This is a genomic window from Pueribacillus theae (assembly GCF_003097615.1).
GTDB lineage: Bacteria > Bacillota > Bacilli > Bacillales > UBA6769 > Pueribacillus > Pueribacillus theae.
Genome location: NZ_QCZG01000011.1, coordinates 1 through 56375 on the forward strand (window position 1 = coordinate 1; position 56375 = coordinate 56375).

Consider the following 56375-nt stretch of genomic DNA (forward strand, 5'->3'; position numbering starts at 1 on the left):
TTGATCGGTCAACCTTTCTGATTGATAAAGAAGGCAAGCTTGTGAAAGAATGGCGAAGTGTCAAAGTGAAGGGGCATGTGGAAGAGGCGTTGGGATATATTAAGGAAAATATAGCTTAATTAAAAAGACAATTTTATGAGTTAATTCTTTCCGTAAGGTTATTACTTACGGTTTTTTTGTGCTTGCAAAAATTAAAAGTATTTGAAAAGAAAACAACAAAAGTGTGCGAATTTAATACATAAAAAGGTTACTAAGCCTAAGAGAATTTTTCTTGATAAAAATAAAAAATAATTCGTTAAGAACGGCTCAACACCAAAATCTGTGTTTGACAAAATCTAAGCTATACGCATGTATTCCTTATTGCATTTCATTCCACGATAATTCATTGCTTATATACTTGTGGATTGCGAGTAAAGTAATACTTTCGTTGCAGCGTATTAATTTTGTTGTTTTTTCCCTCAACCGAAGCATTTGTAAAACGCAGCTGGTGATAATTCGCGATTTCTTATTTTCAGTTTTCCATCGTTTTTAAGCAAAAGTCGACAGCTGGATGTCCGTAGGGAGTGATGAATTTTTTTCAAACTTTTTTTGGCATGGGGGGCAAGCGTCTTTTGAATCTGTTTACGTATTTTTTTGAAATGCTTCCGTCACATAATGATTGACATGAAACCGATCGGCAATCCGAATGGCGTTTTTTGGGTATACTGTGCGAATAAAGGCGTGATAAGCTTTTGTCAGATCCATCATAACACCCGAAAGGATTAAGGGCTTTAAGAGAAGGACGCGAGTCATAATGAGTCATTAATTCTTCATACGTACGTCTGGGGAACAGTTGAAAAAACTACCACCTTTTAAATCATGAAGTCCTGTATTATATTTGTGCCCTTTACGGGTCGCAAAATTATCGATGCCGAGTACAAGCAGGTCACGACTGGCCGCATCTTTAAGACTTTTTTCTTGGATCCGCTCACTTTCAAGTTCCAAACCAATGTTTGTAATAACGTTCAGCTGTCTTATAAGGTACGTTTTGTTGGTCAGCAGTTGTTGAGATTGTTGGTCCACTTGCTTGACGCACGACAAACGATTCAAAACATTTCGTGTAGCGCTTTTTTGGACCGACAAAACCATATTTCTATACACGTGGCGAAACACACCTTACATTGCATACGAATAGCAGGTAGTCTTAAATACACAATCTTTCCAAAGGTAGATAGATACCTTTACTTGTTTATATGGGGTACCTATACGTTTAACGGAAGAACTGGAAAAGCAAGGGCACTTTTGTGTATAGTCAACTGGAACAACTTCAATGATGACATTCTTTTGATCCTTAGAGCTAATTGCTATGTAAAAAACATCATGTCAGATAAGGGATGAAAGGAAGTAAAAATCTTTTTACCCCGAAAATCAAGGAGTTTATCCAGATTTTAAAGGGAAATAAACAAAAGGTTGAAAATTCTACCCCGTTCAAAAAGGTATAAAAAAGGAACCTCTATGGTGTAAAATGGTAATAACCACAAAACCAAAACACCAACAAGGAAGTTCACTTGTATGGCTATTATACCACAACTTCGTTTGTTTGAATGGAATGAAATTGAACAACTTGGGGATTTGGAGCGCTTGCGTATGGTACTGGAATATCTACAGATGAAGAATTAATGGTTCAACTGGAAAAGGAACGCAGAAATGGACGTGATGATTATCCAGTGAGAGCGATGTGGAACTCGATTTTAGCAGGCATCGTTTTCCAACATGATTCACTGAGAAGATTCGTCGCGAGCTATCGCGTAACGGTCAACTGCGTGACATGTGCGGCTTTATTGGCAAAGAACCACCAGCGTGGATCTATACGCGATTCATGAAAAAATTACTGGATCATATCGATATGATTGATGCGATCTTTGACCAATTAGTTAAGGAGCTAAAAGAGATCCTACCGGACCTTGGAAAACATTTGGCCATGGATAGTAAAGCCATTTCATCTTTTGCCAAAAGGAAAATTTCAAACCAAATTTCAAACCAAAAAGAAGACGGACGTCGTGATGTCGCTGCCGACTAAAGAAAGAATATCGTGGTGTCACCACTGATGGACGTACATAGTTGTATGTTGCATATGATTAAACAAGATAGTAATCCAGTCAACTTCTGTTCATGTATTCACTTCTAGTTTGGTAACAACCAAATATATTAAACTTAAATTTCGCACTGTGAATAAATTTCTGTTGTAATTCAATTATCCACAAGGTAAATCTTTGATTATGGAAAAAATTCGTTTACAATTCACCAAATAGGTGCTTCTTTCAAGATGAAAGGGTGTGTTTTGATAACTTCCATTTCCTTGATTTGGCACACCTTTTCAATTATTTTGGTGAATTTATTAAGTTTTCAACAGGAAAATTAGGATAAATTCAACTTCAGCTAAAGATAACAGTGGGTGATTTTAATACGAATCATTTGATAATGACAGTTGTTTAAGCTAATGCAATATCAGTTCAATATTTTTACATATAGGTTCAGTTGACAATTAATAATTAATTTTAAAAAAATATTGAAGTTTAAAATTTATTCTGTTAATATTGTACCAACTGGTTGGTTTTTTTATGAAGGAGGAATAAACTTGGAAAAAAGAATTTTTATTCAAAGTAGTACAGATATTGATAAAATATCAGTCTATAAGGAGGGTATTAAAAATCATGCGCAGATGATTTTGCCAAATTATTCATTTGAAATAGGTGGTGTTAAGAAAAGTTTTCCAGCCGAATTTATGGTAAATGAGTTTTTTAATAGTAAAGAAATTCTTCGAAATATCATTCACGCTGAAAAGAATGGTTTTGATGCTATTGCCTTACATTGCTTTTTGGACCCCGTACTGGATGAGGCTAGGGAGTTAGTTAATATTCCAGTTGTTAGTATGGCAGAATCTTCAATGTTAATGTCGTTGATGTATGGTAAGAAGTTCGCAATTGTCACATATACACCCCAACTAGCAAAAAAATCTTTCCCAAATCTTATCAATAAATATGGCTTGAGACAGCATTCCATCGATACCCAATATTTTGAAGTCAGTTTGAGGGATCTGGAAAATGCCTTTTCGAATCCCGAGCCTGTTATAAATCAATTTTTAGATGCTTGTGAAAAGGCGGTAAATCAGGGAGCTGAGGTAATTTTACCAGGATGTGGTTTGCTAAATATTATATGCGTACAAAACAACATTTCAAAAGTTAAAGAGACTGGCGCTACAATCTTAGATGTTACCGGTGCTACTTTGAAAATGGCAGATGCACAAATAACATTACAACAAGTCTCTGGAACCGATATAAGTAGATGTGGCTATTATGAAAGTCCAAAAACTTTGCCAATAATAGAAGTTTAAAAGAGTAAATCGTCTTTGTACTTTAAAATCGAAAATATAATTTTAAAAATTATTAATGGATGTGATTTAAGATTGAAGAGTTCTTCTAATTATTTGCCAAGCTTTAGATTGGAAAATAAAAAGGCTTTAATCACGGGTGCCAGCAGAGGGATTGGAAAGTCTTTAGCTATAGGACTAGCTGAAGCAGGTGCTGAAGTTTATATTGTTTCACGAACATCTAAAGCTCTCCAAGAAGTGAAGGAAGAAATTTTAGGGTTTGGATTGAAAGCGATACCAATAGTAGCTGACATTACTAAACAAAAGGATATTGAACATATTTTTTCTTATATTAAAGAGTTAGATATCTTAATAAATAACGCTGGCATGAATATTCGAGCACCTGCTAGTAAAGTAACTGATGAAGAATGGGAAAAACTTATAAATACTAATTTAAAGTCAGCTTTTAAAATGGCGCAATTTGCCGGTGAAATTATGAAAAAAAAGCAACAAGGTAAAATTATTACTATTTCTTCAGTAGCTGGTCATGTTGCGTTAAATACAGGTATAGTATACGGAATAACGAAGGCAGCACTCATTCAAATGACAAAAAACTTAGCATTAGAATGGGCAAAATATAATATTCATGTTAATTCTATTGGACCTTGGTATTTCTCGACTCCCTTAACTGAAAAGTATCTTAAAGATGAAGCATATCTTCAAACCATTTTGGACCGTACACCTTTAAACCGTGTAGGAAAGTTACCAGAAGTAGTTGGACCAGCTGTTTTTCTAAGTTCTGATGCTTCTAACTATATCACTGGACAGACTATTTTCGTAGATGGAGGAATGACAATCTACGGATTTTAACATCATCATTTTATTCTTTTCCTCAGTGATTATTAAATGTAAAAGGAGTTTATTTGCCAAACAGATACCAACCAGTAGGTTTTTTTAAGAGTTTATCTATAAGACAGGGTGGGATATGATGAGACGACTTGAAGGTAAAGTAGCGTTAATAACAGGTGCTGCTATGGGTCAAGGAGAGGCAATGGCAAGATTATTTGTTAAAGAAGGCGCCAATGTTGTATTAGCTGATATGAGTGAGAAGGTAAAAGAAACCGCTGAAAAAATCACTAATGAAGAGGGGGGAGAAGCAAAATACATACAAATGGATGTTTCGAATTCTAGTGATTGGAACAAAACCGCTGAATATATAGAAAGAATGTATAGCAGACTAGATATTCTTGTTAATAATGCTGGAATTCCTGGTCGTAAGTCGATAAAAGAATTGACAGAGGATGAGTGGGTGAAAATTATGGATGTGGATGCTAAAGGTGTTTTTCTTGGAATGAAATCAACATTAGAGCTTTTGAAAAAGAGTGGACATGGTTCTATTGTTAATAACTCATCCATTTGGGCGTTAGTTGGAAGTGGAGCAGCTGCCTCATATCATGCGGCAAAAGGAGCCGTTAGAATGTTAACTAAAACCGCTGCAATTGAATTTGCTCCATTTGGTATAAGGGTAAATTGTATTCATCCCGGAATTGTAAGAACACCAATGACAGAGGTATTATTAGCCGATTCGAAGGAATCATGGCGAATTGGACCATTAGGAAGGCCAGCTGAACCATACGAAATTGCTTATGCAGTGTTATTTTTTGCATCTGATGAATCTTCTTATATAACGGGAGTTGATTTACCTGTGGATGGCGGGTATACAGCTCGTTAGAATAAAAGCTCAATAGCCATTTTTGGATTAAAGGAAAACGCCTACTTTATAGAAACAAAAAATTTATCTTAATTTACTCAATATATATAAGAAAGGAGTGGTGATATGGATTTCAACGGAGAAATAGTATTAATAACCGGAGCAGCAGGTGGCATAGGAAAGGAAACCGCACGCCTATTTCACGAACAGGGAGCAAAGTTAGTATTAGTAGATTTAGATAAGAATGCTTTAGAGAAAATCGCTTTTGAATTAAATTTAAAAGACTATCTTCTCTTTCCCGCAGATGTGAGAAATGAAGTAGATGTGAAATCTTTTGTGCAAGCTTCAGTGAGTAAATATGGAAAAATAGATGTATTTTTTAATAACGCAGGGATAGTTGGAAGGTATGGGCAAGTAACAGAAATTTCAACTGATGATTTTGAGAAAGTAATGAGTGTTAATGTAAAAGGAGTATTTTATGGACTAAAGCATGTTTTGGATGTGATGATAAAGCAAAAGTCAGGTAGTATTGTTAATACTTCTTCGATTGCTGGCTTAAAAGGATCACCAGGTCTCGCACCATATTCAGCATCAAAGCATGCGGTTATAGGGTTAACAAAAACAGCAGCTTTAGAAGTTGGAGAAGACGGTATCCGAGTTAATGCCATTTGTCCTGCTCCTGTAAATACTCAAATGATGCGCTCACTTGATGCAATTAAATATCCTAATAATCCTTTAAGGGCAAAAGAGGAATATGAAAAACGTATTCCTATTAAACGATATTCTGAACCAAATGAAATTGCAGAATTAGTTTTATTTCTATCCTCTGAGAAGGCTTCCTATATAACGGGTGGATGTTATCAAATTGATGGTGGAAGTAGTGTATAAAGGGAAAAGAAGCTTGTTTAGAAGGCCTTTCCCTTAAATTTTAAACGAAAGGGGTTTAATAAATGCAAGATAAAGTGAAATGGATTGGTAGAATCTATGTAACAATCCTCCTTCTAGTATCCATAATACCGGCCGTATTTATCATTCAATTTTTTATAGCGGTTCCGCAACTTAGAGGATTCTTTTATTTAGAACTTCTTGTACCAGTAATTGGGATCGGGGTAGGCATATATGGCTTAATTAAAACCAAAGATCAAAAAGAACCAAATTAAAAGGGAGGCGAGATATTAATGGGGGTATCGGCTTATATAGTATTTATTGGATACTTACTTTTGGTAATAGTTATTGGTTATTTAACATCAAAAGGTAGCGAAAAGCAATTTCTTGTTGCCGGTCAAAATCAACCATATTGGGTTGTAGGGGCTGGTTATGTCGCTACTTATTTAAGTGCGGCAAGCTTTCTTGCAACTCCTGGGTTAGTATACCATCAGGGATTTATGGGGAATGGCGCCTATCTAGGATCAGTGTTTGGATATATGGGAGGTCTTGCTTTATTCGGGCCAATGCTTCGTAGGTTCGGTAAAGTAACAATTCCGGATTTTCTAGGAGACAGATATGATAGTAATGTAGTCCGTGCACTTTCTGCTTGTTTGATATTCGTAGGATATTTCTTGTATATCAGTGTAGAAATAATCGGCATAGCCTTCCTGTTTGAATTAATGTTTGGGGTTTCTTATTTAACAGCTATTTTCATAGCGATGGCAGTAATTTTAATATATACAGTTTTGGGCGGTATGATGGCTACTGCGTTTACTGATGTTTTTCAGCACTTTTTCACATGGATTTCTGCCGTCATTGTTGGTACTGCTGCAATGATTAATGTTGGAGGGGTATCAGGTCTTGTAAATAAAATTACAGAATTGCATCCTGATTTTTTGACTATATCCAATGGGACAGGAGATGCAACATTAATATGGGGATTATTTTTCACATGGGTAATTGGTACTCTTGCAAGAGCAGATACTATTAGCCGTGCCTATTTGGCAAAAAGTGAAAGAGAGGTATATAAGGCAGTTTTATTTGCTACCCCATTTATTTGGATATGTACATTCTTTTTCTTACTTGTTGGATTAATGGGGGCAGTTTTATTCCCGGGATTAGACGGTACACAGGCTGAACAAGTTTATTTAATAATGGCCGATAAGGTTGTATTCCCTATTTTTACTGGGCTAGCATTTGCGGGTTTTTTAGCATCTGCACAATCGACAACCAGTGGTCAACTAATGGTTTCGGCACTGGCGGTTGGCAGGGATATTTATGGAAGATTAGTGGGACCTCTTTTGAAAAAGCGACCTATTGATGATAAAGAGGTTGTAAGAGTTACAAGACTTGCTATTCTAGTAATGTCAGTATTATCATTTTTATTTGCTGCTTTTAGGTTTACGTGGATGCTTGATATCATAACAGTGTCAATGGCTATAATGGGACCAGCGTTTCTAGTTACATGGTTAGGCGGTTTTTTCTGGAAAAGAGCCACCAGAGCTGGAGCTATTGCTGCAATGGTAGTAGGTTCTGTAACAGCATCTTATACCCAGATCACTGATTTTAGTATTGAAGCAGTCCCATGGCTAGTTGCCCCACTGTTCTCACTAATCATTACAGTCATTGCTTTTATTGTTGTATCAATGATTAGCTCACCTTCAGAAAAGTCACTTCAAGTATACAAACAATTAAGAAGACCAAATACAAATAAAATAGGGACAAAAAGTGACGTAGGTGCATAGGGAATAAAATAAATAGAGCATTATATCAGATTTCTTTAATAAAGTTGTTTAATAATATACTGTTAGAAAGGGAATACTATTATGAGATTACAGGATAAAGTAGCAATTATTACAGGTGCTGCTTCCGGAATCGGGCAAGCAACTGCCCAGAGGTTCAGTGAAGAAGGTGCAATTGTTATTATAGCAGATTTACCTAATTCAAATGGTGAAGAAGTAGCTTGGACCATTCAAGATGCTGGAGGTAGGGCTCAATTTATTCCCACAGATGTGACGAGGTCAGAACAAATAAGCGAATTAGTTGATAATACGGTAAAAAATTTTAATAAAATCGACATTATGTATAATAATGCCGGTATAGCTATGCCAATTTCATCTATTGAAGACATTAGTGAAGATCATTATGAAAGAATGATGGATATTAACATGAAAGGTATATTTTTAGGAACAAAAGCTGTTGTTCCTTATATGAAGGAAGCTAAACAAGGGGTTATATTATCAACAGGTTCCACTTCTGCATTACGCCCAAGAGCTGGATTAAATATATATTGTGCGTCAAAAGGTGCCGTAGTTGCATTTATGAAATCAATGGCATTGGAACTCGCTCCCCATGGAATACGGGTAAACAGCATTAATCCAGTCGCGACAAATACCCCTATGGTTGATGAAGAACAAAGAAAGAAGTTTATTGGTACTATCCCACTAGGTCGCCTTGCAAAACCAACTGATATGGCCAACACCGCTTTATTCCTAGCTTCTGATGAAGCAGCAATGATTACAGGTGTAGATCTCGAGGTTGATGGGGGACGCTGTGTTTAATGGGGAAAACACTGTTCAATAGATCTTAAAATAAAAAGCATGAGAGAAGAAGTTATACAATTTCTTCTCTCGCTTTTTTAATTTTTGTTAAATCTCGTAAAAATGAGGTAGATCGTTCTGCCTTTTTGCCTTTTTCAGAAGATCATGAAAGGAAATTAAATCGCCCTTTTAATCAATATTGTTTATTGAACATAACTTAACTTAAGAATCAAAATACGCAGAAGCAAGGCATTTTTAGTGAATTTCCACGCAACAATCATTAGTAAAAAATTTTACTTTAACTTGACGTTAACTATACCAACTGGTATGTTATTTTTGACGATGATTTTCGCCTAGGAGGTTATAGGATGGTTTCAGAAAAAAAAATAAACTTGATTAACTCTGCTGTACATTTATTTGAAAAACAGGGATATATGCAAACATCGGTTCAAGACATAGTGGAACATGCTAATGTCACGAAAGGGAGTTTCTATTATTACTTTGATTCAAAGGAGGATTTACTTTATTTAATACATGATGAATTTATTGAATACGAATTAAAAAAAGTAACTGAGATTACAGAACTTCCAAATTTAAGTTGTACAGAAAAATTAAAAAGAATGATAGAAGCCACGTGGAAAAGTATTGCTTTATACAAAGAAAAAGTAACCATATATCTACTCGAGAGAAGATTCATTACTGCTGAAAAAAATAAATTAATTAAACAGAAGAGAGATAAATTTGAGGACTGTTTTGTTAATATATTAAAGGAAGGAATAAAATCTGGGGAATTCGATCCTACTATAAACCCTAAGTTAATCGCGTTTTCAATATTGGGTATGTCAGGGTGGGGAATACATTGGTATCGTCAAGATGGAGAATTATCCATTGAGGAAATCGCAAAAATTCATCAAAATATGATTTTAAAAGGAATTAGTATATAGTGTAAAGCACCGGATATGAATAAGTCCGATGCTCTACCTAACTTTTAATTAAATCAACCACTAAATTGCCTTATGTAATGTTTTTCGGATAACATTTGACCATAATATTCAATTGTCCTTTTTGAACAGTCTCCTTCCTTTGATTATAAACCGTTACTTCGCGAAATATTATTCCCCTTTCTTTTGTCGAAGTTAATCTTTTGTTTAATATTTTCATTTCAAAGTGTATTGTATCTCCAATTAATATAGGTTTTAAAAACATCCAATTTTCAATACCTAAAAAAGCTAATGCTGTTCCTGTAAATATTCCTAAACGATCCATTAACCCCGTCATAACAGAAAATCCAAGTGCTCCATGTGCAATTCTAGTTTCAAAAGGAGTATTTTTTGCAAATTCCTCATCAGTGTGTAGTGGGTTAAAATCACCTGATAATCCAGTGAATTGTACTACATCAGATTCAGTAATAGTTCTTGAAACACTCGTAAAAGATTGGCCAATCTCGAAATCTTCATAATATAATCCCATATATATCTATACCTCTGAACTTTTAGCTTTTTTATTTTCTAACAACTTAAAAGCCATTTGTTTTAATTTAAAATTTTGAACTTTTCCTGTTGTAGTTGTTGGAAACTCGTCCACAATAAATATATATCTAGGAACTTTAAAACTAGCAATTTTTGTTTTACAGTAAGAAATTAATTCTTCTTCATTTATTTTGTTTTTATTTACTTGTAACTGTACAAAAGATGCGCATACCTCTGTCAATCTCTCATCAGGTACTGCTATTGTACATGCTTTAAAGACAGCCGGATGGCTTATTAAAACAGCATCTACTTCAATTGGATCTACATTTTCTCCACCAACTCTGATAATATCTTTTATACGACCTGAGAGATGTAGATAACCTAACTCATCAATATAACCTTTATCCCCTGTATATAGCCATCCATCTTCAGTTAAAACTTCTTTTGTTTCTATAGGTTTATTATAGTAACCAAGCATAACAGAGTGACCCTTTACACATATTTCTCCTGAATTTCCATTACTTAGGGTTTGCTTAGTATAAGGGTCTACAATTTTTATTGAAATGCCTGGTAAAGGATAACCGTTTTTTGAAATAATAGTATCGTCAGAGTCGTCTAAAAATGTTAAACTAGTTACTCCCGTTGATTCTGTCATACCGTATGAATTAACTACTTTGAAATCATTTTTTTTAACTACCTTTTCCAATATTCCCTTTGTTCCGGAGCACATTGCTACCCTTATTGATTTAATAGATTTTTGATTAAAATTGGGATCATTCATAATATCTAAATACATAGAATCAAATCCATACAAAATGCTAACTTTTTCTTCTTTAATTAATTTTATTACCTTTCCTGATTCAAATGCCTCCATAAGAACAATACATGCTCCTCTAGTACAAGCTGCAGTCAACCCGACTTGACTAGCATAAACGTGAAATAGAGGTAGGAACAATAAAATTTTATCAGAACTCTTCATTTGAAGGCGTTCGGCAACATTGTTCATATTAATTATCATTTTATGGGAATGCATTACGCCTTTAGGAAATCCAGTTGTCCCAGATGTATAATAAATAGCAAATAAATCTTCAGGACTTACTTCCGATTCTCTTTTACGTAGTTCATCGTTGCTAATTTGTTTTCCTCTATCGATAAGATCTTTAAAACTAATAGTACTAGTAGATAAAAAACCAACTGAAATCACTTTTCGTAGTCTAGGTAACTTTTCAGCTTTTAATTGACCCGGAATGCTATGTTCTAGCTCGGGGGTAATCCCCTTTAATATCTCATAATAATTTGCATTCCGATATGAATTTCCAAGAACTAATAGGGAAGAATCTGACTGTTTAAGAACGTATTCTAGATCATTTGAACGAAACCTCGTATTGATAGGAACAATAACAGCGCCAATCTTAGCTATTGCATAATAGAAGAAAAACCATTCTGGAGAATTATTTAGCCATAAAGCAACTTTATCTCCTTTCTGTACACCATAGGAAAGTAATCCTTTCGCTAATAAATCAGTAATGTTGTTCAAGTTTAAATACGTATAAGATTTCTCATTATATATAATTGCTTTTGAGTCTCCCCAAGTACTCGAAGCACTATTTAAAAGATCACCGAATGTTTTGTCTAAAGTAATCGTTTCCATTTTTCCTCCTCATAAAAATCTTAAAGTCTATTTTTAATTAATACGTGGATGTACCAAAATGACAATACCATTAAAATATAAAATAAAGGTTTACTGTCGAAAGGAAATCCAACAGTGTCAAAAATAATTACCTCTTTCTGGATGGATGAAGTTTAACGATTCCCTCCTTTTAAATTAAATTGCTTTATAACGACAACCAAACCAATACCAACCAGTAGGTATTATTGTATCTTTTGAACATGTTATTGTCAATTCAATATCGATAAATTTAAAAATATTCTATATTATTTTATCAAATCATTGACAATAATGTTAATTAGATAATATAATACCAACTAGTAGGTATTTTATTTTAAAATTTAATATCGTGAATGTTCCAAAAAAAGTTTGAAAGGAGTAAAAAATGTTGTTACAACAAAGCCAAGATTTATTTAAAAATGTCATGGGTAATTATCCCACTGGGGTAACGATTTTAACTACAATTAATAGCATTGGAAAGCCAGTGGGATTAACAGTAAATTCTTTTGCCTCAGTTTCTTTGAATCCGCAGTTAATATTATGGTCTATTGACCATAAAGCTGATTCTTTAGAATCCTTTACGAAAGGAAATTACTTTGCTGTTCATATGCTAGCTGGAGATCAGCAAGAATTATGTAACACATTCGCCAGAAAAAAAATTGATCGTTTTAAGGAATGTCATTGGACAATATCTGAGAATAATCTTCCAATAATTGAGGATGTATTTGCTGTTTTGCAATGTAAAAAGTTTAAATGTATTGAAGCTGGAGATCATACTATTTTAGTTGGTGAAGTTATAGATATTGAAGTAAAAGATAAGGAACCTGCGTTATATCATAGAAGACAATTTGGTCCTATACCATCGGAATTTTATTCTGTAACACAGAAATAATCTTAATGTCAAGGACACTCATAAAAAACTATTGTGAAAAGGTGATACAGTATGCTAAATGCCGCAAAGAATACTAATTTGCCGGATTTACTTTTTGTACATTACTGTAACAGGGAATTTGGAATCAATCGTGGTATTTATAATACAATTGATTTATGGTTTTACGAGAAAGGTCACACCAATATTAAAGAAAGGCGAAAAAAAATATTATCATTTTTAAAGTTTGTTTATTCACAAACAAATAAAAACGATAAAATTATATTTGGTAATGGTGGTTTAAAATCGAAGTTAGTTGATTACTCGAATAATAGCGTTATAAACAAAAGTAAGGTAGTGTCGTAACAGATATATACCGACCGGTAGGTATATATCTGTTACAAAATAATTGAAATATTTCAAGGAGGAATCTTTAATGGAGTTTGGAGTTATGAATTTATTTCCTTATAAAAAAGGTAATAGTGAAAAGCAAATCATCGACGAAGCTATTGAAGAACTTACTTATGCTGAAGAATTGGGATTTGATTCTGTTTGGATAGCAGAACATCACTTTTCTGAATATGGGCTTATAGGTAACCCATTAATGCTCGCTGCACACTTGGCTGCTAAAACAAAAAAAATAAGAATTGGGACTGCTGTGACAATTTTACCCTTTTATAATCCTATCCGTTTAGCTGAAGATGCTGCTTTAGTGGATATTATGAGTGGAGGCCGTTTGGATTTAGGGGTTGGGCGCGGATATCAACCCTCCGAATTTGAGGGTTTTAAAATAGACCCGAATGAATCAAGGGAAAGATTTAATGAAACCGTTGAAATTTTAACACAAGCTTGGACACAAGGCGAAGTAAATTTTAAAGGAAAACATTATCATTATGAAAATGTTAAAATCCATCCTAAACCAAATCAGCAACCCCATGTACCAATACATTTCGCATCTGTTAGTACTAAGACTTTTGAAATTATGGCCGAAGAAGGAAGACATATTCTGACTTCTCCAAACTTTACGCCGATGGATATTATTAAAAGAAATTTTGACACGTATAAAAATGTTCTAATTAAAAACGGATATAATCCAACAGATTATAAATTTCCTTTGATGCAACAAGTCCATGTTGCACCTACGTCTCAAGATGCAAAAATTACAGCAGTACAAAATTCAAAACAATATTATGATTTATTAGCTACATTACTTCCTGGTTCTGGAAGTAAAGAAGCTGTAGATGAATACAAGTTTTATGAAAAGGTCCAGGAATCAACAGCTAATTTAACTTTAGAGGAAATCGAGAAAAATGGTGGATGCTTTGGTTCGACTCAAGAGGTTATTGAAAGAATAAAATATTTGGAGGAAGAAGCCGGTGTGAATCAGTTTATTGGATGGTTTAATTTTGGGCAAATGGGGCACAAGAAAACAATGGAAACCATGGAACTGTTTGCTAAAGAAGTGATACCAGCTTTTAAAAAAACCCATAGTATGTAATAAAACTAAAAGGAATAGGTGTTAAACTATTCCTTTTTTAAAACTCTTTTAAAATTTATACTTAGTTAAAGGATGTGTAGCTCACATGAAAATTTTGGGTGTTAGTGGAACGATCACTGGCTCAAAAACAAAAATTGTTGTTGAAAGAGCTTTAGATTATGTTAAGAAAATTGATCAAAATATAGAAGTTGAACTATTGGATTTGAAAACATATAATTTACAATTTTGTGATGGTCGAGATCCAAAGAGTTATACTGGGGATACAAAGAAGGTCATTGATATGGTAGCAGGCGCTGACTTTTACATTATCGGTACACCGGTTTTTCATGGAACCATGCCAGGCACACTCAAGAATCTTTTTGATTTAATCCCAGTTGAAACGCTAAAAGACAAAGTAATCGGCTTTATTGCTGTTGGCGGGAATCTTAAACATTATCTTATGATTGAAAATCAACTAAAACCAATCGCGGGTTATCTTAGAGCATTTGTTGCCCCAAATTATGTCTTTGTTCATAATGATGACTTTAGAAACTCCAAAATTATAAATGAGGATATATTAACGCAAATTTTCAATCTTTCCAAAGAAGTCATTATGTTGCAAAAGGGAATCAAAACTAACTTTGTAAAAGAAAACATTTATTAATGATTTTTATTGCTTGAATTGATTTCATAATAACTCTTTTTAAAAAAAGTGTAGATCTTACCTTAATCAAACTTTGCTTTTTTTAAAATTATGCAGCCAGTTGTTGTTCTGTCTCTAACTGTTTTCGAATACGATCTGCAGCTAATCTTGATGCATTATAAACGTGTGTTACGAAATCAAAATGAAGTTTCGCTTTCTAAATTGTACGATGGCAAACATTGTTTAATCGGAAAAACTCTTTTAAATAAGCATTTATTTGGAGCAAAGTTCTCATCAAAACTTTCGATTTCCTTTTCATTACGCTTATTATAGGCAATGGTGGTATGAGCGCCTAACTTTTGGAGGTGCTGGACAGGCATTGGAGCTGCTGCAGATCATATTTGAAAAAAAGTTGATTAGAACACTAAATTGGATGGAATTGTTAAATTGTACCTGAGTAAAAGTATTCAAATAAATAACAAAACGGCAGTGATTTCGCTGCCGTTTTAAAATTGTTCCGGCATAAATATCCAAAAAATAAGAATTCAGGTTAATTAATTTCCGAAAAAATCAGTCAATTTTGTTCACTTATTGTTACAATTTTCCTATAATGAATAAAAGAGAGGAGGAGATGTTGTCAAATAATAGGGTGATATTGTAAATTATTTAGGAAAAAAGTTTTAATTTATCAGTTGTTTGATAAGTCTTTAGGTTTATTTTTTGGGAAGGGTGAATTAGTACAATGAAAGCCAGAAGTGGGATGGCTTGAAGGACTGTGAGGGAAGCTCCCAGGTGGAATAGTCTTTGGGGAGACACACCTGGGATCCATTAAAAGTTGGGTATACCAACTTATTGTTAGTATACCTTTTTTATTTGAATATGAAAATAACGACATACAAGGAAAAGGGGGATGACAGTGAGAATCCATGGTGAATATATCATGACATCAGATACGATGGCGCTTGTACCACATTTAAATCAATACGGCGAACTTTGGTCGTTTGGGATGGAATTGAATCGAACGATATTGATAAGAAAAAATCCGAAAACAATACTAAATGACAGCTGCAAATTTTTTGGTTCGAGTTATGAAGGAAGAGTGGATGGAACAAAAGCTATTATGAATAGAGGTAAAATGTATCCAATTGCGATTTGTGTACCGCTTGATATGTACATGTTTCCCCTTGTGTCGCCTAATAATTACACCTGTGTATGGTTATCTTACGTACATATCCGAGATATTGACGCATATCAAACTCATCATGCAAAAATCACGTTTATGAATGAACAACAATTAATTGTTACTAAAAGTAAAAAGTTAGTCGAATCGAAAAAATTCCGTACTGGGGAATTGCGTCATCAGTTGAAGGTACGATCAAATTTCGATGTCGTTGCTGAATCACCATTAATTTATCAACTGCCGCAAATTGAAACCGATTTATGGAATTTAGTTCTTGATGAAAAGAAGGGAACGTATGAAGTTTACAGAAGATAAAAAATGCTAATAACAAGAAGTCAGGAAAAGCAATCAAGCGATATGCTTCCTGACTTCTTACATGTGTCTATTCATTTTTCTTGTTTTCGTTATTAGATGGACTTACTCCCATATTTTCTCGATCAATCCCATGCACATCAGGTTCATCCGCAAATTCCGTAGTTATAGTATCATTATTTCTTATCGTTCGATCGTCTTTATTTTCATCATCGAAAACCTGATTTTTCATGTACTGATGGAAGAACCATTCTCCGACAGCAATGATAAGTGCTGACAGGAGAGCGGCAGTCACAATCGGCATTGGTTCGTCAATGATAGCGAAGCCAATGAGCCAGATCATAATGAAAGAAAGTCCAAAGTCTGCGATTGTTGCAACTATGTTATTGAATGAGCGTAAAATCAGCAAATCGCCAATCGCATAAGAGGCTAGCGTTAGAATGACTGAAATCGTTAAAATTTCTCCAAAGTCAGCACCATATAATAAGCCGAGTACAATCCATAATACCGCAGTACACATAATAAATTTCATGATTAGTGCTTTTACATGATCCATTAATTTCACCTCCTTGCTTTTATGTTTATCTTTTATCGGGTATTTATTCCGCTTAACATGAAACTTTTTTAGAGCTGCAAGTGTCTTATGGAAAAGAAGAGAAAACAGGTGATGAAATGAAGAATTCGTTGAGAATAACCGCATTTTTTTTCTTACTGATAATGTTTACTGCATGCAGCAACAGCTCTGAGAAATCAGCTGAAGATCATGCGGGGCTGATGAGGAACGAAATCCATTCAGTGGAAGTTGATGAGGATCGTGCAGAAATTGCTCAGACAGAAGAAAGTAAAGAAGCCACGGATGTTCCAATGAAAGGTAAGCGTAAAATAATTTACACTGCACACATGGATATTGTCGTACCTGACTATAATGAATCCGAGAAAAAAATTAGCGAAATCGTAGAAAAGGAAAAAGGCTATATTGTGAATTCACACGTCAATCAGGGGGAACATAATGAGAAAAGTGGCAGTATCACTGTCAGGATTCCACAGGGATCGTTCCAATCATTCCTAGACAGTGTAGAAAAAATCAGTACTGAAGTAACGGATCAGTCGGTAGACGGGGAAGATGTGACAGAGGAATATGTCGATTTAGAGGCTCGTTTAAAGGCAAAAATGAGTGTCAAAAAAAGACTAGAAACATTTATGGAGCAAGCGGAAACAACAAAGGATCTTCTCGCGGTTTCGGAACAGATGGGGAAAGTGCAGGAAGAGATCGAACAAATTGAAGGCAGATTGAACTATCTTAAAAACCAAAGTGATTATTCAACAGTTACGGTATCCATTACTGAGAAAAGTATAAAAGTTGGCGAACTGGGTTCTAAAGATTTGAACACATGGACGCGCTCCAAACAATTATTTGTAACGACAATTCATTTCATTTTCACAGGTGTTTCAGGAGCTGTTGTTTTCTTACTAGGCCTTTCACCAATTTTAGTGCCAATTGCTATAATTGTTGTTGGTTTATACTTGTATATAAGACGTAAAAAAAGAAACGAAAAAGCAAGCAGGGATTAAGCCTTGCTTGCTTTGTTTACGGCTTCAATGATTGAGGGGATTTCATTTAATGATTGAATTTCATAGTCAGGAATAATGTCATCGCTACGTGTGAGGTTGTTGCGGTTAATCCAGACCGAAGTAATGCCGGCTTGATTTGCCCCGAGAATATCGGTTGTTAATTTATCACCGACCATGATGGCCTCATTGTTTGCGACGCCAAGCTTTTCAAGCGCGTGTTGGAAAAGGCCTTTATCCGGTTTTCCGCGCCCGAAGCTGCCTGAAATAATAATGTGATCAAAGTAAGGAGATAATTCGGGTACACCTCTTAGTTTTTCATTTTGTAAATCAGGTGAGCCATTTGTAAGCAGGAGCAACTTATAGTTGTCGTTTAAAGAATCAAGGATGGCATACGTTTCATCATAAACATATTTTTTTTGTCGGCGAATTTTAGGGAACAATTCCCCTAGTTTTGCTCCGAGCTCCTTATCGTCGATTCCCAACGCTTTTAAGCCATTTGTCCAGGCATCTTTACGATAAGCTGGAACGACTTGGTTAAGTTTGCGGAAATCATCAGTATCATCTAGGAAATTACCCCATAGTCCTTCAAAAGGATTGATCCCGATCATTTTTGTAAACTCAAATGTTTCATAAGTTGAGTATAGTTCTCTAGCTTCTTTTTTTACTGATTCCTCCAGTTTTTTTGGATCGAGCTCATACTTTTTTGCAGCAGCTGCGCACGTTTCCTCAAAAGCTTCGTTAATACTTCGATCATCCCATAAAAGCGTATCGTCTAAATCAAACATTACAGCTTTAATCATTTGTTTTATTCCCTGCTTTCATCCGTACTTATCCCTCTCTATTCTAGCACTTTATTTAAGAGAGTGTGAATTCAATAATTTTCAGAAAATAACATCTTGTTACAAAGTTGTAATCTAACAAAAACATTGCTGTTATATAAATTTAGTAACATAGTTAGCAACTGGAAATAGAGAAAAAACATAGAAGAACAAGCTTTTTGGAGGGGTTTTTTATGTTACATATAAATGGAAAAGGGTTAATTAAGAAAATTACAATTTCAGCAACTCTAGCAGGGGCGTTTACTTTTGCATCGTACATAGGGGACTTTGAATTTAATCATAACATCGCTTCAGCAAGCCAAATGAATACAAATCAAATATTAAAAGTTGGGTCTCGCGGGGGAGACGTCAAAAATTTACAATCAAAATTAAAAGTAAAAGCCGATGGCATATATGGTCCTGCGACAAAAAATGCCGTCATGAAATTTCAACGAAGTAAGAAGTTATCAGTTGACGGAATCGCAGGGCCACAAACGCTTCGTGCATTGAATGGTTCGAAAGCATCCGCAACAAACGCGTCCAAACAAACGAAAGCGGTTAAAAGTTCTACTTTATTACGTAATGGAAGCAGGGGGCAAGCTGTCAAAAATTTGCAGTCGAAGTTAAAAAACCTTAACTATTTACATTCAAAAGTTGACGGCATTTACGGATCAGGTACAGCTAATGCAGTACGTGCATTTCAGCGTGCAAATGGCTTGGCGGCTGACGGCATAGCAGGTCCACAGACTCTTAGAGCACTCAATAATGGGAAAGCTGCCAAAAAATCACAAAGCAAAAGCAGTGGCAGCACGGCAAAAGCTTCAAATCTTGTCTCAACAGCAAAGTCGGTTATTGGGTCAAAATATAAGTATGGCGGAACAACGCCTTCCGGTTTTGATTGCAGCGGATTTTTAAACTACGTATACAAAAAGAACGGCGTAAAGGTTCCCCGTACCGTAAGCCAAATCCGTGCTTCTTCAAAGCGTGTCAGCAGCCCTAAAGCTGGAGATGTTGTCTTTTTCAACACTACAGGTAAAGGTCCATCTCATGCAGGCATTTACTTAGGCAACAATCAATTTATCCATTCTGGTTCTTCGACTGGTGTAACGATTTCCAGCTTGAACAACAGCTACTGGAAACCACGTTATATCGGAGCCGGCAGCGTATTATAATAGAATAAAAAGATTTGAAACACCTTCCATCTAAAGCATAAGCTGGAAGGTGTTTTTTCCGTTTGGCCAACATTTTTGTATCTAAGGAGGGCATAAGGCCAAATGTCCGCTTGTTTTACAGGCTGACCATTATCTCAGTCTCAAGTCTGAACGAAAACCAAACTGAAGATCGTTATAAATAAAAACGATTCGCCTTATGATTAAGACAAGCGAAAGGCAAAGGAGGTTAAGAAAATGAAATGGACATTCAAATCATTTATCGGGCTTGCTCTTTTAGCCTTGGGAGGAGTCATCTTCCTAAATGTTCTCGGCTTTCAAGGCGGATGGTTTATTAGAACCTTATTGGCAATTTTCATTGTTGGCTATGCCTTTAAGAAAATAAAGCAAGCCGAGTCATCGACGCAAAAAGGATTTGGAATAGCTGTTCTTCTGTTCGGTATTCTCATGTTTTTCGGAGCGGTTCATATTATTTTTGGCTTGCTTTTCGGACTTGTTTTCATTTACTTCGGATTGAAAATGATGGGCAAGAATTCGAAAAGAGCTACTAAAGAGCCGCTCGAAGTTTATGGTAATACGGCAGCAATTAATGAAGATGCATTCGATATTGAATGGAACAAAAAAATGAATAATAAAGGAGAATGAAAAATGGTATTTAAACGTTTAAGAGACTTAACAACAGCTACAATTCATGAGTGGATGGATCAAATGGAAGACCCGGTTGCGATGTTAAAACAGTACATGAGAGATATGGAGAAAGAAATTTCAAAAGCTGAAGAAGCGATTACGAAACAAAAGACGTTGGCACAAAAGTTTCAAATGCAAGCAGATGAGGCGAGAAAGCTAATGGCAAAACGTGCCGGACAAGCGCAGCTTGCACTTAAAGCAGATGAGGAAGAACTTGCAAGACAAGCAATGCATGGAAAAATCCAATATGAGGAACAAGTAAAGCAATATGAAAAATTGCAAGCAGAAGCAGATGAGCAAGTTCAAGCGTTAATGAAACAGCTATCCGACATGAAAGAACGTTATCAACTTCTGAAAGATCGTAAAAATGCGTTAATTGCTAGAGCGCAAGCCGCAAAAACGAAGGAAAACATGACAACGACAATGGCTAGATTTGACAGTGATAGCATCGCACATGGTTTTTCAAGAATCGAAGAAAGAATCATGGAGTTGGAAAATCGCACAGAAGTAATGGATAAAAGCCACTCTTTTGAAGCAAGAGCTGTAAAATTAGAACATAATGAAGCGGTTGAAGAAGAATTGAAAAAAATGAAAGAATCGGTTTAATTGATTTAGTATAATAAGTAAGGAATATCGGACATGTCTTGCGGCGTGTCCGTCTTTCATCAATGATGAGAGACTGAAATAGTCGATTATAGTAAAATGAAGATTACCGTTTCTGGTAGAAAGGAGAACGCGATGCGTACATCTATGAAGCGCTTTGCAGGTATGGTCATTGTATTAATCGGCATCATGATTTTTATAAACAGCCTCAATGTCCATACGGCAATCGTAAGATTTATATTGCCACTTATTTTTACAGGCATCGGTCTTTATTTCTATCAGCGGAGCAGTAGAGTATTGGCTGGCGTTTTTATCGGTATAGCGATTGTTTTATTTTTAAATATTAATTTATTTGCATTGTTTATCGCTGCGGTGATGATGTATTTCGGCTATAACATGCTAAAAAAACAAAACACGAATGATAAAAAGCATGAACCGTCCCCCAATTCAGAGGATTCGATAGAAAACCATGTCACTGACAGTAGTGCTAGGCGATCACTATTCGGGGAATTCCACATGATGAATGATCGGTACGAGCTGGAAGACTTAACCATTTCACATGGGATTGGTGATGTTAAAATTGATCTGACGAAAGCGATTATACCAGCTGGCGAGACAGTTCTTGTTGTTAGCGGATGGATTGGCGACATTGACATTTACGTTCCTTATGACTTGGATGTTTCGATCAATGCATCGGTAACGATTGGCGAATTGGAAGTGTTTGGGAATAAACAAAGTGGAATAAGCAGAAGTTTATCAAAACGAACGGAATCATACACAAGCGCAGAAAAAAAAGTAAAACTCATACTTTCTCTTACAATCGGAGATATCGATGTGAGGTATTTATAATGGATCGAAAAAAGCTATCGAATATTCAATGGCAATTCGTTCGTTTTTCAATCTTGATTTGCCTTGTTATGACTGTATTCGTGATTGTGCTTATTTTTATAGACCATCCTAAAGATATTCTATTGTTTATCAAAAAACAAACTTGGGGGATACCGGTCGTTCTTTCGCTGCTTTTGGCTGCCATTATGATTGGCGCAATTTTTGGATATGTAAATGGCAATCATTTGAAAAAGCGCTTCGAAATACTCATTCAATCTACGCTTGCATTTGAGAGGGGTAATTTTTCGCACCGCGCTCCTCATTTAGGTTACGATGAAATCGGGCAAATGGGGAAGCACTTAAACGATATGGCTAGCAGAGTTGAAGCGCAAGTTGCATCATTACAGCGCTTGTCTTCAGAAAAGGCAGAATGGAATGAAACATTGAAACAGACTGCCATAGCGGAAGAAAGACAAAGGCTTGCACGTGAACTGCATGATGCTGTTAGCCAGCAGCTGTTTGCAATTTCAATGATGACATCAGCGGTAAGTAAAACGATTGAAGAACAACCGGAAAAAGCAAGCAGCCAAATTGAAATGATCGAAAAGATGGCGGGCGAAGCACAGTCTGAAATGCGTGCATTGCTGCTTCACTTAAGGCCTACACATTTAGAAGGCAAACGTCTTAAAGAAGGTGTAGAAAATCTTTTAAACGAGTTAAAGTCCAAACATGAGCTGTCGATTAAATGGCAAGTTGAAGAAATTACTGGATTAGCGAAGGGAATAGAAGATCATTTATTTAGAATCATTCAAGAAGCGATATCTAACACACTTCGTCACGCAAAAGCATATTCCATTGCACTTCATCTATATGTTATAAACGATCAGGTTAGGCTCAAAATTACTGATGACGGCGTTGGTTTTGATGCTGACGAGAAGAAAACATCGTCATATGGCTTACGTTCCATGGTGGAGCGGGTAAATGAAATAGGCGGCGTCATTGAAATTTTTTCACGCCCGCAAAAAGGAACACAGATCGAAGTGAAAATCCCTTTAGTTAAAATGAACCAATAACGCGTTACCAATAAATTTTAAGGAGGATTGCCATGATTAGAGTGCTTCTTGTAGACGATCATGAAATGGTTCGCATGGGGCTTGCCGCCTATTTATCGACGATCGATGACATCGAAGTAGTAGGAGAAGCTTCAAATGGACAAGAAGGCATCCGCCTTGCTCTATCTTTAAAACCAGATGTGATATTAATGGATTTAGTTATGGATGTCATGAACGGCATTGAAGCCACAAAGGAAATTACGAAGCAATTGCCGGAAGCAAAGGTGATCGTTCTTACTAGCTTTGTCGATGACGAAAAGGTTTATCCTGTTATTGAGGCAGGGGCTTTGAGTTATCTACTTAAGACGTCAAAGGCACCCGAAATTGCGGCAGCGATTCGGGCTGCATCGATCGGTGAACCTGTCGTCGAGGGAAAAGTGGCGGGGAAAATGATGAACCGTTTTCGAGACAGCAATAAGCCTGTACCTCACGACTCATTGACTGAACGGGAGCGTGAAGTACTTAGCCTTATCGCCGATGGAAAAACAAACCAAGACATCGCTGACGAACTATTTATCGGAATTAAAACAGTGAAAACTCATGTCAGCAATATTTTTCAAAAGCTAAATGTTGAAGATCGTACACAAGCTGCCATCTATGCCATTCGCAACAAACTGGTTGAATGATCAAGTTTCCAATGATTGGAAGCTTTTTTCATAGGCCGCCTTTAAGATCCTCATCCTTCCCCTTTACATCATCAATTTCGCCATCAATTGTTCCCTCGACCAATGTATCGCTTACTTGTTCATGGGTCATTGCAAGACCGGAAGAGAGGCGAGAATCTTTTTTATAATCATCTGGCTCATAATTTTTTTCAGCTAGGCGGGCGCTTTTCTTTTGTTTTTTTTCATTCTCCATATATAATCACTCCAATTATAGTTTCATTCTCTTTTTACAGTATAAATAAACATTAATTTTGAGGCTTTCTCAGTATTGGATATCAGTTAATTTACCGTTATGTTATCGTTATTATGTATCATTGATGTAAAAATATCCCTCGTAAACGCTGATCATTGAATAATGAAATTGAGAAGTCTGCTATATTCGAAAGGAGAGTAACAAGTATGGAACAAGTAAGTTCAATCTGGGAACGTGTGCTAAATATATTTAAAGAACGGCTCAGTACACCATCATTTGAAACATGGCTAAAACCAACGAGAGTTAGAGTGGAGGACAACAAATGGTTCATGATTACACAAAATGAATTTTCGCGAGATTGGATCGAATCAAGATATTTGCCAGAGATTAAAGAAGTGATTTATACAGTGACAGGACAATGTCCCGAGTTGGAAGTAATTGCGGAGGAACGGAATAAATCCTCTGATGATCGAAATCTTTATCGTGAAATAAGTAGAACAAATTTGAATTCAAATTATACTTTTGAAAGTTTTATAGTTGGTAAAAGTAATCGCTTTCCGTATGTAGCTGCCGAACTTGCTGCAACAGAATTAGGGAAGGCCTATAATCCTTTGTTTATTTTCGGAAGTACTGGGTTGGGGAAAACCCACTTATTGCATGCAATTGGTAACCATGCCCTTAAACATAACAGTTCAGTTAATGTGATTTATGTAACCGCTGAACAATTTACAAATGAATATATCGAAAGCATTCGGTGTAATCAATCACAAAGTTTCAGAAATAAATACCGTCAGGTCGATGTTTTACTTGTGGATGATATTCAGTATTTTGGAGGCAAAGAACAGGCACAAGAAGAGCTTTTCCATACCTTTAATTCGTTGTTCCTGGAAGGAAAGCAAATTGTATTTGCCTCTAATAAACCGGCTAAGGAAATCCACGGGATAGACAATCACCTAGCAAGCCGGCTCGAATGGGGGTTAACAACTGAAGTCATACCCATTGAGGAAGATCTACAAAGAAAAATGATTATAATTCTTTGTGAAAGAAAAAATGTACAAATGACAGAAAAGGTCATTCGTTTTCTAGAGAAACGGACGTTTGTTAACTTTCCCGAAATATTATCAGCAATAAATGGAATAGCAATCAGTCAGCAGATGGAAAAATGAAACTTTATCGTTTTTTTGTTAATTGAATAAAGAAAGGAACATAACATGCGAAGAAATCTGATCCTTCCCGTACTAATTGGAGTCATTTCGATTCTATTTATCGGAACAACGGCATACGGCATTTTAAGAGATAATGATCCATACAAATATTTTACCGGGTTCGGAGAGAGAATTGACGTATCACCTGATGACAACAATATTGCTTTCTCTTATTTTGTTGATGGCAAGGAATCCATCTATACAGCTAATTTAAACGGTAAACAAGTTGAAAAATTAACGCATTCAAAAGATAGGCGAGACCATAGTCCGAAATATTCATCTGATGGAAAAAAGCTTATTTATTTAAGCGAAGATTCAGAAGGAATCAATACCCTTCATATGATGAGCCTAGATGGAAAGAAAGCAAGACAGTTGACTGATAAAAAAAGTCATGTTACTGACGCCATTTTTTCTCATTCTGGAGAAACGATTTATTTCGTCGCAGTGGAGGCTGAAGAATTCAAAAAGGGAGAAGAATCACGAGAAGGTTTTGATTTGTTTTCAATTGAGATAGAGGACGGATTAGTTAAGAAACTAACAAATGACGATCATTTTTCGATGAATAATCTATCAATTTCTCCGGATGGGAAAATGCTTTATTATAGCGATTTTGATGGCAAGGAAGAACGAGTTTATTCATTTTCAATTGAAAATGGTCAAGTCGGTTCGGATGCGTTGGTTCTTTCAACCGACGGCCAATCGTATTATGAACCCCGATTGTCACCAAACGGAAAGAAGTTGGCGTTTACAGCTGTTTCTGAAGAGTCTCAAGAAAGTTCGACTTTTAAATATGAATTATTTCTAATGGATTTAGAGACAAAGCAAGCTGAGAGATTGACAGACTTTCAGAGCGCAGTAACCTCTCCGGTATTTTTCCATAAAAAACAGAAAATTGCTTTTCTCGAAAATGCAAATTGGCCAAAGGAACCTGCAGAGCATCGGATGATGATGATTGATTTAACGACCCATGAGCTTGAAACAGTCGAATTAGACACGCCTCAATCAGAAGGTGGGCATTGGTTCATCCAAACGACGGATCGGGCCGTGAACAGTTTAACACTTGCGATTCTGTATACATTGCTGCTTGGTTTAATCAGTGTATACCTTCATTATCGCAACCGAAGAAAAATCTATATGCCTGCCATTATCAGCTTTGCGATTGCAGTTCTTGCATTTATAGCGAGTTTTGCAGTCGCAGCAATGGTGAATCCATGGTACGGAATTGGGCTTGGCATGTTGGCGGCAAGGATCTTTGGGTGCTCATTGATTGTATTGTTGTTTGTGTTTATTTTTAAGCGGTTCGCTAAATAGTGGTTTTTACCAATTCTGGGGAGGATTTTTGTGAAAAAGAGGGTCTTATATATACTTTTGTTTTTATTAATGGCAGGGTGTTCTACAACGAAAGAAGAGGTTGCTAGGATGACTGTTGAACCTGCTGAGCTTACAAATAACGAACAACAACTGATTGATGCCATTGGCGGTGAAAGACTCACAGCTATTGATATAAGAAATACGAATAAAGATGCCAAATCTGTTGCTTTTTGGATTGATCATTATGAAAAAGGTAAATTTAAAGAAAAATTACTCCAAACAGAGTCTTCTTTAAATAAAGATGAGAAAGAAAAAAAACGAATTTTGCTTACTCGCCATTCGTTTACAATTGATGAGAAAGAGGCAGAGTTGTTTAACTTTGTTTTTATGGAAATGGATGGCTACAGCAGCTTCCGGCAAGCTTACTTTTCAGGTGAGGACTATGACAAACAAGCGGGAACAGAAATGAGCGGGCAGATAAGCGAGAAAAAAAACATCCATTTAAATGAACCGATAACATTAGCCTACTTTATCAAGACCTCTGAAAATGAAATCGAGGCACAACAAGAAGACGTTTTTTCTTCCAAGGATAAGCTTCCAGATGATTTAGCCGCTTACGAGGATGTATATTTAATGCGTATGAAGGTGAGTAAGTAATCTCGCTATACATTGATAATGTTCCAAAATATTAGATAAAAAGAGAGCCCGTCACTTTCTAAAATTGATGAGTTCTCTTTTTTATTGGTTTGTAATTTCGAACAATAGTCGATATAAGTTGCTTTTAAAAATGAAATTGAATTTTATTTATAATTATTTAAACTTCTTATTAAGAGAGGTGAAGGATATGGATTTAAAAGATGTGCCATATTGGATTTTGCGATTGGATGAGGAAGATATGGAACTTACCAAAAAGTTTATTTTAAATTCTGGTTCCTTAAAAAAGTTAAAAAATCAAACGATATGAAGTAGTTTGTTGGAAAAAAGTAACTTATAAAGAAATTATAAAATCTACTTTTCATTGCAATATCGTATGATACAGTTGTTTCAGGAGGCGGCTTAGTATGAAAGCACGACTTTTGCTTGTTGAGGACGATCCGGAAATTGCGCGCGTCGTCCGCGACATGTTATCTCGTGAAGGATATGAAGTGACTTGGGCCACGACGGGACTTGAGGGTTGGGAGGATTTTCAAGCAAATGGTTATGACCTTGTGCTGATCGATTTAATGCTTCCAGAAATGGATGGTTTCACCCTTTGTAAGAACATCCGCTGGAAGAGTGATGTGCCAATGATTATCATAAGCGCCCGGAAAGAAGACGAAGATAAGATTGAAGGCTTGCATATTGGTGCAGATGATTATTTAGCAAAACCATTTAGTCTAGCTGAATTAAAAGCCCGGGTCGAATCCCATCTCCGCAGATGGTGGAGGTATCTTGGTGTACAGCATAAAGTTCAAAAAACCGAATACTTGAACGGGCTCATAATTTATTGGGAGCAGCAAAAGATTGTACTTAATGATTGTGAAATGAGCTTGACAAGTAAAGAGTTTTCACTCCTTCAATTATTGGCGCAAAATCCCGGGCGCATTTTTTCAAAAAGCGAGCTCTATCAACATATATGGAATCAAGCAGATGCGGAAGGATTGCATACGGTGACTGTACATATTAAATCACTTCGAGAAAAGCTTAGCGATCCTGTGAAAGCCCCGCTATTTATTCAAACAGTGTGGGGGAAAGGCTATCAATTTATCGGTGAACCTTTATGAAGCTCAAAACATGGTTATTGCTCTCTTATTTTATCGTTATGCTTCTTCCCCTTGTTGCTGCTTATTTTTTATTCGCTTGGATTCAGTCCTATAACGATGGGCAAAAAGTGATGGAATATTTTCAAGCTTCTTCGGAGCTTGAAAATATCCGAAACGTATTAGATGATCCCTCGTTATACCATCCAAAAAAGAACTTTAAAAAAGTGGGGCAACTTACCGGTCAACACGTTTCAATCGAGTTATACAATGCGGACGGTTTTGTACTTTTTCATTCGAAGCCTTCTTTTGCAGCGCCATCTCTCATTGGAAAAAAAGAATTATATGAGAACTTATATTCTCTAAAGCAGGGCTATCGCACGTACAGCTACAAACAGCCTGTTTTTGAAGATAACCGCCTTGTCGGCTTTTATAAAGTAAACATAGCTAGAGATGAGTGGGTTTCGGGTGTCTCTAACCGCACATCGTTCATGTTCGTCATCTTTATCTCCTTATTTTTACTTATTTACTTGATTGTTGCCATGCTCGTTAATAAAAAACTTAATCAGCGATTAGGAAGTTTAATGAATGAGATGACAGCTTTTGCAAATGGAGAAACGTTAGAAGAAACACCTACAAATAAAGACGAAATCGGAGTATTGCAGAAACATTTTTACGATATGAGAAAGCAAATCAATACAGCAAGGGAAGCCATTGAAAAAGAACAAAGCATGAAGGAGTATATGATTGCAACGATTTCCCATGATTTAAAAACACCATTAACGTCGATTCGGGCTTATGCGGAATCACTTGATGAAAGACAAGCATTGTCTCGCGAAGAACAAAAAGAGTATCGTGACATTATTGTTGAGAAAGCTAATTTTATGAAGCAGATGTTAGATGATCTATTAACCTATACATTGCTTCAATCACCAACATATGAAATGGAACTTGTACCAGTGGAAGGTGATGAGTTTTTTGAGATGCTCGTTTCAGACTATGAGCCATTATGTAAGGAAAAGGGCATCATTCTTCACACGTATTGTGAAGTTAATGGCACATATGAGGTCAATCCAAAACAAATGATACGTGTAGCGAATAATTTAATGAGCAACGCGATACAGCATACGGATCATGGACATCAAATATGGCTAGCCGCTCTTTCAGATGGCAGCCTTTCACCGGACTGGCTGTTTGATTTTGTGAAAAAAGAACTCTCAAGTCACGCGGGAGATGATGTGTATTTTATTGTTCAAAATGAAGGAAGCGGAATTGCTAAAGAAAAAATCACCCATATTTTTGATCCGCTTTACCAGGCAGATCAAGCGAGAAGCAAAAAAGAGGCTCGCGGAACAGGCCTTGGATTAAGCATTACAAAACAAATTATTGAGAAACATGGCGGAAATATCCAAATGTTTTCAGAAGAAAACCGGGGAGCATGTGTCGTATGCCGCTTGCCAAAACGGGAAAATGTAGGTGAATGTGTTGAAACACGGTAGGCAAATAGGGAAGTCATTGATTTTAGCAATCATTATTTTTATGTTATTTGGCTGTTCAAATGAATCCAGTCAATTTTCACCGGAAGAAGTCATTCACAATGCACTGCAAGAAGTAGAATCGGTAGAGTCTTTTTATGGTGAATCAAAAGTGATTTATCAAGAGAAAGGAAGAACAGCAGATGCGTTTGTCTTTAAAGAATGGCGTAGCAAAGATGGCAAAAGTAGAATCGAGATAGTAAATGAAGATGGTAGTATGGATTCAATCTCTGTTTTCGATGGTTCAAGTACGATGACATATCAACCTAAAGAAAAGACTGCTTTCATACTCGATGATGCTAATCTTTACCCTTTGAATCAACCTACACCGAAAGAAGAAGTACAACTTTTGCTAAATACGATACGTGATACCCATACGGTTTCTTTCAAAGGGGAAGAGGAAATGATCGGTCGGATGACTTATCATATTACAGCGAATGTAAAACAAAACACTAAATCAATCTATGGGAATCAAGAGCTATGGATCGATAAGGAAAACTGGATGGTTCTTAAAACAAAATCGACAACAGGCGATGTGGATTCGGAAGTTACGTATACAAGCGTTGACTTTGATCCAAATATTCCTCCTGACGTATTTACGCTTGACTTGCCAGATGATGTCCAAATTCAAAATCTAGACGATTTAAGTGAAATAAGTGAAGGCTCACTCGAAGATGCAGTAAATAAAGTCGGAAGTGACTTCCTTTATTTCCCGGAGAAGGATGGACTTTCAATTTCAAAAGTTGAAATTGAGGAGTTTAAAGGGGAAATCAGCCGGAATGAAGTGAACATTGATTATGAAAAAGATGACCGTCTTTATTTGGAAATGACAGTATTTGAAGCTCCGGAAGAAACAGGGGAAGATTCTCAAATTTTCCCGGGAGATGAGGAAATTAACGTTCGTGGAAATAAAGGGACGTATGCGGAGTTAAGCGATTTTCGCCTATTGAATTGGCAAGAAGATGGGATTACGTATTCGGTACAACTCATTGATCCAAATCTTACGATTGAGAAATTAATCGAATTGACTGAAAAAATGGTAAAAGTTGATTGAATTGGGGAGAGAGCGCATGTTTTATCAGCTCGTTGCTGGAATGATGACCGCTGTTTTCATTGCGACTGTTTATTACCTGCTTATCCTATTTCCATTTCCAATGATTTCACTGTCATCTGGTTATTTGCTTGGTTTGATCGTCTTACTTTTTGGTTTGTATCGGATGATGGTTGCCCGAACAAAAGGGAAAAAAACAGACGCAAAGGTGATCATCATTGCTGGAGTTCTATTAATCCTGACGACATTTTTATTAAATATTTTTAAAATCAATATTTGAACAACCTCTTGAAGGGAAAGAAGGTGGGCTGCCAATGGAATTGGATTTCTTATGGATAGGCATTGGAATGGCTATTGCAGGCTATTTTATAGGGGATGGGTTGAAAAATTTTAAAAACCCAAATGCAAAAAATTTGATTGATTCATTCGATGAAGATGAGGAACTTGAGCTAATTAAAGAAAACGAAGTTCATTATTTTTTAGGCATAGCAAAAGAAGATGTACAATCTTTAATCCAAGAATACCCGAACATTCCGCACATTACGATCAATGGAAAGATCTACTTTCAAAAATCGCAATTACGGGAATGGTTGTTGAATTTAGGGAAATGAGCATAATCTACTAGAAAGAATCGCTTCCTGATCGCGTAAAAAAAGAAAGTTTTAAAAAAGTAGTATCGTAGAACATAAAAGAATATGATAAAGTGGGCATGAGCTTATTTTAACTTTTAAGGAGAGGATTTAGAATGTCTGAAGAAACAAAAATAGAAAAACCATCACTATTTGGGATGATTTGGAGCCCAAGTGAGCAGTTTGAACGAATCAAGCAGCGCCCTAAGATTTGGGGGGCAATGGTCGTTGTTACTATCTTAACCATTATTGGGATGTGGTTACAGACACTAGGAGTTGACATTCCTGAACTTGATGGAATGCCTGAAGATCAACTCGCAGGAATCCAAGTATTTACAACAATTACAACGATTGTCATGGGTCTATTTATACCGATTATTGGTGTGTTGATTTCCAGTGCCATTCATTTACTCATCGCAAAAATTGCACGTTCCGAAGTATCTTTTAAACAATTATTTTCAATGAATACGTATATTATGATCATTTCGGCGCTTAGCTTACTCATCAACGGGATTCTCATGGCACTCGTTGGAGGTGATCCTGAAAAACTTTTAACAAGCTTAGGATCAATTATTAATGTAGAAGGAGCTATGGGCGGCTTATTTAATAGCTTGGAAGTATTTACAATTTGGGAAGTTATTTTGACGGCAATGGGGCTTCATAAAGTCGCGAACTTTTCGAAAGGCTTGGCATGGACGATTGCGATTGCATTCTTTGTGATTGCCGTCATCTTTTCAATGATCGGAACTGCTTTTAGCGGCATGGCTGGTGTTTAAAATAACATGAAAAAAGTTTGGATTGCAGTAGGAATTGTTATCGTACTTGCAGGACTGATTGGATTTAACATTTGGAAAAAATCAGCTGAAGGAAAAATTACAGCTGAAGTGACGACATTAAAGGAAGAAACAATCACAGAAACAGTCATGACGCCAGGGCAGTTAAAACTTGCCGACCAACAAACGATTTATCATTCACCTGAAAAAGGGGAAGTGGCTGAAATTTTCGTAAAAGAAGGCGATGATGTGAAAAAAGGCACACCGCTTATCCGCTACGAAAATAAACAGCTGACACTTGAACAAAAGCAAAATGAACTGCAGCTTCGATCGGCTTACTTGCAAGCGAATGATCTTAGAAAACAACACGAAGAACTTGACAAATTATTAAAAGATGATAAAGATAACGAACAACTGAAAGCCGAGCATGATCAAATAAAATTACAGCAACAGCAAGCAAATATTGAAATCCAACAGCAACAGCTTCAAAAAGAGTCGATTCAACAGCAAATGAACGACCTGGAAATAAAAAGTGACATTGATGGAAAAGTTGTTGAAGTGAATGAACAGGCTGCTGCGGGAGCGAATCAGCTTGAACAGCAGCCGGTCGTTCGTATCGGAACAATTGATAAATTGATTGTTGAAGGCGTCATCTCAGAATATGATACGTTAAAAATTAAAAAAGGCCAGACAGTGACATTAAAGTCTGACGCTGTGCCCGATAAAACATGGAAAGGCAAAGTAAGCCTCGTAGCGGATCTGCCGAAAGAATTGGACAACCTTGGCACAGAAACCAGTACGGGCGGCGTGCAATATCCCGTTCAAATTACGGTTGAAGACAAAGAAATGAACTTAAAACCCGGCTTTCAAATGATTGTTGAAATCACGACGGATGAACATAAAGCGAACGTTCTTCCACTGACTGCGGTGAAGCAGGACGGAGACGATAATTATGTTTATATCGTTAAAAACAAAAAGGCGGTTCGGCAAAAAGTAAAAGTAGGTTCAGTCTCCAATGAAACGATTGAAATAACAGATGGGCTTTCAAACAAGGAGAAAGTCATTGTCGAGCCTCCAGACAAGCTAAAAGAAGGCATGGAAGTGACGGTCAAATGATTCGTCTAAAATCAATCGTCAAAAGTTTTACAATGGGAAATGAGCAAGTCAATGTTTTAAAAGGAATTGACTTGGACATTCGCGACGGAGAATTCGTTGCAATCATGGGCCCTTCCGGATCAGGAAAATCAACGCTCATGAATATTATTGGCTGCTTGGACCGGCCTACAAGCGGAGAGTATTATCTGAACGGTGAACGAGTATCTGAACATGATGAAAATGAACTCGCCCGCGTTAGAAATCAATCGATTGGCTTTGTATTCCAACAGTTCCAACTTTTGCCGCGCTTAAATGCTTTAAAAAATGTAGAGCTTCCAATGATTTATGCTGGCAAACCGAAAAGTGAAAGGGAAGAAAAGGCTGCTGAAGCGCTCAAAAAGGTAGGGCTTTCCGACCGCATGTACCACTTGCCTAACGAATTATCTGGAGGACAAAAGCAGCGTGTTGCGATCGCGAGGGCGATTGTGAATGAACCAGCACTTATTTTAGCGGATGAACCGACAGGAGCACTCGATTCAAAAACAAGTGTGCAAATTATGGACCTGTTTACACTTTTAAACCAAGAAGGCACGACAATTATTCTTGTGACCCATGAACCTGAAGTAGCAGAGTATGCCGAAAGAATTGTTCTCGTTCGAGACGGCAAACTAACGAGTGAATATAAGGATGTTGAGTCAGAGGAGGGAAGCGAAGGGTGAGTGTGTTTGAAAATCTTAAAATGGCGCTTTCTTCGCTTCGCGCTCATAAAATGCGTTCCGTTTTAACAATGCTCGGTATTATTATTGGTGTCGGTTCTGTCATCGCGGTCGTTGCGATTGGGCAAGGTGGCGAAGCGATGCTAAAATCGCAAATTGTCGGTGAAGGCAATACAATCGAATTGTTTTATACACCTTCTGACGAAGAGTTGCAGGCGAATCCTAACGCTTTGCTGAGTAACCCATTTACCCCGGAAGACATTCAAGCCATTGAGGGGATACCTGGAATGAAAGCGGTTATTGCGACAAGCTCAGAGTTTGGCAATGCAAGGTATCGAGAAGACACCCTAGATGCTTCGATTACTGGGATTAATCAGTCATATTTAGATTTGAATGGATTAAAAGTCGAAGAAGGAAGAAACTTCGTTTCGTCTGATTTCCTTGGCGGCAGGCGAACAGCCATCGTTAGCCATTCTTTTCAAGAGGAGCTTTTTGATGGGGAAAACCCGATTGGACAAGTGCTCTACATTCAGTCACAGCCTGTCGAAATTATTGGCTTGCTGGAAAAACCAACCGGACTTTTCGCTTTTGGATCAAATGAAGTGTACTTGCCATGGAAAACATGGCGGACAGTTTTCGGAAAAAGTGAATACAGCCAAGTCACCCTTCAAACAGCAAACCCCGATGATCTGCAAGAGGTTGGCAAAAATGCGGCTGATATGCTCAACCGTCTGCATGATACCGATGAAGCCTACCAAGTCTTGAACATGGAAGAAATTGCACAGGGAATCGGTCAAGTTACGCGAATTATGACCATAATTATTGGCAGCATTGCTGGTGTCTCGCTTCTCGTAGGAGGCATTGGTGTCATGAATATTATGCTTGTTTCCGTGACAGAGCGAACGCGTGAAATTGGAATTCGTATGTCTGTTGGAGCGACAAGGGGCCAAATTTTACTTCAATTTCTAATCGAGGCAGTGACACTTACACTAATCGGCGGCGGCATTGGGATTTTGCTTGGAGGAGGAGCAGCATCGCTAGTGTCCTATTTTGCCGGATGGCCATCTCTTGTATCTTGGCCCGTTATACTTGGAGGGATGTTATTCTCAATGATCATTGGCGTTGTCTTTGGAATATTACCTGCGAACAAAGCGTCTCGCCTTGATCCGATTGAATCATTGAGGTATGAATAAAGCTATTAGTGTGTGTTCAAAAAGGAGGACAATTAGAGGCAAGAAGGTCGAGGAAGCGCAGCTTTGAGCACCACAGCGACGAGCGATACTGCTATGATCCACTTCGAGTTGCACCGAGGAAGCATGCTTCGGAGCAATGCTTGTAGACGCAGGTGCATAACTCCTTTAAGTGAGGAGCGGAAAAGCAAGCTGACGAAGAGATTCGTAGCCTATTAATGAAAGTTCGACTAAAGACATCACTTCCTGTGATAACGTCGAACTGACTTACCTCCTGTAAGCCTCCGGACTTTTTGAACATCCTCTATTAAAAATCCATTGCGTTTGTAAAGAAGATAGTATAAGCTATATGTAACAGTCAATTGAATATTGGTTTGTTAAAGGTGCGTATTTTGCAATACGCTTAAAAGGGAAGTTCGGTGAAAGTCCGACACGGTCCCGCCACTGTAAATAGGTAGATCGGTATCATTACCACTGGAATTTGTTTCTGGGAAGGGATATGCGATTGATGACCTATAAGTCAGGAGACCTGCCTTTAATCAAAGCATCAGTAATCCTACGAGGAATAGGAAGATGTTTAAGTAAACGTTGCGTGTTTTTAGTACATGCTCCGTAAACTAAGACATTATGTGGCAGAATCATAGCCAACAATTACAAGTGCGAGAGTTTTATAAAGAAGCTCAGGCACTCTTCCTAGCCTTCAGGAAGAGTGCCTTTTTCATTTGCCAAAACGATGTGAAAGTTGAGGTTAATCAAAAATGAAAAGAAAGAATCAATTATTAGTTGCTTCGTTATGTTTTATGTTCGTGATGATGTTGGCTGCCTGTGGTCAATCAAACGAGGCACAAGAAACATCGTCGGCAAAACAAATAAATAAAACGGAAAATTCACAAAAATATGAACCTGTAACGATTCAAAACGGAGCTCGAACCATTGAGTTTACTGAAATGCCTAAGCGTGCTGTCACATTAAACCAACATGCAACAGAAGTTATGTTAGCACTTGGTCTTGAAAAATACATGGTTGGCACGGCTTATCTCGATGACGACATTTTACCCGAGTATAAAGATAAGTATTCTCAAATTCCTGTCATTTCCGATGAGTATCCGTCGCAAGAAGCATTTTTGGAAGTGAATCCCGATTTTGCTTACGCCGGTTGGAAAAGCGCCTTTCAAGAAGATGCAATTGGCACGTTCGATCAGTTGGAAAAGTTTGGTATAAAAGCGTATTTGCATCAGTCATCAAACATTGTAGGTCCCAAAAGCGAAGATGTGTATGAAGATATACGCAACATTGCACGCATCTTTCATGTGGAAGAGCGAGCGGACAAGCTGATCAAATCGATTAACAATGAGGTGGAAAATATTCAAGATCAGATTGGATCAATTGATGAGCCCCTTCGTGTTTTTGTGTACGATAGCGGGGAGGATGCACCAGTTACGGCTACGCAAAACTTCATGACTGAGTTGATCCGTATGGCTGGAGGCAAAAATATCTTTTCTGATATCGAAAAAAACTGGGCAAATGTCACTTGGGAGGAAGTTGTAAAACGCAACCCAGAAGTCATCGTCATTATCGATTATGGGGATATACCAATTGAAAAAAAGAAACAAACCTTGCTTAACAAAACGGCTTTAGCTGATGTTGAGGCAATCCAAAAGGAACGTTTTACCGTATTGCCGCTTTCGGCTGCTGCAGAAGGAGTGCGCATTCCGATTGCTGTGGAAACACTCGCGAAATCTTTTTATCCTGATAAGTTTGAATGAAACGATTTTGCTCTCTAAGATAACCAATGTTGCACAATTCGATTAAAAAATGCTGCTCATTTAGCGGGGGAGGAAACTGGGGATGGATAGGAAGTATCATTTAGGAGTCGCAGCGCTATCTTTATTGATGATGATCATCCTTACTGCCTGTGGTCAATCAAGCGGAAAAACAAATGCAACCTCATCAACATCATCAGGGGAAAACGAAGCGAAAGACTTTCAAGATTATGAACCGGTAACAATTGAAACGAAGGATCGAACCATTCAATTTAATGAAATGCCTCAAAGGGTAGTCACGTTCGACTTACATCCAGCAGAAATTATGATAGCACTAGGATTGGAAAAATACATAGTTGGCACAGTCTCACATCCAAATCAAATTTTACCCGAGTATAGGGAGGTCTATTCCCAAATTCCTGTCATTAGCTCTGATTTGTATACGTCAACTTCCCAGGAGGCAGTCTTAGAGGCGAATCCCGATTTTGTCTATTCGGGTTGGGATAGTACCTTTCAAGAGGATAGCATAGGTACGGTGGAACAGCTAGAGGAATTAGGTATAAAAGCTTATGCACAACAGTCGACAAACATTATAGGGCCTACCCTTGAGGATGTGTATGAGGATATCCGCAATATTGGCCGTATCTTTAAGGTAGAAGAAAGGGCGGATAAGCTAATCAAGTCACTCAACGATTCAATTGATGATGTGAAGCAAAGGATTGAAAGTCAAATTGGAGAAGAGGAGAACCCCTTCGTGTTTTTGTGTACGATAGCGGAGAAGATGCACCATTTACAGCTACGCAGACGATACTGAGTGAACTGATTAAGATGGCAGGTGGTGAAAATATATTTAGCGATATCGAAAAAAACTGGGCAACCGTTACTTGGGAAGAAGTTGTAAATCGGAATCCGGAAGTAATTGTCATTATGGACTATGGAAATATAACAGTCGAGCAAAAGAAACAAGTTCTTTTTAGCAAATCTGCTTTAGCTGATGTGGATGCGATTAAAAATAAGCGTATTGCAGTGATGCCGCTCGATCATACTTTTGAAGGCGTCCGCATGCCACTCGCTATAGAAACACTCGCGAAAGCCTTTTATCCTGAAAAGTTTGAATAAAAGTCCATTTCGCCAAATGAGGTGTGCTTCCTATGTTAGAAAAAATTCCATATCAAAATGGGCCAAAGGTTGGTTATAAAGAGCCTCAGATGACGAATAGCCAAAAGGGGGAAAGCCATCGAAAGACAGTTATGTTTAAGATGACTCTCATAGGTTTGACCTTATTGCTTATTCTTTCGATGCCGTTGGCGGTTATTCTCGGACCCGTTTCAATTCACTACGAAACGGTGTGGCGAATCGTGTTTTCCCAGCTTCCGGTTTTAAGCGATTGGGTGACAGTTGATTGGACGCAAGCTGAACATAATATTATTTGGGAAATTCGTTTGCCTAGAGTATTGCTTGGGGCAATCGTTGGGGCAGGGTTAGCTGTCGTAGGGGTCGCCATCCAAGCACTTGTTAAAAACTCTTTGGCAGATCCGTATATTCTTGGGGTTTCCTCTGGTGCATCAGTTGGTGCAACATTGGTCATTTTATTTGGCGCTTTCGGGTTATTTGGCCAATACGCGCTGTCAATCGCAGCCTTTTTAGGCGCGCTCCTATCTGTCATCATCGTTTTCTTTATTGCAAGAACTGGAGGAAAAATTTCAACGGTTCGTCTTTTATTATCCGGAATAGCTGTATCCGCTATTTTAAATGCGGTCACTAATTTAATTGTCATGTCTGCGCCGCGGGAAGAAGGGATTCGCAATGCCTTGTTTTGGATGATGGGGAGCCTAACCGCTGCAAAATGGGAATATTTAACGATTCCCGCACTTGCTGTATTGATTGGAATTGGCTATCTGCTTATCCAGTCACGGGCATTAAATGTGCTACTGATGGGTGAAGAAACAGCTGCAACACTTGGTATGAGCACTGATATTTTTCGTAAGGTGCTACTTGTCTTCACGGCTCTTCTAACCGGCGTGATCGTTGCAGTGAGTGGTGCGATTGGCTTTGTCGGGTTAATGATCCCGCATATCGTTCGGCTTATCGTAGGTTCCGACCATCGCCGCGTGTTGCCTGTCAGTGCTTTGCTTGGTGCGATTTTCTTAATTTGGGCGGATGTCGCTGCCCGCCTTTTGTTTGCACCTGAGGAGATTCCGATTGGAATTATTACTGCAATCTGTGGGGGGCCATTTTTCATTTGGCTTTTACGCCGCAATACGTATTCATTTGGAGGTGATGGGCGATGAATCTTGCTGCCAAAAATGTATCGTTAACACTGAATGATAATCCAATTTTAAACAATATGGATATCCTTGTTCGAAATCAAGAATTCGTTGGTTTATTAGGGCCAAATGGAAGCGGCAAATCAACCTTTTTGAAAAGCATCTATCGAACGATGAAACCGGATGTTGGCTGGATATCCCTAGCAAACCAAGACATCTACAAATTACCGCCGCGTAAGGTTGCTAGGCAGATGGCTGTCGTCCGTCAAGAATCTGCGATTGAATTTGATTTTTCCGTCCGGGAAATCGTGATGATGGGGCGTTTCCCACATAAGTCGGCTTTCCAGTCGGATACAAAACAAGATGAAGAATTAGTCAATGAAACGTTAGCGCGTGTCGGAATGCAAGATTTCGCAGAACGGAGTTTCACGACCCTATCAGGGGGAGAGAAGCAGCGTGTTTTGATCGCAAGAGCCCTTGCGCAACAGGCGAAACTTCTTGTGTTGGACGAACCGACAAATCACTTGGATATCCACTCCCAATTGCAGATTATGGCGATTTTAAAAAAGTTGCGGTGTACTGTATTAACCGCTTTACACGACTTAAACATTGCTGCCGTTTATTGTGATCGATTATATATTGTCAAATCAGGTGAGATTGTTGCGTCAGGAACGCCTGCAGAGGTACTTCAACCTCAATTGATCAATGATGTGTTTGGTGTGGATTGCGAAGTGTCGATTCATCCTAGAACTGCAAAACCGCATATTGTATTTTTATCGGCAATTGAGAAAGAGATTAGTTAGAATGGACTTTTGATACGTTTAGGAGGGGGATACCATGGCAACATGGGATTTAGAAAAAACGAGAGCTCATATTATGATTTGTAATGGCGCGAGCTGTCTTCGTAAACATGGTGAAGAAGTAACGATAGCAATTCGGAAAGTGTTAAAGGAACAAGCACTTGATGATTATATCCATACGACGCGAACTCGGTGCAATGGACGGTGTAAAGATGCTTCTACTGTTATCGTTTATCCAGAAGGTACATGGTATCAAAATATTTTACCAGAGGATGCTGAGAAACTCGTAAATGCGATTAACCGAGGTGAACAATTGAAAGAAAAAGTAAGCCATACGTTTCGCGGTTCGGGTTTCGATCGTTACAACGATGCACCAATAGGGATTTTAAAGTCTGAAAAAGCACAAAAATCACCTTCTTAATATACGTGGAAATGGTTGATTTGAATGTGACAAAGAAACTGTCAAGACGCTCCGAAGAAAATCTTAATTTCAAAAGATTATAAGGGGAGGATTTGTACAAATGAGTGAAAAAGGAAAATTGCTAATCGTTGGGTTTGGTCCTGGTAACTTTGAACACATTACAGCCCGTGCAAAAGAAGCGATTCAAGAAAGTGATCTCATTATCGGCTACAAAACGTATGTTCAACTGATTAAAGGATTGTTGACTGATCAAGAGATCGTTAGTACTGGCATGACAGAAGAAGTATCGCGAGCGCAAGAAGCGGTCAAACAAGCAGAGTTAGGGCGAAAAGTTGCTGTTATTTCGAGTGGAGATGCTGGTGTGTATGGGATGGCAGGCCTGATCTATGAAGTCTTAATAGCAAAAGGCTGGAAAGAAGAAACAGGAGTTGGTATCGAGATTATCCCGGGAATATCCGCGATTAATTCATGCGCTTCTTTACTTGGTGCACCGATTATGCACGACGCTTGCACGATTAGTTTAAGTGATCATCTAACCCCATGGGATGTGATTGCAAAACGTATTGAAGCTGCTGGGCAAGCTGATTTTGTCATTGCTCTGTATAATCCGAAGAGCGGCAGGCGCACAAGGCAGATTGTAGAAGCGCAAAGGATCTTGCTAAAATACCGCTCACCAGATACACCCGTCGGCTTAGTAAAAAGCGCATATCGTGAACGCCAACATGTCGTAATGACGAATTTGCAAAGCATGCTTGATCACGATATCGGCATGTTAACAACGGTTATTATCGGTAACTCAACGACGATGATGTATGACGGAAAAATGATCACACCGAGAGGATACCAAAGAAAATATACACTTGACTCAACTGTACAACCTCTAAAACCGAGCCAACGATTAAAGAGAGAAGCAGAACCGTGGGCTTTAGAGCAAGATCCGGATCTTTTCAAACGGAAAAACAGGCCAAATAAAGCCGCATCCGGAGCATCAACAGCAGCGATACCGAAACAAGAGGGGGCTAACTTGCAGCCCCAAAAAACGAATACGCCTGAAAATCGATTTACAAAACAGGCCAATCAAACGTCTACTCCAAAGGAACTCGCATTAGAAGCCTTAGCAATGATTGATGGAAGTTCTGCACTTCAAATAGAACCAAATGTTGTGCGGCAGCCAATCGAATCAATTTTTGAATTAGCTGTCAAACCAGGTGTCGCTAACAAAAAATTTACACCCGAACAAATGATAACATTAGCTGAAGTAGTTGGAGAGAAAGGTTCCATGGAATACTCGCCTGACCATCAAATCGTCCTTCGCATTCCAACAGCAGAACCGGACGAAATTACGAAAAAACTCCAATCCGTGGGCTTTTTATTAGCTCCTGTAGGCGAGGTGCTTTCTGTCAAGGCATGTGATTTTTGTGACGGAGAAAAATATGATGCCATCCCTTATGCCGAAGAAATCGAAGAAAAGCTTGGCGGTATGAACCTTCCAAAGAAACTAAACATTGGCATTAATGGCTGCGGGATGGCGTGCTACAAGGCAGTGATGGAGGATATCGGAATTGTGTTTAGGAAAGGGAAATTTGATTTGTTCTTAGGTGCGAAGCCTGTAGGAAGGACGGGGCATGCCGGCCAGCCAGTTGCAGAAGGAATCGAGCCTGATAAAATTGTTGATCTAATTACACAGATTGTTGAAGAGTATAAAGAAAATGCCCATCCAAATGAAAGATTGTTTAAATACTTTAGGAGAGTAAAGGAACTTGGAGGCTTTAAGTTTATCGACATGATGCCAAAAATTGAGATAGAGCCCGCTCCGTGCGGAGACTAAGAAATAAAGAAGGAGGAACACAGATGAAAGCAGTGTTATTTGTAGGACATGGAAGCAGAGATGAAGAGGGAAACGAGGAAATTCGCCAGTTTGTAAAAAAAATGCAGCCAAAGTTGAGCGAGGATTTACTTATTGAAACGTGCTTTCTGGAATTCGGCAAACCTTCCATTATGGGCGGAATTGAAAATTGCATAGATAAAAAGGCATCAGATATCTATTTGATTCCAATCATTCTGTTGCCTGCGGGCCATTCCAAGATTCACGTTCCGGCTGTCATCGATGAAGCAAAAGAAAAGTTTCCTAACGTTTCATTTACATACGGGCGGCCAATTGGCATCCACGAAAAAACGTTTGATATTTTATCAAACCGGTTAGCAGAGGCTGGGATTGATCCAACGATGGAACATGAAGATACAGCTGTTTTGCTCATTGGCAGGGGTGGAAGCGATCCGGATGCCAATAGCGATTTATACAAGATTACAAGACTACTTTGGGAAAAATTAAAGATTAAATGGGTAGAAACGGTTTTTATGGGTGTAACCTCCCCTTCTGTCGATGAAGGAGTCGAACGCTGCATAAAGCTCGGAGCGAAAAAAGTAGTGATGCTTCCTTACTTTTTATTTACTGGGGTTCTAATAAAACGTATGAATGACATGAAAGAACGGTATGAGTCGGAATACCCGGAAAACGAATTTATTTTAGCTGATTATTTTGGTTTCCACCCGCTCTTGCAAGATATTGTCATCGATCGAGTCGAAGAAGCATTGCAAGAAGAAGTGCGGATGAATTGTGATACGTGTCAATACCGCCTTGACGCAATGGAGCATATCGATCACCACCACCATCACGATCATGAACACGAGCACCATCACCAGCATTCTTAATGGAGGGTTTACGATGATTCTTTTCTTAGCAGGAACAAGTGATGCCAGGGAACTTGCATTGTTAATGAAGGAAAATGGCTATGACTTATTGGCGACGGTAGTCACTGAAAATGCAGCCATCAGTTTACGAGAGTCTGGGCTTGAAGTACACGTTGGCAGATTAACAAGTAACGACATGGCGGAAATCATAAGAGAGAAACAGGCTAAGGTTGTGGTAGATGCCTGCCACCCTTTTGCAGAAGAAGCTTCCAAAAATGCAAGCCAGGCAGCAAAGGATGCCAATGTCCCTTACATCCGCTATGAACGGGAAAGCCAAACCTTTCAACACGAAAAAGTAACGGCAGTCGATGGGTACGAAGAAGCGGCAGAATTAGTCAAAGAAAAAAAGGGCGTCGTCATGTTAACGACAGGCAGCAAAACGTTAGAAATTTTCACTGAAAAACTGCGGGATTGCAAAGATGTTCAGCTCGTTGCCCGTATGTTGCCGCGCAAAGACAACATGGAAAAATGCCAACAGCTCGGTGTTGAACAGAAAAATATTGTGGCGATGCAAGGGCCATTCTCAAAAGCGCTAAATAAAGCCCTTTATGAGCATTATGGGGTTACCCTTATGGTAACGAAGGAGAGCGGAAAGGTGGGGGCAGTTGATGAGAAGTTGACTGCCGCTCTTGAAATGGGAATCGAGACAATTGTCATAAAACGGCCGAAAATCAATTATGAGACCGTCTATTCCAATTTCACTGATGTGTTAGAAGCCGTAAAGCAAGTATTTCAAAATGAAAAAATTCCAATCGAATAACCCTAATTAAAAGAGGAGTGATGAAATGGATTTTCAAACAGAATTTAAACCGATAACAGTTCAACCCCAGTTAATTGAAGGGAAAAGCTTTGACATGATTAACGAGGAAATCGGTGAACATCCTTTTACAGAGGAGCAATACCCTGTTGTGCAGCGGATTATTCATGCCTCTGCTGACTTTGAACTGGGAAAAAGTGTCGTATTTCATCCAGATGCTGTTCGTGCCGGTGTTTATGCCATAAGAAAGGGAAGAAAGATCGTGGCAGATGTACAAATGATTCAAGGAGGAATCAACAAGCCCCGAATCGAGAAATTCGGCGGGAGCGTTCACGTTTACATTTCAGATCCGGATGTCATGGAGGAAGCGAAGCGACTAGATACAACGAGAGCGATTATCTCAATGAGAAAAGCAGTTAGAGAAATAGAAGGAGGAATTTATGCAATCGGAAATGCGCCGACAGCACTCCTTGAACTTATTCGTCTTATCAAAGAAGGCGAAGCAAAACCGGATCTTGTCGTTGGGATGCCCGTCGGTTTTGTTTCAGCAGCTGAGTCAAAAGAAGAGCTGGCTAAACTTGATATCCCATTCATTACAAATATCGGCAGAAAAGGCGGGAGCCCCGTCACTGTTGCTGCTATAAACGCACTTTCAATCATGGCTGAACAGGTGTAAACAATGCAAAAAGAGCCTGAAAACGTAAAGGAGTTACGGCACGGTTATACGACAGGAGCGAACGCCACAGCAGGAACAAAAGCGGCCTTGACAGCATTAATTACAGGCGAGAAGCAAACCGAAGCCACAATTACGTTGCCAATAGGCCAAGATGTTACATTTACGTTGGAAAATTGCCACCTTCACGAAAAAAGTGCGACAGCGGAATTAATTAAAGACGGCGGCGATGATCCGGATGCAACCCATGGCGCCCTTATTCAAGTAACGGTTTCTTGGGCGGATGAACCAGGCATTCATTTGGACGGAGGAAAAGGCGTCGGGCGCGTGACGAAAGAAGGGCTTCCGATTCCGGTTGGGGAAGCAGCGATCAATCCTGTACCGAGAAAAATGATCAAGGAAGTTGCCCAAGAAGTGCTGATGGAATATGGGATTACCCGCGGTGTAAAAATTATTGTTTCCGTTCCGGATGGAGAAGAAATCGCCAAAAAAACATTAAACGGGAGATTAGGCATTATTGGCGGCATTTCCATATTGGGGACACGCGGGATTGTTGTTCCTTTTTCTCATGCATCCTATAAAGCAAGTATTGCCCAAGCGTTAAGTGTTGCACGGGCAGCAGGCATTGATCATGTCGTGATTACGACAGGTGGGCGAAGTGAAAAATATGGAATGAAGCAATACCCTGATTTGCCTATAGAATCTTTCATTGAAATGGGTGATTTTATCGGTTTTACGTTGAAACTTTGTAAAAACAAAGGAATGAAAAAGGTTTCCATGGTTGGCATGATGGGGAAATTTTCCAAAATTGCCCAAGGTGTCATGATGGTCCATGCGAGAAGATCTTCAATCGATTTTAATTTTCTTGCAGAAGTGGCAGAGGAATCTGGAGCGGATGAAGCCTTGCTTCAAAAAATCAGAGAAGCCAATACAGCCTCCCAAGTCGGTGATATGATGCTTGAAAATGGGCATACACAATTTTTTGAACGGATTTGCCAATATTGCAACGCGGCTGCCTTGAAGGAGGTGCGCGGCGGTTTGGAGATTGAAACATCTCTTTATACGTTAAAAGGCAAGTTTTTAGGAAAGGCAGGAACGTCTTCATGACAATAAAGATCATTGGAATTGGTGACAATGGCAAGGAAAGTTTGCCTCCTCTTTATGAAACATTCATTGATGAAAGTGAGTGTTTAATGGGAGGCGAACGGCAACTCGCTTTTTTTCCAAATTATGCAGGTGAAAAAATCACAATCAAAGGGGGATTATCCCCTCTTGTTGAACGTCTTCAATCAGAAACGAAAAACATCGTAATATTAGCATCAGGTGATCCACTTTTCTATGGGATCGGCAGCTATTTGTCGAAAAAAGTCGATGCTGAAATTTATCCAAATGTGAGTTCGTTACAGCTCGCTTTTGCAAAAATGGGCGAACGCTGGCAAGATGCAGTTTTTCTCAGTGTCCACGGCCGGTCGATGAAAGGCCTCGCACAAAAAATCGATGGAAAAGAAAAAATTGCCCTATTAACAGATGATACAAATACCCCTGAGAAGATTGCGGAGTATTTAATCGACTTCAATATGACGGAATACGAAGCGTTTGTAGCCGAAAACTTAGGCGGTCAAGACGAAAGAACGGGATGGTACCAACTTGAAGAGCTGTTAAACAAAACTTTTTCACCGCTAAACGTTGTGGTTTTAAAAAAGGTTTCTCCGTCTCCAACTTGGACTTTAGGAATAGAGGATGCGGAGTTTTTCCAGCGCAAACCGGAAAAAGGGCTGATTACAAAAAAGGAAATTCGTACGTTAAGCATTGCGGCTCTTGGCTTGAGGGAAAACAGTACGGTTTGGGACATCGGAACATGTACGGGGTCAATGGCAATCGAAGCTGCACGCATTGCTCGGGAAGGCGAAATATTCGCCATCGAAAAAAATGAAGCGGATCTTGAAAATTGCTATCAAAATATGAAAAAATTCCGAACAGATTTTACGGTAGTTCACGGAAAAGCACCCGATCATTTAGACGAATTCAAAGACCCTGATGCGGTATTTATCGGGGGAACGGCAGGTGGAATGGAACCGATTCTTGATATTTGTTGTCAGCGGTTAAATGAAAACGGGCGAATTGTTGTGAATGCTGTAACGATCGAAAATTTAAATGAAGCGGTTAACGGATTTAAAAAATACGGGTTTCAAACAGACATTACGCTTTGCCAAATTTCTCGCAGTAAGCCGATTTTGAATTTAACCCGATTCGATGCTTTAAATCCGATTTATATTATTACAGCAAGTTCAAAAAGGGACTGAATCAGACGCAAGCAGATCGAGGCACGGTATGAAAAACCGGCGGAGTGTACGTTTTTTGGTACATGAGCAAGGTTTTTTAGACCGTAACGAAGAGATGCGCTGCGGATTTTCTGTACCTTTTTGAACAACCTCTATTACAGCGAGACATGGGAAGGAAGAATAATATGCCGGGAATATTGTACGGTGTAGGCGTTGGTCCGGGAGATCCTGAATTAATTACGGTAAAAGCCTTTCGAGTATTAAAGGAATCTCAGGTTATCGCCTATCCAAAAAAGAGAAGCAGGGCGAAAAGCTATGCCCATCAAATTGTTGATACGTATATTAATGAACACGAAAAAGAAATGCTTGGACTTGTGTTTCCGATGACGAAAGACCAAACGATCCTCGAACGAGAGTGGTCAAATACGGTTGAAAAAGTAGCGGAAAAGCTGTCACAAGGAAAGGATGTTGCTTTCGTTACGGAAGGTGATCCGTTTTTATACAGCACATTTATTCATATGATGAGGCTGATGAAAGAACGCTATCCAGAGATAGAGATTAAATCTGTTCCCGGCATTTCATCAATCAATGGAGCTGCTTCACGACTTGGGATTCCACTCGCGGATGGTGACGAGCGTGTTGCAATCGTTCCTGCATGTGATGATTATGAAACGATGAAACAAGCCATTCAAGAAAACGATTGTATCGTTTTTATTAAAGTGGCGAAAGTAATGAATCTTATGTTGTCGATCTTACGCGAGCTTGATCTTACCCACAAGGCGTCCGTCGTAACAAAAGTGACATCAAAGGAAGAAATTATTTGGGATGTAGAAGAGTTAGAGGATGTTGATTTAGAGTATTTAACGTTAATGGTGGTGAGGAAATGAAAATACATATTATCGGCGCAGGACCTGGAGATCCCGATTTAGTGACAGTCAAAGGGTTAAAGTTAATTGAGCAAGCAGATGTCGTCATGTACACGGATTCACTTGTGAATACCGAACTAATAAATAAGGCAAAACAAGGAGCCGAAATCATAAAAACAGCGGGTATGCACTTAGAGGAAATGGTTGATATGATGATCAATCGCGTGAAGGCTGGTAAAAAGGTTGTTCGCGTCCATACAGGAGATTCCGCAGTTTTTGGTGCAATTATGGAACAAATCGCACTGCTGAAAGAAGCAGGCATTGACGTTGAGATCGTTCCTGGTGTCAGTTCGGTTTTTGCCAGTGCAGCGGTTGCGGGAGCTGAATTAACGATTCCCGATTTAACGCAAACCGTCATATTGACGCGTGCGGAAGGCCGGACGCCTGTACCGGAAAGGGAAAAGCTAAAGGATTTAGCCAAGCATCACTGCACGATCGCCCTTTTTTTAAGTGCGACGTTAACAAAGAAAATTGTAAAGGAATTTCTCGCTGCTGATTGGCATGAAGAAACCCCTGTTGTCGTCGTATATAAAGCGACATGGCCAGATGAAAAGGTTGTACGCACAACGATTGGAAAACTGGATGAGGCAATGAGAGTGAACGGAATTCGTAAACAGGCAATGATTTTGGCAGGTTGGGCGCTCGACCCTAGCATCCATGAAAAAGAGTACCGTTCCAAATTATATGATAAAGAGTTTACCCACAGCTTTCGTAAAGGTGTGAAAGCATGATGAAAAAATATGCAATCGTTGGGATTACAAAGCATGGGGTGGAAATTGGCCGCCGGCTGCATTCGCTTTTGCCATTGTCCGATTTATTTTATCCTGCAAAATTTGCAAAAGGCGATGAGAAGGAAAAGGAAATCGAGATGTTTGAAGGAAGCGTCAAACATGCTGTTCCGAAGCTTTTTCATTCGTATGAAGGTTTAATTATGATCGTTTCGATCGGCGCGGTTGTCCGTTTAATTGCTCCCCATTTAAAAAATAAAATGACAGACCCGGGGGTTGTCGTGATTGACGATCGAGCAGAGCATGTGATCAGTGTTTTATCGGGCCACTTAGGCGGGGCAAATGAATTAACGAACGAAGTGGCAGCCCTTCTAGGTTCAAAGCCTGTCATTACGACAGCATCGGAAGTACAGAAAACGATCCCGGTCGATTTACTCGGGCGCAGGTTCGGCTGGACATGGGAGTCAAAAGAAAATTTAGTATCTGCCAGTGCAGCCGTCGTCAATGAAAACGAAGTTGCGGTTGTCCAAGAATCAGGTGAAAAACATTGGTGGAATTATGATACCCCTTTACCAAAAAATATAACGATCTATGATTCGATTAATCAAGCGCTTGAAGCAAAACCAGATACGGCACTTGTTATCACACATCGCCAATTAACAAAAGAAGAACAACCGATTTTAGAAAAGGGCGTTCTTTATCGACCAAAAGTAATCGCTTTGGGAATTGGCTGCAACCGCGGAACATCTGCTACGGAAATTGAACGTGTAATTACAGAAACCTTGGACGAGTTGCAATTTTCTATCCGAAGTGTAAAAGCTGTTTGTACAATCGAATTAAAAAAAGACGAACAAGGACTCTTGGATGTTGTCAACAAATACGGGTGGGAATTTGTCACTTATACAGCTGAACAATTGAACGAAGTTCCTTTTAATCATCCATCAGAGGTTGTCTTTAAATATACGGGTGCATATGGAGTGAGTGAACCTGCCGCTTTATTGTATAGTGGTGCAGCCGATCTAACTCTCGAAAAGAAGAAGTCAGGAAATGTCACAATTTCTGTTGCAATCATTCCATTTAAGGAGGAAGCATGAACGATCAAAAGGGTACGAGCACCATTCTTCCAATGATGTTATCTGTAAAAGGGTACACCGTTGTCATCGTTGGGGGCGGAAAAATAGCAACAAGACGCATTCTTCCTTTACTAGAGGTAGAGGTAAACGTTATTGTCATTAGTCCCGAAGTGACGGCGGACATCAAAACATGGCATGGGCAGCAACGTTTGCATTGGAAAGCGAAATGCTTTGAACCAATCGATATAAAAAACGCAGCAATCGTTATTGCGGCTACAAATGATCCGAAAGTCAATTTGCAAGTTTATGAAGCAAGCGAAAAGCATCAATTAATTAATCTTGCTGATCGCCCAAATTTAAGTAATTTTTATGTTCCTGCAACATTTCGCCGGGGAAAATTGATATTGTCTGTTTCAACGTCAGGGGCAAGTCCTGGATTAGCACGGCAAATAAAACAACAGCTCTCTGAAATTTATGATGAAAACTACGAAAGCTATGTTGAATTTCTCGATCAATGTCGCCAAATTGTAAAATCAACTAGTTTAAACCAACAGACTAGAAACAACATATTAAAAGAATTATTGAAGACCCGATATCGGCACATGGATGAGCGTGAAAGAGAAGAAGCCTTTAAGCAATTACTAGAAAAGGAAGGGGGCAAGCAAAATGAATAAAGGAAAAGTATTTCTCGTAGGAGCAGGCCCAGGTGATCCGAAGCTGTTGACAGTATATGGCATGGAATGTCTTCAACAATCAGATGTTATTGCTTACGATCGGCTTGTCAATCCGAAACTTCTCGAATTTGCAAAATCGGGTGCCGAGCTAATCTTTTGCGGAAAATTGCCTGGGAAGCATGCTCTCATCCAAGAGCAAATCAACCAATTGCTCGTTGATAAAGCGAGTGAAGGAAAGATTGTTACAAGGTTAAAAGGCGGCGATCCGTGTGTATTTGGAAGGGCGGGGGAAGAAGCACAGGTGTTAAGTGAGCATGGGATCGAATTCGAGATTGTTCCGGGAGTGACTGCCGGGATTGCCGCACCGGCATATGCAGGCATTCCAGTCACACATCGGGATCATGCGTCAAGCTTTGCGATTGTGACTGGGCATGGCCGAGCAGAAAAACAGCAAGACCATATTAATTGGAAAGCGCTCGCTCAAGGGATCGATACGATCGCTTTTTACATGAGTGTCGGAAACTTAAAATATATTTGCAACCAATTGATTGAAAACGGAAAAAACCCTGACACGCCCGCTGCCATTATTGAATGGGGAACATTGGAGAAGCAGCGAACGGTAACAGGATATTTGCGAAACATCGACATGCTTAGCGAACAAGAAAATATTCAACATCCTGCGATTTTTCTTGTGAGCGAAACCGTCCAACTAAGGGAAAAAATCAAATGGTTTGAGGAAAAAATCCAACAAGAAACTGTTAAACAACCTAATTAAACCTGTCATTCAGATGGACAAACGTTTATCGATGATGAAAATCTTTGGCGTAATCAAAATGGGGGATTATTCATGAATCATAAATCTTTTTGGCTGTCATTTACAGGTATTGCTGGACTGACTTGCTTTTTTTGGATAAATTCTTACCGTCCAGCTTATGCCATGCATATCATGGAAGGCTTCCTTCCTTTAGGATGGGCAGTTTTTTGGTGGGTCGTAACGATACCATTCATCGTACTGGGATTGCGATCGATTAAAGCTAAGATAAGGGAGAATCCAGAAGTAAAAACAATGCTTGGCTTGTCAGGCGCTTTTGCATTTGTTTTATCTGCGCTAAAAATCCCTTCCGTGACTGGAAGCAGTTCACATCCAACTGGAGTTGGGTTGGGAGCCATTTTATTTGGACCTACGGCAATGAGTGTTCTTGGAACGATTGTTCTCTTGTTTCAATCGTTGCTGCTTGCTCATGGCGGTCTAACAACACTAGGGGCAAATGCTTTTTCAATGGCTGTTGTTGGCCCATTTATTGCATATGGAGTTTTTAAAGGTGGAAGCAAATTAAATCTATCCTTTTCCGTTTGTGTATTTTTGGCTGCTATGCTTGGAGATTTAGGGACATATGTCATTACTTCCATTCAACTGGCCCTTGCTTTTCCAAGTGAAGTCGGCGGGGTGTTGGGATCATTTTATAAGTTTTCAAGTATTTTTGCTATCACTCAAATCCCTTTGGCCATTAGTGAAGGGCTTTTAACCGTCATTGTTATGAACTTGATAAAAAAATACAATATGAGTGAATTAAGGCAATTAGATGTTTTTATCAAGGAGGCGCGTTAATTTATGAAGAATGCTATTTTGTTTCTCTTTGTCATTCTGCTTGCCGTAGTTCCATTATATTTACATAAAGATTCTGAGTTTGAAGGCGCAGATGGCAAGGCAGAGGAGGTTATCGGGGAAATCGCCCCTGATTATCAACCTTGGTTTGATGCGTTGTGGGAGCCACCCGGTGGAGAAACGGAGAGTTTGCTATTTTCTCTGCAATCTGCAATCGGAGCAATTGTGATTGGGTATGTGCTCGGGTTTGGAAGGGCGCGAAAAAAATACTCGAATCGTGGAGATATTAAGTAGCCATATGCTTCAGATTGACCAATACGCGTATATTAATTCATACCGAAACATACACCCGATTGAAAAAGGATTGTTTGCTTTTTTATTTTTATTATTTTGCTTACTGACAAAGAATGCAGCAGTCGCAATCTTTACATTTTTTGTGATGAGTACAGCGATTGTACTGGGAGCAAAGATTCCTTTGGCTTATTACCTTAAAATCCTCTTGCTTCCTATTTTTTTCTTGTTGACAAGTGTTTTGGCCATACTCATTTCCATAGTGCCAGCAAATATGGAATTGCTAGATTCTGTTTTAAGTATGAAAATGGGGCCTTGGCAACTGTATATTAGCCAAACGAAATACAAAATGGCGATAGAGTTAATTTTCACCGTTGTTGCAAGTGTAAGCTGCATGTATTTTTTTATTTTAACGACACCAATCCAACAAATTGTTTGGCTTTTCCAAAAGCTAAGGCTTCCTGCTTTGTTTATTGAGCTATTTCTGTTTACTTATCGATACCTGTTTGTGCTGTTGGAAAAGACGGTTGAAATTCGCCTTGCACAAACGAGCAGGCTTGGATACCAAACCAGCCGAAATGCCATCTCTTCATTAGGGCAGCTTTTAGTGAGTCTTTTTATAAAATCAATGAGGTCGGCAAAGGAAGTGCATATGGCGATAGAGATTAGAGGCGATGGAAAGGAAATTTTTGACGATGAGATAACCCAAACATATAAGCAATTACACTGGATCGTACTCGTTTGTGCTTTTTTACTTCTCTCTATAATGTCTGCATTTGCACCAACATTATAAGGCGGCGGAGCGGCCATCATTGACAAAATATTGTTACTTAGCCCCGCCTCTTTTCCATAAGAAGGAGCAGGAATAATGAATATACCTATCCTTGAATTAAAAGGCATTTCCTACCAGTACCCAGATCATACGGCTGCTTTAAAGAATGTATCGCTTAAAATTGAACGCGGTAAAAAAATAGCTTTACTGGGAAATAACGGGGCCGGGAAATCGACCTTGCTTTTACATTTAAATGCCATTTTAACACCTTCGGCCGGACACATGCTATTTAAGGGCGAACGCATGACATACAAACGCATTGAGAAACAGAAGCTTCGCCAGCATGTTGGAATTGTTTTTCAGGACCCGGACTCCCAACTTTTTTCATCCAGTGTTTATGAGGACATCAAGTATGGTCCTCGAAACATGGGATTGGCCCCTGAGAAAGTAAAGGAAGCTGTTGATGTTGCAATGGCTTTAACTGAAACGGCTTCCCTAAAAGAAAAGCCGCCACATTTCTTGAGCTTAGGGCAGAAAAAGAGAGTGGCGATCGCAGGGGTTTTGGCGATGAACCCTGAGCTGCTCATTCTAGATGAACCTACTGCAGGATTAGATCCTTATTATACAAAGAAAATCATGAATGTACTGAATGCAATTCAAAATGAAAACCGTACAATGATTATTTCGACACATGATGTTAATCTTGCCTTTGAATGGGCCGACGAGGTATGGATTATGAACGATGGAAAGATTATTTCAACAGGCTGTCCAACGATCGTTTTTCAGGACGAAGCAATTTTAAATAAAAGTCATTTGGAAAAGCCGTGGATCATGGACGTATTTGAAACGATTAAAGGTCCAATGAAGAATATAAGCTATCCTAGATCAAGAATAGAATTATTGAGGAGCATTCAAGAGGCAAAAGCTAAACAACCTATTATAAAGGTATAGTTTTACAAAAGAAGTCTGCTTCTTTATACTAAGAACTGGAACCAAAAAAAGAATAATAGAATAAATAGGTTTCTTAAATGGTGATCATTTAAGGCGAAGAGGGAAGTTGGTGCAAATCCAACACGGTCCCGCCACTGTAAGCTGTTGAGGAAGGCTAATAGTTCCACTGTGTATTATTTTACATGGGAAGGATAGCCAACTGTTGACACGCAAGTCAGGAGACCTGCCTATTTATTTTATAAGATTCCTCGGGGAAAGGGATGTTATATAGAGTGTCCTATATTTAGGCAGATAAATCGTAGGAAACACTTTCACACTAGCGCTTTTTCTCTTGGAAGGCGTTTTTTTGTTGCCAAAAAATTAAAGGGGGAAGGAACATTGAGCAATCAATTTTTCAAAAAATGGGGACTTTCAGGCATTGTTCTTTTGTTAATGATGGCTCTTATTGCCGGATGCGGCACCCAGTCTGATAAAGAGAGCAGTCAGAAGGAAGAACCAAAGGAAACGACAGCAACAAATGAGAATCCATTTCCAGTCACGTTCAAGGATGATGCCGGCCGTGAGGTGACGATTGAAAGCGAGCCTGAATCGATTGTATCGATTCAACCGAGCAATACTGAAATTTTGTTTGCGCTTGGATTGGGCGATAAAATTATCGGAGTATCTGACTTTTGCAACTACCCTGCGGAGACGAAAGATATTGAAAAGGTTGGGGGGCAAGATATAGATGCTGAGAAGGTTCTCACGTTACTGCCAGACGTTGCCTTTGTAACAGACTATCACTATAATAATCACCCGGATATATTGGAACAGTTTGAAGAAGCGGGAATTAAAGTGGTTGTAACGGGAAGCGCCTCATCCTTTGATGATGCTTACAGTACAATCGAAATGTTGGCGAATGCAACAGGGACGCCGGATGAAGCAGAAAAAGTGATTACAGGTATGAAAGAGCGTCTTGAAGCGATCAAAGAAAAAGCAAAATCGATTAAAGATAAAAAGAGAGTATGGGTAGAAGTTTCCCCAGCTCCAGATATTTTTACGACGGGAAAAAATACATTTTTGAACGAAATGCTTGAGTCGATTCAAGCGATTAATGTTGCGGCAGATCAAGAAGGCTGGGTGAAGATGAACGAAGAAGAAATCGTTAAGTTAAATCCCGATGTCATTATTACAACGTATGGGTATTATGTTGACGAGCCAGAACAAGAAGTTTATAAACGCGAAGGCTGGGCAGAAGTTCCGGCGGTAAAAAACAAACAAGTTTTTGATGTGGATAATGACACTGTCACAAGGCCCGGGCCCCGTTTAATTGAAGGGGTTGAAAGACTTGCAGAACTTATCTACCCGGAAACGTTCAAAAAGTAAAATCGCTTGGCTGTATGTGCTGGGGGGAGCGCTTGTAGTTAGCGCAGTTCTTCTTGGTTTACTCGTAAGCAGTGTGAGTTTTCCTGTTAGCACGATTTTACATATCGTGTTAGAAAAAACGTTTGGGCTTGGCTTTCTTGACCCCATCGCCAAAAATGAAGAACTTATTATTTGGAATATCCGTTTGCCAAGAGTATTGCTTGCGCTTTGTGTTGGCGCCTCATTAGCCATAGCAGGCGCGGCATTTCAAGGGCTTTTACGCAATCCCCTAGCCGACCCGTACACAATCGGTGTATCATCTGGCGCTGCTTTAGGTGCAGTCGTCGTGCTATTCTTTCAAATAACGATTATCGGTTTGGGAAAATTCACCCTTCCAGTTGTGGCAATCATTAGTGGGTTAATCACGCTGGTAATTGTGTTTGGGCTTGTTCGTTTGAGTAACAAAAGCTTGGCGATTGAAACGATTATTTTGGCAGGCATTATCGTGGGCGCTTTTATCAGTGCCATCACTTCTTTGTTAATTTCGTTAGGCGACCGGGATGCCATGACACAAATCATCTATTGGTTATATGGAAGTGTCGCAATGAGAGGGTGGAGCCATGTGCAATTAATTTTTCCCTTTATGCTCGTGGGCGCGTTCATCCTTCTTTTCCATTATCGTGAATTGAATGCTCTGGCTTTAGGTGAGGAGGCCGCTGAACATATCGGCGTCAATGTGAAAAGGGGCAAAGTATGGATTTTAATCGGAGCTTCTCTACTAACAGGGGCTGCGGTGGCTGTCTCAGGCTCGATTGGATTTGTCGGTCTTGTGATTCCGCACCTCGTTCGTCTTGTGACAGGTCCGAATCATCATCACGTTCTTCCGCTGTCCATGTTAACCGGCGGTGCTTTCCTTATTTTGGCCGATTTATTGGCACGAACCGTTATTGCCCCGCAAGAATTGCCGATTGGGGTAGTGACAGCCATTATCGGCGCTCCCGTGTTTGCTTTCCTATTAATAAGAGAAAGAATTGGAAGAGGGGTTCATCATGATTAAAATTGAAAATCTAGCAGGCGGATATTCAAAGACCCCGATTATTCATGATCTGAATTTGGAAATTAAAAAAGGGGAGTTTTTTGTTTTACTAGGGCCAAATGGAAGCGGCAAATCAACGCTTTTCAAACTTATTACAGGCCGGTTGCCAATCCAAAATGGAAAAGTAACAATTGATGGAAAAGAAATTTCAGCTTTATCTAAGC

64 protein-coding genes, 2 pseudogenes and 2 riboswitches (1 of these 68 running past the window's edge) are annotated in these 56375 nt (G+C 38.7%); of the genes and pseudogenes, 57 read left to right on the plus strand and 9 right to left on the minus strand.

Annotation, left to right across the window (positions count from 1 at the left end; translation table 11 throughout):
- Positions 1 to 119: pseudogene (locus DCC39_RS19390) on the plus strand (peroxiredoxin); the annotation flags it as partial.
- Between the two features lie 263 nt (positions 120 to 382).
- On the opposite strand, the gene DCC39_RS19795 reads toward DCC39_RS19390, so the two are convergent.
- The 3 genes from DCC39_RS19795 to DCC39_RS19800 form a co-directional block, all read right to left on the minus strand.
- The gene (locus DCC39_RS19795; RefSeq protein ID WP_116554252.1) at positions 383 to 502 is read right to left on the minus strand and encodes a transposase; all 120 of its coding nucleotides are present in this window, start codon (positions 500 to 502) and stop codon (positions 383 to 385) included.
- Positions 503 to 621: 119 nt separating this feature from the next.
- A complete protein-coding gene (locus DCC39_RS06885) occupies positions 622 to 744 on the minus strand; it encodes a transposase (RefSeq protein ID WP_165820793.1) in 123 nt (40 codons plus the stop codon).
- 229 nt (positions 745 to 973) lie between these two features.
- Complete coding sequence (locus DCC39_RS19800; protein WP_116554161.1) at positions 974 to 1075, minus strand: hypothetical protein; 102 nt, start codon at positions 1073 to 1075, stop codon at positions 974 to 976.
- 783 nt (positions 1076 to 1858) lie between these two features.
- On the opposite strand from DCC39_RS19800, the gene DCC39_RS19270 reads away from it, so the two are divergent.
- From DCC39_RS19270 to DCC39_RS06935, 9 genes are all read left to right on the plus strand, one after another.
- A complete protein-coding gene (locus DCC39_RS19270; RefSeq protein WP_205948475.1) occupies positions 1859 to 2059 on the plus strand; it encodes a hypothetical protein in 201 nt (66 codons plus the stop codon).
- 558 nt (positions 2060 to 2617) lie between these two features.
- Positions 2618 to 3373: an aspartate/glutamate racemase family protein gene (locus DCC39_RS06900; RefSeq protein WP_116554162.1), complete on the plus strand. Its 756-nt coding sequence runs from the start codon at positions 2618 to 2620 to the stop codon at positions 3371 to 3373.
- 72 nt (positions 3374 to 3445) lie between these two features.
- Entirely contained in the window at positions 3446 to 4219 is a 774-nt protein-coding gene (locus DCC39_RS06905; RefSeq protein WP_116554253.1) for an SDR family NAD(P)-dependent oxidoreductase, read from the plus strand.
- Between the two features lie 118 nt (positions 4220 to 4337).
- The gene (locus DCC39_RS06910) at positions 4338 to 5081 is read left to right on the plus strand and encodes an SDR family NAD(P)-dependent oxidoreductase (protein ID WP_116554163.1); all 744 of its coding nucleotides are present in this window, start codon (positions 4338 to 4340) and stop codon (positions 5079 to 5081) included.
- Positions 5082 to 5186: 105 nt separating this feature from the next.
- Positions 5187 to 5948, plus strand: a complete 762-nt coding sequence (locus DCC39_RS06915; protein ID WP_116554164.1) for an SDR family NAD(P)-dependent oxidoreductase — start codon at positions 5187 to 5189, stop codon at positions 5946 to 5948.
- A gap of 62 nt (positions 5949 to 6010) precedes the next feature.
- Positions 6011 to 6220 (plus strand): hypothetical protein, encoded by a 210-nt coding sequence (locus DCC39_RS06920; protein WP_116554165.1) that lies wholly within the window; start codon positions 6011 to 6013, stop codon positions 6218 to 6220.
- Between the two features lie 18 nt (positions 6221 to 6238).
- Positions 6239 to 7732, plus strand: coding sequence for a sodium:solute symporter family protein (locus tag DCC39_RS06925; RefSeq protein WP_116554166.1), 1494 nt, complete (start codon positions 6239 to 6241; stop codon positions 7730 to 7732).
- An 81-nt stretch (positions 7733 to 7813) separates the two neighbouring features.
- Entirely contained in the window at positions 7814 to 8548 is a 735-nt protein-coding gene (locus DCC39_RS06930) for an SDR family oxidoreductase (protein ID WP_116554167.1), read from the plus strand.
- A gap of 347 nt (positions 8549 to 8895) precedes the next feature.
- Positions 8896 to 9471, plus strand: a complete 576-nt coding sequence (locus DCC39_RS06935; RefSeq protein WP_116554168.1) for a TetR/AcrR family transcriptional regulator — start codon at positions 8896 to 8898, stop codon at positions 9469 to 9471.
- 70 nt (positions 9472 to 9541) lie between these two features.
- On the opposite strand, the gene DCC39_RS06940 is transcribed toward DCC39_RS06935, so the two are convergent.
- On the minus strand, positions 9542 to 9997 hold the full coding sequence (locus DCC39_RS06940) for a MaoC/PaaZ C-terminal domain-containing protein (RefSeq protein ID WP_116554169.1): 456 nt from the start codon (positions 9995 to 9997) through the stop codon (positions 9542 to 9544).
- A gap of 6 nt (positions 9998 to 10003) precedes the next feature.
- Positions 10004 to 11647, minus strand: coding sequence for an AMP-binding protein (locus tag DCC39_RS06945; RefSeq protein ID WP_116554170.1), 1644 nt, complete (start codon positions 11645 to 11647; stop codon positions 10004 to 10006).
- Positions 11648 to 12050: 403 nt separating this feature from the next.
- Between DCC39_RS06945 and DCC39_RS06950 the strand changes: the two genes are divergently transcribed.
- From DCC39_RS06950 to DCC39_RS06965, 3 genes are all read left to right on the plus strand, one after another.
- On the plus strand, positions 12051 to 12557 hold the full coding sequence (locus DCC39_RS06950) for a flavin reductase family protein (RefSeq protein ID WP_116554171.1): 507 nt from the start codon (positions 12051 to 12053) through the stop codon (positions 12555 to 12557).
- 412 nt (positions 12558 to 12969) lie between these two features.
- Complete coding sequence (locus tag DCC39_RS06960; RefSeq protein ID WP_116554173.1) at positions 12970 to 14031, plus strand: LLM class flavin-dependent oxidoreductase; 1062 nt, start codon at positions 12970 to 12972, stop codon at positions 14029 to 14031.
- 85 nt (positions 14032 to 14116) lie between these two features.
- On the plus strand, positions 14117 to 14674 hold the full coding sequence (locus DCC39_RS06965) for an NADPH-dependent FMN reductase (protein WP_116554174.1): 558 nt from the start codon (positions 14117 to 14119) through the stop codon (positions 14672 to 14674).
- Positions 14675 to 14762: 88 nt separating this feature from the next.
- On the opposite strand, the pseudogene DCC39_RS19945 reads toward DCC39_RS06965, so the two are convergent.
- Positions 14763 to 14933, minus strand: a pseudogene (locus DCC39_RS19945) (IS5/IS1182 family transposase); the annotation flags it as partial.
- A gap of 636 nt (positions 14934 to 15569) precedes the next feature.
- Between DCC39_RS19945 and DCC39_RS06970 the strand changes: the two are divergent.
- The gene (locus DCC39_RS06970) at positions 15570 to 16148 is read left to right on the plus strand and encodes a competence protein ComK (RefSeq protein WP_165820794.1); all 579 of its coding nucleotides are present in this window, start codon (positions 15570 to 15572) and stop codon (positions 16146 to 16148) included.
- 67 nt (positions 16149 to 16215) lie between these two features.
- Here the strand turns inward: DCC39_RS06970 and DCC39_RS06975 are convergent, their stop codons facing one another.
- The gene (locus DCC39_RS06975) at positions 16216 to 16701 is read right to left on the minus strand and encodes a YndM family protein (RefSeq protein WP_165820795.1); all 486 of its coding nucleotides are present in this window, start codon (positions 16699 to 16701) and stop codon (positions 16216 to 16218) included.
- 80 nt (positions 16702 to 16781) lie between these two features.
- Here DCC39_RS06975 and DCC39_RS06980 point away from each other — a divergent pair, with 80 nt between their 5' ends.
- Positions 16782 to 17717: a DUF4349 domain-containing protein gene (locus tag DCC39_RS06980; protein WP_205948476.1), complete on the plus strand. Its 936-nt coding sequence runs from the start codon at positions 16782 to 16784 to the stop codon at positions 17715 to 17717.
- Here DCC39_RS06980 and DCC39_RS06985 read toward each other — a convergent pair.
- Positions 17714 to 18517, minus strand: coding sequence for an HAD family hydrolase (locus tag DCC39_RS06985; protein WP_116554178.1), 804 nt, complete (start codon positions 18515 to 18517; stop codon positions 17714 to 17716). The genes DCC39_RS06980 and DCC39_RS06985 overlap by 4 nt on opposite strands.
- Before the next feature lie 212 nt (positions 18518 to 18729).
- Between DCC39_RS06985 and DCC39_RS06990 the strand changes: the two genes are divergently transcribed.
- From DCC39_RS06990 to DCC39_RS07015, 6 genes are all read left to right on the plus strand, one after another.
- Entirely contained in the window at positions 18730 to 19707 is a 978-nt protein-coding gene (locus DCC39_RS06990; protein WP_116554179.1) for a C40 family peptidase, read from the plus strand.
- Positions 19708 to 19941: 234 nt separating this feature from the next.
- A complete protein-coding gene (locus DCC39_RS06995) occupies positions 19942 to 20349 on the plus strand; it encodes a LiaF transmembrane domain-containing protein (RefSeq protein ID WP_116554180.1) in 408 nt (135 codons plus the stop codon).
- Between the two features lie 3 nt (positions 20350 to 20352).
- Positions 20353 to 20997: a PspA/IM30 family protein gene (locus DCC39_RS07000; protein ID WP_116554181.1), complete on the plus strand. Its 645-nt coding sequence runs from the start codon at positions 20353 to 20355 to the stop codon at positions 20995 to 20997.
- A gap of 132 nt (positions 20998 to 21129) precedes the next feature.
- Positions 21130 to 21843 (plus strand): cell wall-active antibiotics response protein LiaF, encoded by a 714-nt coding sequence (gene liaF / locus DCC39_RS07005; protein ID WP_165820796.1) that lies wholly within the window; start codon positions 21130 to 21132, stop codon positions 21841 to 21843.
- Positions 21843 to 22895, plus strand: a complete 1053-nt coding sequence (locus DCC39_RS07010) for a HAMP domain-containing sensor histidine kinase (protein WP_116554183.1) — start codon at positions 21843 to 21845, stop codon at positions 22893 to 22895. Before liaF ends, DCC39_RS07010 begins: the two co-directional genes overlap by 1 nt.
- A 32-nt stretch (positions 22896 to 22927) precedes the next feature.
- Positions 22928 to 23560, plus strand: coding sequence for a response regulator transcription factor (locus tag DCC39_RS07015; RefSeq protein WP_116554184.1), 633 nt, complete (start codon positions 22928 to 22930; stop codon positions 23558 to 23560).
- A gap of 28 nt (positions 23561 to 23588) precedes the next feature.
- Here the strand turns inward: DCC39_RS07015 and DCC39_RS07020 are convergent, their stop codons facing one another.
- The gene (locus tag DCC39_RS07020) at positions 23589 to 23792 is read right to left on the minus strand and encodes a YozQ family protein (RefSeq protein WP_116554185.1); all 204 of its coding nucleotides are present in this window, start codon (positions 23790 to 23792) and stop codon (positions 23589 to 23591) included.
- A gap of 206 nt (positions 23793 to 23998) precedes the next feature.
- Between DCC39_RS07020 and DCC39_RS07025 the strand changes: the two genes are divergently transcribed.
- The 36 genes from DCC39_RS07025 to DCC39_RS07200 all read left to right on the plus strand — a co-directional run.
- On the plus strand, positions 23999 to 24958 hold the full coding sequence (locus tag DCC39_RS07025) for a DnaA ATPase domain-containing protein (RefSeq protein WP_116554186.1): 960 nt from the start codon (positions 23999 to 24001) through the stop codon (positions 24956 to 24958).
- Positions 24959 to 25003: 45 nt separating this feature from the next.
- Positions 25004 to 26308: a TolB family protein gene (locus DCC39_RS07030; RefSeq protein WP_116554187.1), complete on the plus strand. Its 1305-nt coding sequence runs from the start codon at positions 25004 to 25006 to the stop codon at positions 26306 to 26308.
- Between the two features lie 30 nt (positions 26309 to 26338).
- Positions 26339 to 26965, plus strand: a complete 627-nt coding sequence (locus DCC39_RS07035) for a hypothetical protein (protein ID WP_116554188.1) — start codon at positions 26339 to 26341, stop codon at positions 26963 to 26965.
- A gap of 404 nt (positions 26966 to 27369) precedes the next feature.
- On the plus strand, positions 27370 to 28071 hold the full coding sequence (locus DCC39_RS07040) for a response regulator transcription factor (RefSeq protein ID WP_116554189.1): 702 nt from the start codon (positions 27370 to 27372) through the stop codon (positions 28069 to 28071).
- Complete coding sequence (locus tag DCC39_RS07045; protein WP_116554190.1) at positions 28068 to 29546, plus strand: sensor histidine kinase; 1479 nt, start codon at positions 28068 to 28070, stop codon at positions 29544 to 29546. The genes DCC39_RS07040 and DCC39_RS07045 overlap by 4 nt, the downstream gene beginning before the upstream one ends.
- Positions 29524 to 30636, plus strand: coding sequence for a LolA family protein (locus tag DCC39_RS07050; protein ID WP_133243474.1), 1113 nt, complete (start codon positions 29524 to 29526; stop codon positions 30634 to 30636). Before DCC39_RS07045 ends, DCC39_RS07050 begins: the two co-directional genes overlap by 23 nt.
- A 16-nt stretch (positions 30637 to 30652) precedes the next feature.
- A complete protein-coding gene (locus tag DCC39_RS07055) occupies positions 30653 to 30913 on the plus strand; it encodes a hypothetical protein (protein WP_116554192.1) in 261 nt (86 codons plus the stop codon).
- Positions 30914 to 30947: 34 nt separating this feature from the next.
- A complete protein-coding gene (locus tag DCC39_RS07060) occupies positions 30948 to 31244 on the plus strand; it encodes a MerR family transcriptional regulator (RefSeq protein ID WP_116554193.1) in 297 nt (98 codons plus the stop codon).
- A gap of 134 nt (positions 31245 to 31378) precedes the next feature.
- Entirely contained in the window at positions 31379 to 32038 is a 660-nt protein-coding gene (locus DCC39_RS07065; RefSeq protein WP_116554194.1) for a Yip1 family protein, read from the plus strand.
- A 6-nt stretch (positions 32039 to 32044) separates the two neighbouring features.
- The gene (locus DCC39_RS07070; protein WP_116554195.1) at positions 32045 to 33151 is read left to right on the plus strand and encodes an efflux RND transporter periplasmic adaptor subunit; all 1107 of its coding nucleotides are present in this window, start codon (positions 32045 to 32047) and stop codon (positions 33149 to 33151) included.
- Positions 33148 to 33849 carry an ABC transporter ATP-binding protein gene (locus tag DCC39_RS07075; RefSeq protein WP_116554196.1) on the plus strand — a complete coding sequence of 234 codons (702 nt, stop codon included), beginning with the start codon at positions 33148 to 33150 and terminating at the stop codon, positions 33847 to 33849. The genes DCC39_RS07070 and DCC39_RS07075 overlap by 4 nt, the downstream gene beginning before the upstream one ends.
- Positions 33846 to 35039, plus strand: a complete 1194-nt coding sequence (locus DCC39_RS07080) for an ABC transporter permease (protein ID WP_116554197.1) — start codon at positions 33846 to 33848, stop codon at positions 35037 to 35039. The genes DCC39_RS07075 and DCC39_RS07080 overlap by 4 nt, the downstream gene beginning before the upstream one ends.
- Positions 35040 to 35400: 361 nt before the next feature.
- A riboswitch (cobalamin riboswitch) is annotated at positions 35401 to 35587 on the plus strand.
- Positions 35588 to 35794: 207 nt separating this feature from the next.
- Positions 35795 to 36802, plus strand: a complete 1008-nt coding sequence (locus DCC39_RS07085; RefSeq protein WP_116554198.1) for an ABC transporter substrate-binding protein — start codon at positions 35795 to 35797, stop codon at positions 36800 to 36802.
- Between the two features lie 82 nt (positions 36803 to 36884).
- Complete coding sequence (locus DCC39_RS19580) at positions 36885 to 37613, plus strand: ABC transporter substrate-binding protein (protein WP_116554199.1); 729 nt, start codon at positions 36885 to 36887, stop codon at positions 37611 to 37613.
- The gene (locus DCC39_RS19585) at positions 37562 to 37918 is read left to right on the plus strand and encodes an ABC transporter substrate-binding protein (RefSeq protein WP_116554200.1); all 357 of its coding nucleotides are present in this window, start codon (positions 37562 to 37564) and stop codon (positions 37916 to 37918) included. Before DCC39_RS19580 ends, DCC39_RS19585 begins: the two co-directional genes overlap by 52 nt.
- A gap of 131 nt (positions 37919 to 38049) precedes the next feature.
- Positions 38050 to 39090 carry a FecCD family ABC transporter permease gene (locus DCC39_RS07100; protein WP_116554254.1) on the plus strand — a complete coding sequence of 347 codons (1041 nt, stop codon included), beginning with the start codon at positions 38050 to 38052 and terminating at the stop codon, positions 39088 to 39090.
- Complete coding sequence (locus DCC39_RS07105) at positions 39087 to 39869, plus strand: ABC transporter ATP-binding protein (protein WP_116554201.1); 783 nt, start codon at positions 39087 to 39089, stop codon at positions 39867 to 39869. Before DCC39_RS07100 ends, DCC39_RS07105 begins: the two co-directional genes overlap by 4 nt.
- Positions 39870 to 39903: 34 nt before the next feature.
- Positions 39904 to 40287, plus strand: a complete 384-nt coding sequence (locus tag DCC39_RS07110) for a (2Fe-2S) ferredoxin domain-containing protein (RefSeq protein ID WP_116554202.1) — start codon at positions 39904 to 39906, stop codon at positions 40285 to 40287.
- Between the two features lie 100 nt (positions 40288 to 40387).
- Entirely contained in the window at positions 40388 to 42115 is a 1728-nt protein-coding gene (gene cobJ, locus DCC39_RS07115; RefSeq protein WP_116554203.1) for a precorrin-3B C(17)-methyltransferase, read from the plus strand.
- A 23-nt stretch (positions 42116 to 42138) separates the two neighbouring features.
- Complete coding sequence (locus tag DCC39_RS07120) at positions 42139 to 42999, plus strand: sirohydrochlorin chelatase (protein ID WP_116554204.1); 861 nt, start codon at positions 42139 to 42141, stop codon at positions 42997 to 42999.
- A 13-nt stretch (positions 43000 to 43012) separates the two neighbouring features.
- Positions 43013 to 43798 (plus strand): precorrin-6A reductase, encoded by a 786-nt coding sequence (cobK, locus tag DCC39_RS07125; RefSeq protein ID WP_116554205.1) that lies wholly within the window; start codon positions 43013 to 43015, stop codon positions 43796 to 43798.
- Between the two features lie 25 nt (positions 43799 to 43823).
- A complete protein-coding gene (locus DCC39_RS07130; protein WP_116554206.1) occupies positions 43824 to 44471 on the plus strand; it encodes a precorrin-8X methylmutase in 648 nt (215 codons plus the stop codon).
- A 3-nt stretch (positions 44472 to 44474) separates the two neighbouring features.
- Entirely contained in the window at positions 44475 to 45575 is a 1101-nt protein-coding gene (locus DCC39_RS07135) for a cobalt-precorrin-5B (C(1))-methyltransferase (RefSeq protein ID WP_116554207.1), read from the plus strand.
- On the plus strand, positions 45572 to 46771 hold the full coding sequence (gene cbiE / locus DCC39_RS07140) for a precorrin-6y C5,15-methyltransferase (decarboxylating) subunit CbiE (RefSeq protein WP_116554208.1): 1200 nt from the start codon (positions 45572 to 45574) through the stop codon (positions 46769 to 46771). Before DCC39_RS07135 ends, cbiE begins: the two co-directional genes overlap by 4 nt.
- A gap of 164 nt (positions 46772 to 46935) precedes the next feature.
- Complete coding sequence (gene cobI, locus DCC39_RS07145; protein WP_116554209.1) at positions 46936 to 47637, plus strand: precorrin-2 C(20)-methyltransferase; 702 nt, start codon at positions 46936 to 46938, stop codon at positions 47635 to 47637.
- Positions 47634 to 48407: a precorrin-4 C(11)-methyltransferase gene (gene cobM, locus DCC39_RS07150; RefSeq protein WP_116554210.1), complete on the plus strand. Its 774-nt coding sequence runs from the start codon at positions 47634 to 47636 to the stop codon at positions 48405 to 48407. The genes cobI and cobM overlap by 4 nt, the downstream gene beginning before the upstream one ends.
- Entirely contained in the window at positions 48404 to 49498 is a 1095-nt protein-coding gene (locus DCC39_RS07155) for a cobalt-precorrin 5A hydrolase (protein WP_205948477.1), read from the plus strand. Before cobM ends, DCC39_RS07155 begins: the two co-directional genes overlap by 4 nt.
- The gene (locus DCC39_RS07160) at positions 49495 to 50151 is read left to right on the plus strand and encodes an NAD(P)-binding protein (RefSeq protein ID WP_116554211.1); all 657 of its coding nucleotides are present in this window, start codon (positions 49495 to 49497) and stop codon (positions 50149 to 50151) included. Before DCC39_RS07155 ends, DCC39_RS07160 begins: the two co-directional genes overlap by 4 nt.
- Positions 50144 to 50926 carry a uroporphyrinogen-III C-methyltransferase gene (gene cobA, locus DCC39_RS07165; RefSeq protein WP_116554212.1) on the plus strand — a complete coding sequence of 261 codons (783 nt, stop codon included), beginning with the start codon at positions 50144 to 50146 and terminating at the stop codon, positions 50924 to 50926. Before DCC39_RS07160 ends, cobA begins: the two co-directional genes overlap by 8 nt.
- A 72-nt stretch (positions 50927 to 50998) precedes the next feature.
- Positions 50999 to 51760 (plus strand): energy-coupling factor ABC transporter permease, encoded by a 762-nt coding sequence (locus DCC39_RS07170; RefSeq protein WP_116554213.1) that lies wholly within the window; start codon positions 50999 to 51001, stop codon positions 51758 to 51760.
- A 3-nt stretch (positions 51761 to 51763) separates the two neighbouring features.
- Complete coding sequence (locus DCC39_RS07175; RefSeq protein WP_116554256.1) at positions 51764 to 52051, plus strand: energy-coupling factor ABC transporter substrate-binding protein; 288 nt, start codon at positions 51764 to 51766, stop codon at positions 52049 to 52051.
- 4 nt (positions 52052 to 52055) lie between these two features.
- Positions 52056 to 52841, plus strand: a complete 786-nt coding sequence (cbiQ, locus tag DCC39_RS07180; RefSeq protein WP_165820797.1) for a cobalt ECF transporter T component CbiQ — start codon at positions 52056 to 52058, stop codon at positions 52839 to 52841.
- Between the two features lie 75 nt (positions 52842 to 52916).
- Positions 52917 to 53771: an energy-coupling factor ABC transporter ATP-binding protein gene (locus DCC39_RS07185; protein WP_116554215.1), complete on the plus strand. Its 855-nt coding sequence runs from the start codon at positions 52917 to 52919 to the stop codon at positions 53769 to 53771.
- Positions 53772 to 53820: 49 nt separating this feature from the next.
- Positions 53821 to 54016, plus strand: a riboswitch (cobalamin riboswitch).
- Positions 54017 to 54203: 187 nt separating this feature from the next.
- On the plus strand, positions 54204 to 55136 hold the full coding sequence (locus tag DCC39_RS07190; protein WP_116554257.1) for an ABC transporter substrate-binding protein: 933 nt from the start codon (positions 54204 to 54206) through the stop codon (positions 55134 to 55136).
- Positions 55099 to 56172, plus strand: a complete 1074-nt coding sequence (locus tag DCC39_RS07195) for a FecCD family ABC transporter permease (protein WP_116554216.1) — start codon at positions 55099 to 55101, stop codon at positions 56170 to 56172. The genes DCC39_RS07190 and DCC39_RS07195 overlap by 38 nt, the downstream gene beginning before the upstream one ends.
- Positions 56165 to 56375, plus strand: partial view of an ABC transporter ATP-binding protein gene (locus DCC39_RS07200; protein ID WP_116554217.1) — the 5' portion only. It continues 599 nt past the right edge of the window; only the first 211 of its 810 coding nucleotides appear in the window; its start codon is at positions 56165 to 56167; its stop codon lies off the right edge, out of view. The genes DCC39_RS07195 and DCC39_RS07200 overlap by 8 nt, the downstream gene beginning before the upstream one ends.

Excerpts from the sequence above, each read along its gene's own strand:
- DCC39_RS06945 (WP_116554170.1), bottom strand. The coding sequence starts at position 11,647 with ATGGAAACGATTACTTTAGACAAAACATTCGGTGATCTTTTAAATAGT.
- DCC39_RS07075 (WP_116554196.1), top strand. The coding sequence starts at position 33,148 with ATGATTCGTCTAAAATCAATCGTCAAAAGTTTTACAATGGGAAATGAG.
- DCC39_RS06965 (WP_116554174.1), top strand. The coding sequence starts at position 14,117 with ATGAAAATTTTGGGTGTTAGTGGAACGATCACTGGCTCAAAAACAAAA.
- DCC39_RS07020 (WP_116554185.1), bottom strand. The coding sequence starts at position 23,792 with ATGGAGAATGAAAAAAAACAAAAGAAAAGCGCCCGCCTAGCTGAAAAA.
- DCC39_RS07130 (WP_116554206.1), top strand. The coding sequence starts at position 43,824 with ATGGATTTTCAAACAGAATTTAAACCGATAACAGTTCAACCCCAGTTA.
- DCC39_RS06950 (WP_116554171.1), top strand. The coding sequence starts at position 12,051 with ATGTTGTTACAACAAAGCCAAGATTTATTTAAAAATGTCATGGGTAAT.
- DCC39_RS07055 (WP_116554192.1), top strand. The coding sequence starts at position 30,653 with ATGTTTTATCAGCTCGTTGCTGGAATGATGACCGCTGTTTTCATTGCG.
- DCC39_RS07085 (WP_116554198.1), top strand. The coding sequence starts at position 35,795 with ATGAAAAGAAAGAATCAATTATTAGTTGCTTCGTTATGTTTTATGTTC.
- DCC39_RS07160 (WP_116554211.1), top strand. The coding sequence starts at position 49,495 with ATGAACGATCAAAAGGGTACGAGCACCATTCTTCCAATGATGTTATCT.
- cobK (WP_116554205.1), top strand. The coding sequence starts at position 43,013 with ATGATTCTTTTCTTAGCAGGAACAAGTGATGCCAGGGAACTTGCATTG.
- DCC39_RS07120 (WP_116554204.1), top strand. The coding sequence starts at position 42,139 with ATGAAAGCAGTGTTATTTGTAGGACATGGAAGCAGAGATGAAGAGGGA.
- DCC39_RS06940 (WP_116554169.1), bottom strand. The coding sequence starts at position 9,997 with ATGGGATTATATTATGAAGATTTCGAGATTGGCCAATCTTTTACGAGT.
- DCC39_RS06930 (WP_116554167.1), top strand. The coding sequence starts at position 7,814 with ATGAGATTACAGGATAAAGTAGCAATTATTACAGGTGCTGCTTCCGGA.
- liaF (WP_165820796.1), top strand. The coding sequence starts at position 21,130 with ATGCGTACATCTATGAAGCGCTTTGCAGGTATGGTCATTGTATTAATC.
- DCC39_RS06995 (WP_116554180.1), top strand. The coding sequence starts at position 19,942 with ATGAAATGGACATTCAAATCATTTATCGGGCTTGCTCTTTTAGCCTTG.
- DCC39_RS06975 (WP_165820795.1), bottom strand. The coding sequence starts at position 16,701 with ATGGATCATGTAAAAGCACTAATCATGAAATTTATTATGTGTACTGCG.
- DCC39_RS07110 (WP_116554202.1), top strand. The coding sequence starts at position 39,904 with ATGGCAACATGGGATTTAGAAAAAACGAGAGCTCATATTATGATTTGT.
- DCC39_RS06990 (WP_116554179.1), top strand. The coding sequence starts at position 18,730 with ATGTTACATATAAATGGAAAAGGGTTAATTAAGAAAATTACAATTTCA.
- DCC39_RS07170 (WP_116554213.1), top strand. The coding sequence starts at position 50,999 with ATGAATCATAAATCTTTTTGGCTGTCATTTACAGGTATTGCTGGACTG.
- DCC39_RS06915 (WP_116554164.1), top strand. The coding sequence starts at position 5,187 with ATGGATTTCAACGGAGAAATAGTATTAATAACCGGAGCAGCAGGTGGC.
- DCC39_RS19270 (WP_205948475.1), top strand. The coding sequence starts at position 1,859 with ATGAAAAAATTACTGGATCATATCGATATGATTGATGCGATCTTTGAC.
- DCC39_RS06935 (WP_116554168.1), top strand. The coding sequence starts at position 8,896 with ATGGTTTCAGAAAAAAAAATAAACTTGATTAACTCTGCTGTACATTTA.
- cbiE (WP_116554208.1), top strand. The coding sequence starts at position 45,572 with ATGACAATAAAGATCATTGGAATTGGTGACAATGGCAAGGAAAGTTTG.
- DCC39_RS07175 (WP_116554256.1), top strand. The coding sequence starts at position 51,764 with ATGAAGAATGCTATTTTGTTTCTCTTTGTCATTCTGCTTGCCGTAGTT.
- DCC39_RS06925 (WP_116554166.1), top strand. The coding sequence starts at position 6,239 with ATGGGGGTATCGGCTTATATAGTATTTATTGGATACTTACTTTTGGTA.
- DCC39_RS07105 (WP_116554201.1), top strand. The coding sequence starts at position 39,087 with ATGAATCTTGCTGCCAAAAATGTATCGTTAACACTGAATGATAATCCA.
- DCC39_RS06920 (WP_116554165.1), top strand. The coding sequence starts at position 6,011 with ATGCAAGATAAAGTGAAATGGATTGGTAGAATCTATGTAACAATCCTC.
- DCC39_RS07000 (WP_116554181.1), top strand. The coding sequence starts at position 20,353 with ATGGTATTTAAACGTTTAAGAGACTTAACAACAGCTACAATTCATGAG.
- DCC39_RS07155 (WP_205948477.1), top strand. The coding sequence starts at position 48,404 with ATGATGAAAAAATATGCAATCGTTGGGATTACAAAGCATGGGGTGGAA.
- DCC39_RS07010 (WP_116554183.1), top strand. The coding sequence starts at position 21,843 with ATGGATCGAAAAAAGCTATCGAATATTCAATGGCAATTCGTTCGTTTT.
- DCC39_RS06960 (WP_116554173.1), top strand. The coding sequence starts at position 12,970 with ATGGAGTTTGGAGTTATGAATTTATTTCCTTATAAAAAAGGTAATAGT.
- DCC39_RS06910 (WP_116554163.1), top strand. The coding sequence starts at position 4,338 with ATGAGACGACTTGAAGGTAAAGTAGCGTTAATAACAGGTGCTGCTATG.
- cbiQ (WP_165820797.1), top strand. The coding sequence starts at position 52,056 with ATGCTTCAGATTGACCAATACGCGTATATTAATTCATACCGAAACATA.
- DCC39_RS07015 (WP_116554184.1), top strand. The coding sequence starts at position 22,928 with ATGATTAGAGTGCTTCTTGTAGACGATCATGAAATGGTTCGCATGGGG.
- DCC39_RS06885 (WP_165820793.1), bottom strand. The coding sequence starts at position 744 with ATGGATCTGACAAAAGCTTATCACGCCTTTATTCGCACAGTATACCCA.
- DCC39_RS07190 (WP_116554257.1), top strand. The coding sequence starts at position 54,204 with ATGATGGCTCTTATTGCCGGATGCGGCACCCAGTCTGATAAAGAGAGC.
- cobA (WP_116554212.1), top strand. The coding sequence starts at position 50,144 with ATGAATAAAGGAAAAGTATTTCTCGTAGGAGCAGGCCCAGGTGATCCG.
- DCC39_RS07025 (WP_116554186.1), top strand. The coding sequence starts at position 23,999 with ATGGAACAAGTAAGTTCAATCTGGGAACGTGTGCTAAATATATTTAAA.
- cobM (WP_116554210.1), top strand. The coding sequence starts at position 47,634 with ATGAAAATACATATTATCGGCGCAGGACCTGGAGATCCCGATTTAGTG.
- DCC39_RS07065 (WP_116554194.1), top strand. The coding sequence starts at position 31,379 with ATGTCTGAAGAAACAAAAATAGAAAAACCATCACTATTTGGGATGATT.
- DCC39_RS07070 (WP_116554195.1), top strand. The coding sequence starts at position 32,045 with ATGAAAAAAGTTTGGATTGCAGTAGGAATTGTTATCGTACTTGCAGGA.
- DCC39_RS07045 (WP_116554190.1), top strand. The coding sequence starts at position 28,068 with ATGAAGCTCAAAACATGGTTATTGCTCTCTTATTTTATCGTTATGCTT.
- cobJ (WP_116554203.1), top strand. The coding sequence starts at position 40,388 with ATGAGTGAAAAAGGAAAATTGCTAATCGTTGGGTTTGGTCCTGGTAAC.
- DCC39_RS07040 (WP_116554189.1), top strand. The coding sequence starts at position 27,370 with ATGAAAGCACGACTTTTGCTTGTTGAGGACGATCCGGAAATTGCGCGC.
- DCC39_RS07060 (WP_116554193.1), top strand. The coding sequence starts at position 30,948 with ATGGAATTGGATTTCTTATGGATAGGCATTGGAATGGCTATTGCAGGC.
- DCC39_RS07030 (WP_116554187.1), top strand. The coding sequence starts at position 25,004 with ATGCGAAGAAATCTGATCCTTCCCGTACTAATTGGAGTCATTTCGATT.
- cobI (WP_116554209.1), top strand. The coding sequence starts at position 46,936 with ATGCCGGGAATATTGTACGGTGTAGGCGTTGGTCCGGGAGATCCTGAA.
- DCC39_RS19580 (WP_116554199.1), top strand. The coding sequence starts at position 36,885 with ATGGATAGGAAGTATCATTTAGGAGTCGCAGCGCTATCTTTATTGATG.
- DCC39_RS07185 (WP_116554215.1), top strand. The coding sequence starts at position 52,917 with ATGAATATACCTATCCTTGAATTAAAAGGCATTTCCTACCAGTACCCA.
- DCC39_RS06985 (WP_116554178.1), bottom strand. The coding sequence starts at position 18,517 with ATGATTAAAGCTGTAATGTTTGATTTAGACGATACGCTTTTATGGGAT.
- DCC39_RS07100 (WP_116554254.1), top strand. The coding sequence starts at position 38,050 with ATGTTTAAGATGACTCTCATAGGTTTGACCTTATTGCTTATTCTTTCG.
- DCC39_RS07135 (WP_116554207.1), top strand. The coding sequence starts at position 44,475 with ATGCAAAAAGAGCCTGAAAACGTAAAGGAGTTACGGCACGGTTATACG.